49 protein-coding genes (1 of these 49 running past the window's edge) are annotated in these 57,671 nt (G+C 44.2%); 16 read left to right on the top strand and 33 right to left on the bottom strand.

What is annotated here, in order from left to right; translation table 11 throughout:
* Positions 1 to 253: 253 nt before the first annotated feature.
* A complete protein-coding gene (locus tag Q365_RS0119510; RefSeq protein ID WP_028024922.1) occupies positions 254 to 1,441 on the top strand; it encodes an MFS transporter in 1,188 nt (395 codons plus the stop codon).
* A gap of 132 nt (positions 1,442 to 1,573) precedes the next feature.
* Positions 1,574 to 1,816, top strand: coding sequence for a TIGR02647 family protein (locus tag Q365_RS0119515; protein ID WP_028024923.1), 243 nt, complete (start codon positions 1,574 to 1,576; stop codon positions 1,814 to 1,816).
* Between the two features lie 177 nt (positions 1,817 to 1,993).
* On the opposite strand, the gene Q365_RS0119520 is transcribed toward Q365_RS0119515, so the two are convergent.
* From Q365_RS0119520 to dinG, 6 genes are all read right to left on the bottom strand, one after another.
* Positions 1,994 to 3,412 (bottom strand): alanine/glycine:cation symporter family protein, encoded by a 1,419-nt coding sequence (locus Q365_RS0119520; RefSeq protein WP_028024924.1) that lies wholly within the window; start codon positions 3,410 to 3,412, stop codon positions 1,994 to 1,996.
* 426 nt (positions 3,413 to 3,838) lie between these two features.
* Positions 3,839 to 4,000: a pleiotropic regulatory protein RsmS gene (rsmS, locus tag Q365_RS26540; RefSeq protein ID WP_081796317.1), complete on the bottom strand. Its 162-nt coding sequence runs from the start codon at positions 3,998 to 4,000 to the stop codon at positions 3,839 to 3,841.
* Between the two features lie 5 nt (positions 4,001 to 4,005).
* Complete coding sequence (locus tag Q365_RS0119530; protein WP_028024925.1) at positions 4,006 to 4,920, bottom strand: histone deacetylase family protein; 915 nt, start codon at positions 4,918 to 4,920, stop codon at positions 4,006 to 4,008.
* 8 nt (positions 4,921 to 4,928) lie between these two features.
* On the bottom strand, positions 4,929 to 5,477 hold the full coding sequence (gene priC / locus Q365_RS0119535) for a primosomal replication protein PriC (protein WP_028024926.1): 549 nt from the start codon (positions 5,475 to 5,477) through the stop codon (positions 4,929 to 4,931).
* A gap of 26 nt (positions 5,478 to 5,503) precedes the next feature.
* Positions 5,504 to 6,277, bottom strand: a complete 774-nt coding sequence (locus tag Q365_RS0119540) for a TSUP family transporter (protein ID WP_035025389.1) — start codon at positions 6,275 to 6,277, stop codon at positions 5,504 to 5,506.
* A 21-nt stretch (positions 6,278 to 6,298) separates the two neighbouring features.
* Positions 6,299 to 8,377 carry an ATP-dependent DNA helicase DinG gene (gene dinG / locus Q365_RS0119545; RefSeq protein ID WP_028024928.1) on the bottom strand — a complete coding sequence of 693 codons (2,079 nt, stop codon included), beginning with the start codon at positions 8,375 to 8,377 and terminating at the stop codon, positions 6,299 to 6,301.
* A 517-nt stretch (positions 8,378 to 8,894) separates the two neighbouring features.
* Here dinG and Q365_RS0119550 point away from each other — a divergent pair.
* The 3 genes from Q365_RS0119550 (at position 8,895) to Q365_RS0119560 (ending at position 11,029) form a co-directional block, all read left to right on the top strand.
* Complete coding sequence (locus tag Q365_RS0119550) at positions 8,895 to 9,917, top strand: porin (RefSeq protein ID WP_028024929.1); 1,023 nt, start codon at positions 8,895 to 8,897, stop codon at positions 9,915 to 9,917.
* A gap of 63 nt (positions 9,918 to 9,980) precedes the next feature.
* Positions 9,981 to 10,613: a YccT family protein gene (locus tag Q365_RS0119555; RefSeq protein ID WP_028024930.1), complete on the top strand. Its 633-nt coding sequence runs from the start codon at positions 9,981 to 9,983 to the stop codon at positions 10,611 to 10,613.
* A gap of 17 nt (positions 10,614 to 10,630) precedes the next feature.
* The gene (locus Q365_RS0119560; protein WP_245621579.1) at positions 10,631 to 11,029 is read left to right on the top strand and encodes a hypothetical protein; all 399 of its coding nucleotides are present in this window, start codon (positions 10,631 to 10,633) and stop codon (positions 11,027 to 11,029) included.
* A gap of 6 nt (positions 11,030 to 11,035) precedes the next feature.
* Here Q365_RS0119560 and Q365_RS0119565 read toward each other — a convergent pair whose 3' ends face one another.
* The gene (locus tag Q365_RS0119565; RefSeq protein ID WP_245621580.1) at positions 11,036 to 11,422 is read right to left on the bottom strand and encodes a TraR/DksA family transcriptional regulator; all 387 of its coding nucleotides are present in this window, start codon (positions 11,420 to 11,422) and stop codon (positions 11,036 to 11,038) included.
* A 283-nt stretch (positions 11,423 to 11,705) separates the two neighbouring features.
* On the opposite strand from Q365_RS0119565, the gene Q365_RS0119575 reads away from it, so the two are divergent.
* The 5 genes from Q365_RS0119575 to recR all read left to right on the top strand — a co-directional run bounded on the left by Q365_RS0119575 (position 11,706) and on the right by recR (position 16,238).
* The gene (locus tag Q365_RS0119575; protein WP_028024934.1) at positions 11,706 to 12,104 is read left to right on the top strand and encodes a YbaN family protein; all 399 of its coding nucleotides are present in this window, start codon (positions 11,706 to 11,708) and stop codon (positions 12,102 to 12,104) included.
* Positions 12,105 to 12,239: 135 nt separating this feature from the next.
* Positions 12,240 to 12,785, top strand: a complete 546-nt coding sequence (gene apt, locus Q365_RS0119580; protein ID WP_028024935.1) for an adenine phosphoribosyltransferase — start codon at positions 12,240 to 12,242, stop codon at positions 12,783 to 12,785.
* A 105-nt stretch (positions 12,786 to 12,890) separates the two neighbouring features.
* Positions 12,891 to 15,152 (top strand): DNA polymerase III subunit gamma/tau, encoded by a 2,262-nt coding sequence (dnaX, locus tag Q365_RS0119585; RefSeq protein WP_028024936.1) that lies wholly within the window; start codon positions 12,891 to 12,893, stop codon positions 15,150 to 15,152.
* A gap of 134 nt (positions 15,153 to 15,286) precedes the next feature.
* Complete coding sequence (locus Q365_RS0119590) at positions 15,287 to 15,616, top strand: YbaB/EbfC family nucleoid-associated protein (protein WP_028024937.1); 330 nt, start codon at positions 15,287 to 15,289, stop codon at positions 15,614 to 15,616.
* 19 nt (positions 15,617 to 15,635) lie between these two features.
* On the top strand, positions 15,636 to 16,238 hold the full coding sequence (recR, locus tag Q365_RS0119595) for a recombination mediator RecR (protein ID WP_028024938.1): 603 nt from the start codon (positions 15,636 to 15,638) through the stop codon (positions 16,236 to 16,238).
* A gap of 82 nt (positions 16,239 to 16,320) precedes the next feature.
* Here the strand turns inward: recR and Q365_RS0119600 are convergent, their stop codons facing one another.
* Positions 16,321 to 16,875 carry a regulatory protein ToxS gene (locus Q365_RS0119600; protein ID WP_028024939.1) on the bottom strand — a complete coding sequence of 185 codons (555 nt, stop codon included), beginning with the start codon at positions 16,873 to 16,875 and terminating at the stop codon, positions 16,321 to 16,323.
* On the bottom strand, positions 16,866 to 17,759 hold the full coding sequence (locus Q365_RS0119605) for a transcriptional regulator (protein WP_028024940.1): 894 nt from the start codon (positions 17,757 to 17,759) through the stop codon (positions 16,866 to 16,868). The genes Q365_RS0119600 and Q365_RS0119605 overlap by 10 nt, the downstream gene beginning before the upstream one ends.
* A gap of 249 nt (positions 17,760 to 18,008) precedes the next feature.
* On the opposite strand from Q365_RS0119605, the gene htpG reads away from it, so the two are divergent.
* The 4 genes from htpG to Q365_RS0119625 all read left to right on the top strand — a co-directional run bounded on the left by htpG (position 18,009) and on the right by Q365_RS0119625 (position 23,490).
* A complete protein-coding gene (gene htpG, locus Q365_RS0119610) occupies positions 18,009 to 19,913 on the top strand; it encodes a molecular chaperone HtpG (RefSeq protein ID WP_028024941.1) in 1,905 nt (634 codons plus the stop codon).
* 289 nt (positions 19,914 to 20,202) lie between these two features.
* A complete protein-coding gene (gene adk / locus Q365_RS0119615; protein ID WP_028024942.1) occupies positions 20,203 to 20,847 on the top strand; it encodes an adenylate kinase in 645 nt (214 codons plus the stop codon).
* Between the two features lie 250 nt (positions 20,848 to 21,097).
* Positions 21,098 to 22,069, top strand: coding sequence for a ferrochelatase (hemH, locus tag Q365_RS0119620; RefSeq protein WP_028024943.1), 972 nt, complete (start codon positions 21,098 to 21,100; stop codon positions 22,067 to 22,069).
* Positions 22,070 to 22,185: 116 nt separating this feature from the next.
* Entirely contained in the window at positions 22,186 to 23,490 is a 1,305-nt protein-coding gene (locus Q365_RS0119625) for an inosine/guanosine kinase (protein ID WP_028024944.1), read from the top strand.
* A gap of 166 nt (positions 23,491 to 23,656) precedes the next feature.
* Here Q365_RS0119625 and Q365_RS0119630 read toward each other — a convergent pair whose 3' ends face one another.
* The 24 genes from Q365_RS0119630 to nagB all read right to left on the bottom strand — a co-directional run bounded on the left by Q365_RS0119630 (position 23,657) and on the right by nagB (position 53,788).
* Entirely contained in the window at positions 23,657 to 24,100 is a 444-nt protein-coding gene (locus Q365_RS0119630; RefSeq protein ID WP_028024945.1) for a low molecular weight protein-tyrosine-phosphatase, read from the bottom strand.
* On the bottom strand, positions 24,093 to 25,520 hold the full coding sequence (locus Q365_RS25910) for an O-antigen ligase family protein (protein ID WP_051563836.1): 1,428 nt from the start codon (positions 25,518 to 25,520) through the stop codon (positions 24,093 to 24,095). The genes Q365_RS0119630 and Q365_RS25910 overlap by 8 nt, the downstream gene beginning before the upstream one ends.
* Positions 25,521 to 25,602: 82 nt before the next feature.
* Complete coding sequence (locus Q365_RS0119640; RefSeq protein ID WP_028024946.1) at positions 25,603 to 26,064, bottom strand: hypothetical protein; 462 nt, start codon at positions 26,062 to 26,064, stop codon at positions 25,603 to 25,605.
* A 96-nt stretch (positions 26,065 to 26,160) separates the two neighbouring features.
* Positions 26,161 to 26,556 (bottom strand): VanZ family protein, encoded by a 396-nt coding sequence (locus Q365_RS0119645; protein WP_028024947.1) that lies wholly within the window; start codon positions 26,554 to 26,556, stop codon positions 26,161 to 26,163.
* Positions 26,549 to 27,181 carry a hypothetical protein gene (locus tag Q365_RS0119650; RefSeq protein WP_028024948.1) on the bottom strand — a complete coding sequence of 211 codons (633 nt, stop codon included), beginning with the start codon at positions 27,179 to 27,181 and terminating at the stop codon, positions 26,549 to 26,551. The genes Q365_RS0119645 and Q365_RS0119650 overlap by 8 nt, the downstream gene beginning before the upstream one ends.
* A gap of 102 nt (positions 27,182 to 27,283) precedes the next feature.
* Positions 27,284 to 29,452, bottom strand: coding sequence for a choice-of-anchor A family protein (locus Q365_RS0119655; RefSeq protein WP_035025394.1), 2,169 nt, complete (start codon positions 29,450 to 29,452; stop codon positions 27,284 to 27,286).
* 58 nt (positions 29,453 to 29,510) lie between these two features.
* Positions 29,511 to 30,251 (bottom strand): WecB/TagA/CpsF family glycosyltransferase, encoded by a 741-nt coding sequence (locus Q365_RS0119660; protein ID WP_035025396.1) that lies wholly within the window; start codon positions 30,249 to 30,251, stop codon positions 29,511 to 29,513.
* A complete protein-coding gene (asnB, locus tag Q365_RS25915; protein WP_051563837.1) occupies positions 30,238 to 32,085 on the bottom strand; it encodes an asparagine synthase (glutamine-hydrolyzing) in 1,848 nt (615 codons plus the stop codon). The genes Q365_RS0119660 and asnB (Q365_RS25915) overlap by 14 nt, the downstream gene beginning before the upstream one ends.
* The gene (locus Q365_RS0119670; RefSeq protein ID WP_028024951.1) at positions 32,073 to 33,233 is read right to left on the bottom strand and encodes a prenyltransferase/squalene oxidase repeat-containing protein; all 1,161 of its coding nucleotides are present in this window, start codon (positions 33,231 to 33,233) and stop codon (positions 32,073 to 32,075) included. Before Q365_RS0119670 ends, asnB (Q365_RS25915) begins: the two co-directional genes overlap by 13 nt.
* Entirely contained in the window at positions 33,220 to 34,419 is a 1,200-nt protein-coding gene (locus Q365_RS0119675) for a glycosyltransferase (protein WP_028024952.1), read from the bottom strand. Before Q365_RS0119675 ends, Q365_RS0119670 begins: the two co-directional genes overlap by 14 nt.
* A 108-nt stretch (positions 34,420 to 34,527) precedes the next feature.
* Positions 34,528 to 35,571 carry an acyltransferase family protein gene (locus Q365_RS0119680; RefSeq protein WP_028024953.1) on the bottom strand — a complete coding sequence of 348 codons (1,044 nt, stop codon included), beginning with the start codon at positions 35,569 to 35,571 and terminating at the stop codon, positions 34,528 to 34,530.
* Positions 35,568 to 36,413, bottom strand: a complete 846-nt coding sequence (locus Q365_RS0119685) for an O-antigen ligase family protein (RefSeq protein ID WP_162176383.1) — start codon at positions 36,411 to 36,413, stop codon at positions 35,568 to 35,570. The genes Q365_RS0119680 and Q365_RS0119685 overlap by 4 nt, the downstream gene beginning before the upstream one ends.
* A 434-nt stretch (positions 36,414 to 36,847) precedes the next feature.
* Positions 36,848 to 38,137, bottom strand: coding sequence for an oligosaccharide flippase family protein (locus tag Q365_RS0119690; RefSeq protein WP_028024955.1), 1,290 nt, complete (start codon positions 38,135 to 38,137; stop codon positions 36,848 to 36,850).
* 1 nt (position 38,138) lies between these two features.
* Positions 38,139 to 39,377 (bottom strand): UDP-N-acetyl-D-mannosamine dehydrogenase, encoded by a 1,239-nt coding sequence (gene wecC, locus Q365_RS0119695; RefSeq protein ID WP_028024956.1) that lies wholly within the window; start codon positions 39,375 to 39,377, stop codon positions 38,139 to 38,141.
* Positions 39,378 to 39,496: 119 nt separating this feature from the next.
* Positions 39,497 to 40,633 (bottom strand): non-hydrolyzing UDP-N-acetylglucosamine 2-epimerase, encoded by a 1,137-nt coding sequence (gene wecB, locus Q365_RS0119700; protein WP_028024957.1) that lies wholly within the window; start codon positions 40,631 to 40,633, stop codon positions 39,497 to 39,499.
* 9 nt (positions 40,634 to 40,642) lie between these two features.
* Positions 40,643 to 42,865 (bottom strand): GumC family protein, encoded by a 2,223-nt coding sequence (locus Q365_RS0119705; protein ID WP_028024958.1) that lies wholly within the window; start codon positions 42,863 to 42,865, stop codon positions 40,643 to 40,645.
* Between the two features lie 155 nt (positions 42,866 to 43,020).
* Positions 43,021 to 43,554, bottom strand: coding sequence for a polysaccharide biosynthesis/export family protein (locus tag Q365_RS0119710; RefSeq protein WP_028024959.1), 534 nt, complete (start codon positions 43,552 to 43,554; stop codon positions 43,021 to 43,023).
* Between the two features lie 22 nt (positions 43,555 to 43,576).
* Positions 43,577 to 44,809: an outer membrane beta-barrel protein gene (locus Q365_RS0119715; RefSeq protein WP_028024960.1), complete on the bottom strand. Its 1,233-nt coding sequence runs from the start codon at positions 44,807 to 44,809 to the stop codon at positions 43,577 to 43,579.
* A 10-nt stretch (positions 44,810 to 44,819) separates the two neighbouring features.
* On the bottom strand, positions 44,820 to 46,223 hold the full coding sequence (locus Q365_RS0119720) for an undecaprenyl-phosphate glucose phosphotransferase (RefSeq protein ID WP_028024961.1): 1,404 nt from the start codon (positions 46,221 to 46,223) through the stop codon (positions 44,820 to 44,822).
* Positions 46,224 to 46,960: 737 nt separating this feature from the next.
* On the bottom strand, positions 46,961 to 48,634 hold the full coding sequence (gene asnB, locus Q365_RS0119725; RefSeq protein ID WP_028024962.1) for an asparagine synthase B: 1,674 nt from the start codon (positions 48,632 to 48,634) through the stop codon (positions 46,961 to 46,963).
* A 232-nt stretch (positions 48,635 to 48,866) separates the two neighbouring features.
* Positions 48,867 to 50,435, bottom strand: a complete 1,569-nt coding sequence (locus Q365_RS0119730; RefSeq protein WP_028024963.1) for a cation:proton antiporter family protein — start codon at positions 50,433 to 50,435, stop codon at positions 48,867 to 48,869.
* 178 nt (positions 50,436 to 50,613) lie between these two features.
* Complete coding sequence (gene nagC, locus Q365_RS0119735; protein ID WP_028024964.1) at positions 50,614 to 51,828, bottom strand: DNA-binding transcriptional regulator NagC; 1,215 nt, start codon at positions 51,826 to 51,828, stop codon at positions 50,614 to 50,616.
* A gap of 7 nt (positions 51,829 to 51,835) precedes the next feature.
* Positions 51,836 to 52,972 (bottom strand): N-acetylglucosamine-6-phosphate deacetylase, encoded by a 1,137-nt coding sequence (gene nagA / locus Q365_RS0119740; RefSeq protein ID WP_028024965.1) that lies wholly within the window; start codon positions 52,970 to 52,972, stop codon positions 51,836 to 51,838.
* A gap of 15 nt (positions 52,973 to 52,987) precedes the next feature.
* Entirely contained in the window at positions 52,988 to 53,788 is an 801-nt protein-coding gene (gene nagB, locus Q365_RS0119745; protein WP_028024966.1) for a glucosamine-6-phosphate deaminase, read from the bottom strand.
* A gap of 265 nt (positions 53,789 to 54,053) precedes the next feature.
* Between nagB and nagE the strand changes: the two genes are divergently transcribed.
* Together nagE and Q365_RS0119755 are read left to right on the top strand one after the other, a co-directional pair.
* Complete coding sequence (gene nagE / locus Q365_RS0119750) at positions 54,054 to 55,550, top strand: N-acetylglucosamine-specific PTS transporter subunit IIBC (RefSeq protein WP_028024967.1); 1,497 nt, start codon at positions 54,054 to 54,056, stop codon at positions 55,548 to 55,550.
* A 95-nt stretch (positions 55,551 to 55,645) separates the two neighbouring features.
* Positions 55,646 to 57,671, top strand: partial view of a beta-N-acetylhexosaminidase gene (locus Q365_RS0119755; protein ID WP_028024968.1) — the 5' portion only. Its footprint extends 650 nt past the window's final position; only the first 2,026 of its 2,676 coding nucleotides appear in the window; it begins with the start codon at positions 55,646 to 55,648; its stop codon lies off the right edge, out of view.

Raw genomic sequence — 57,671 nt, forward strand, 5'->3', positions numbered from 1 at the left:
AGCTGGCTAACAGCTGCTTTTTTTATGGGTATAAGATTCCTGTCATAACGATACAGCGACCTACGTCATTGCTGAATACTCGTATACCCAAGCAACCTGAAGATGCTCGATTTCAGAGGCCATCAGGTTGTTTGGGTATAAGACATCCATGTTGTAGATGTTTGGTTGTTGATGTTTGATGTGAAATATTCTCGTTCGCATATTTGCTGTCACACGGTTAAAGTGTCAAAAAAGCGCCTTGTGGAGTAATTGCGTGAACGCACTGAAAACCCCTACTCACCTTCTGATTGCCATGGCATTTATCATGGCGATGACCTTTTCTGTCTGGAATGTTCTTCTTAATAATTTTGTTATCGAGAAAGCAGCCTTCACGGGCAAAGAAATTGGTATTTTGCAGAGCCTTCGCGAAGTACCTGGCTTCCTCGCATTTACAGCAATCTATTTGCTGCTTTGGTTTCGTGAGCAGACCTTTGCGATTCTATTTCTGGCGGTCATGTGTGTCGGTGTCGCGGTAACAGGATGGTTCCCTAGCGAGTGGGGGCTTTATCTCACCACCGTTGTCATGTCTATTGGGTTTCACTACTTTGAGACGGTCAATCAGTCATTGACGTTACAATGGGTTGATAAGGACAAAAGCGCGCACTTTATGGGGCAAGTATTGGCATGGAAGGGGGCTGCTAGCCTGATTGCCTATGGCACCGTATGGTTAATGATGGAATGGTTTGAAGCAGACTATAACCTCGTTTATATGCTGTTTGGTTTCTTCGGCCTTTGTGCGGTGTTGTTTCTATGGTTCTATTTCCCTTCCTTTGAGTCTCCGCATGTGCAAACTCGCAAACTGATTTTGCGCCAACGCTATTGGCTTTACTACAGCCTGACGTTCCTCAGTGGCGCGAGACGACAAATCTTCATCGTCTTCGCAGGCTTTATGATGGTAGAAAAATTTGGCTACTCTGTTGGCGAAGTCAGCTTGCTGTTTATTATCAACTACCTATTTAACATGCTGTTTGCTACCAAAATCGGTTCTTGGATTGGACGAGTGGGAGAGCGCCGAGCCTTGACGGTTGAGTACATTGGCTTGGCGATTGTGTTTACCAGTTACGCCTTTGTGGAGAATGCCCAAATGGCGGGTGCGCTCTATGTCATTGACCACCTGTTCTTTGCCATGGCCATTGCAATTAAGACTTACTTCCAGAAGATCGCGGACCCACAAGACATTGCATCGACTGCCGGTGTGAGCTTTACTATAAATCACATTGCAGCGGTGGTAATCCCCGCGGCATTGGGTTTGGTGTGGCTTTATTCACCTACAGCGGTATTTTTGGTAGGAACTGGGCTGGCGATATGTTCATTGATTTTGTCGCGCTTTATTCCAACGGCGCCAGACGCCGGTAATGAAGTACGATTCTTCAGCACGAAGCACGCTCAAGATGTGGCATAAATCAAAGTTCTGGTGATTTACCGATATTTGAATACATTGATCGACCAGTTCTTGATCTCGGCACAGTTTACCGTACGTTTGAAGGTCTATATTGACTCAACTGATTGATTGTAAATGATTGCGGGAGGCCTTATGCCATTTACCTCTGAAATGCTTGAAGAAATGAATGTTCTGGTGAAGTTTACGCTTTCAACAGACATGGCTGGAATCAAGGTCCACAGCGATGCCGATCCTATTCTTGTTGCTGCAACTGAGCGACTTTATGAGAAGAAGTTGGTGACAGCAAAAGATGGTGGGTACTTGACGTCTATCGGGCGCGATGCTGTTGAGCACGCGAAAGAAGCTTTGCGCATTCTAAGATCAGAGCCTCAATAAGCGTTTCTGATTACGGTTTCTGATAACTTAACTTCGAAAGCATTTTCTATAGAATGTTAGGTTGCACGTAAAACATCTAACATACTGAAAAAATCCAAATAGCATCTAAATACAAAAGGGAGCCCGAAGGCTCCCTTTTTCATGGGTCATAAACTCAGAAATCTTAAACGTTGCTTCTTACCAAACGTCTTTGTCGATCTCTTTATCAAGCTTTGGAAACTGAGTACGGTCGAAAGTCGGGGTTTTACCCGCTTTGCGTTGCGCTTCATAGTCTTTCAGCAGGGCAAATGCCACGCCAGATAGACCCAAAATAGCCACCAAGTTGATGATCGCCATCATACCCATTGATAGGTCCGCAAAGGCCCATACCGTTGGCAGGTCAACGACTGCACCTACGACAACCATTGCAAGTACCGCAACGCGATAGATATTTATCGCCAGTTTGCTTTTAAAAATGTACTCGATGTTTGATTCGCCATAAGAATAGTTGGCAATCAAGGAGGTAAAGGCAAACAGTAAAATCGCGATAGCAATAAAGCCTGCGCCCCACGGGCCTACTTCAGTAACAAGCGCCGCTTGCGTTAGCGCAATACCGGTAACGCCACTTTCAGTGTCTAGCATGCCTGATAGCAGAATAATCGATGCAGTTGCTGTACAGATAACGATGGTGTCGATAAAAACGCCCAGCATTTGTACATAGCCTTGTGCGGCAGGGTGATTAGGACGCGTTGACGCTGTTGCAGCAGCGTTTGGTGCAGAACCCATACCTGCTTCATTCGAGAACAAACCACGTTTGATACCTTGCATCATCGCCGCACCAATTGCGCCGCCAGCTGCTTGTTCTAAGCCCAGTGCACTTTTGATGATGGTTGCGAAGATCTCAGGCAGAACGCCAATGTTAATCGCAATCACGTAAACGGCAACAATCAGGTAGCCAATTGCCATGAATGGCACTACAAGCTCTGCAACGCGTGCGACAGAGCGCATACCACCGAAGATAATTGGCGCTACGCCAATCGCGAGGATAATGCCTACCCAAGTGTTGTCAGTGCCAAAGGCTGTATTCATCGCTGCGGCAATAGAGTTTGATTGAACACCGTTAAATGCTAAGCCAAACGCCACGATTAGGCATATTGCAAAGGCAATACCTAACCAACGTTGACCTAAGCCTTTTTCGATGTAATAAGCGGGGCCGCCGCGAAAGGTGTTGTCATCGTGATTAACTTTGTACGCTTGCGCCAATGTTGATTCGATGAAGCTGGTGGACATGCCGACAAGGGCCGTCACCCACATCCAAAACACTGCACCAGGACCACCAAGGTAGATAGCAACGGCAACGCCGGCCATATTACCTGTGCCTACGCGTGCAGCAAGGCTTGTACTAAATGCTTGGAAAGAAGATATGCCCCCATCAGCGCCTTGGCGGCTGTCTTTGATGAGTGAGAACATGTGCCCAAATGAGCGGAATTGAATGAAACCAGTGCGGATCGTGAAGAAGATACCTGCACCGATCAATAGATAAATAAGTACGCTTCCCCATAGCAAGCCATTCCCGGCATCAACAAAGGAAACGAATTGTTCTTTTAGTTCCGTCATAACAAACTCTACTGTCGTCAAAAATGAAAAGGCAGCGGAGTGATAAGGAGGTGACAGGGGTTCTGAAACATCCTTCTCAGCTCTCTACCCCGAGTGCATAAATGTCACTCTGGCGACGCTTCCTTGCAGAGATTCATGGCCTGTAGCGTTGCGCGTCTTTTGCGCTATCTTCAAATCCTTTTGAGCATGCCCCTACGACCAGCTTCACTAATGGCTATTGCGCATTAGATAGAAAGCGGCAGGATAATACTTCACATTTGGACTTTGAGCATCAGTAAATTTCGTCATTTGGTCAAATATCAACCATATCGAGAGGTTTTATTGCTTAATGGCAACACAAATGCAAAGTTGATTTAACAGTAAGGGGCGGTGTGAGATTTTCTTATTATCTTGGTTCAGAGTCGGTAGCCACTACCGACAGCCATTTTAGTTCTGCTGATCTTGTACTTTCTTTTCGAAATCGGCTCTGACGATATCTAAGGCTCTTAGCACGGTCTCTGGTGCAACCTCGTTGTTTTCTAATAGATAGATAAGGTCTACAGCAAGCTTAATGTCGTCTGGGGCTTGGTCAAATCCGGGTTGGTTCATGTCAGTTATATTCCGCTATGTGGGTAGTATGTACGCAGGGCAGAGAGCACTAACTCTGCGTGAAGAGGGACGAGCGCTTCTTGCTCGGTACGATACCCTCCGCCAATCACTGCGGCAACGGGAATTTGATGGTCATAACAGGCAGAGAACACCGCTTGGTCTCGTTGAGCAATACCGGATTGGCAAACAGAAAAGTAACCGAGTTCATCGTCGACATGAATATCGACCCCCGCATCATAGATCACCATGTCAGGCTCGTGTTGCGCCAAAGCAAGGGTCAGGCAGGGCAAGAACTCGCGTAGATAACTGTGACTGTCGGTGCCAATGGGCATAGGTAAGTCGATATCCGACTCGGGCTTACGAGATGGAAAGTTCTTCTCACAGTGCACCGACAAGGTGACGATGTCTGCTCTATGCTTAGCCAACGTGGCGGTGCCATCTCCCTGATGGACATCGCAATCTACAATCATGACTTTTTCGATCTGCGGGTATGATAAGGCATGCTCCGCCGCAAGAATTAAATCGTTGAACAGGCAAAATCCACTGCCAAAATCATGGTGGGCATGGTGATAGCCTCCCGTGAGATGAATAGCAACGCCATGCTTGATGGCTTTATCCACAGTCAGCGTTGTCCCGCCAAGGGAAGTCAGCGATCGATGGATTAAGTTTGGGCTCCAAGGAAACCCAATACGACGCATTTTGACTAATGGAAGTTCGCCGGAAATCAGTGCATTAACATAGTCATGATCATGAATAGACTTTAACGTGTCACTGTTCAACGGTTCAGGCTCAAACGTCTGAACTGGCCATTTTTCGTTATCGATATGTGTTTTGAGTAACTGATACTTTTGAAGCGGGTAGCGGTGCCCTTCGGGCAAGGGGAAGTTAGAATAAATAGGGTGGTAAATAATGGGTAGCATAACCAGAGTTACCCCTTCTTTTCTCTAAACGCGATACGCGCTTCAATTTTCTTTTTCGATTCGCGGCAGCGCGCCAAGCGACTTTCAGCAACCAATAAACTCTTCTGCGCGTGCTGTTGTTGCGCGATAGTTTGGCCATGCGCCATGTTGGATTCAGCATCACGAACCATATCCGCAAGGCGTCGCTCCCATTCTTGATGCTGAGCAAGTTCTTGATATAGCTGGCCAGTAGAGATGCCAAATTTTGGCGCAAAGCTCTTTTCTTTTTGTCGAATAGAGACAGTCGCAATTTCACGTTGCAGCGCACTGATTTGGTTTATCAGGCGTTCGCAAAGATGCTCAGCGCGCATGGCGGAAAGTTTCCCGCTGGCTTGCTCTCGCTCCAACGAGTCGACCACGCTTTTGGATTCGGACACGCAAGGGGTAAGCAAACGAGCAAGACAGCTAAACAGACGCTCATCAAAAAGAGGTTTGATGCCTTCGCCTCTGCGCCTATCTATCTCTGCCGCTTGCAGTCCTAAGGCGTGAAGTTGTTCTTTTATTGGGGATAAATCCATGACGTTTCTCTATCGATGGTGATGAATTAAAACCACGCATCAATGGCGAGTTTTACTGACAGTATCACGACAACAGTGATGAACACAGGGCGAATAAACGCGCTACCAAAGCGGATGGCGGAATGTGCACCAATATATGCGCCGACCATTAAGCATACGCCCATGGTTAAGCCGATGGCCCAGTTAACATGGCCCAATATGATAAACGTAACCAGAGACGTGATGTTGCTAGTGAAATTCATGGCTTTTGCCAAACCCGAAGACAACAGCATATTCATTTTGTACATCGACATGGATGAAACGACCCAAAATGCCCCAGTCCCTGGCCCGACAACACCATCGTAAAAGCCTAGCGACAGGCCTTGTCCCCATTGTTTGGTATTGAGTTTAGGGTCGTTTTTTGGCAGTTGGTGATTGTCTACTTTGGACGGCGGGCGACAGATGGTGTAAATCGCGATCACCAGAATGACCAGTGGCAAAGCCTTTTCAAGCCATGCGGTGCTGATGTAATCCACCAGTAATGTGCCAAGAATGGCGCCAATCAATGTTGCCAAGAACGCGTGTCGCCAAAAAGAGGGAGAAAATAACTTCTTTCGATAATACGTCACGGCGGCTGTTGATGAGGCGAACGTTGCAGCGAGCTTATTGGTACCCAAAGCAATGTGCGGAGGCAAACCAAGAGAAAGCAATGCAGGGACAGTCAGCATACCGCCTCCGCCTGCAACGGCATCAATGAAGCCCGCTGCAAATGCCACAATGGCCAGTATGGCGATGGTGGATGGTTCAAGAATTTCCAGCATGAAAAGTGGGCTCGATAAGGGTTATGAATAATCAATGACACGTTTGAATGGCGGTAAAGCGTCAAGCAGTGATTTACCATAACGACGGCTGACGACTCGTCGATCCAGTAAAACGACGCGGCCAGTGTCACTTTCTTTTCGTAGTAGTCTACCCGCTGATTGTATTAGTTTTTTACTCGCTTCCGGAACAGAAATTTGCATAAAAGCATTCCCGCCCTTCCTTTCTATGTATTCGGCGTGCGCTTCTTCCACTGGGGATGTCGGTACGGCAAAAGGAACTTTGGTGATAATCAAGTTTGTGAGTTGGTCACCGGGTAGATCCAAGCCTTCAGAAAAGCTCCCAGTACCAAAGAGAATACTGACTTTTCCATCTTTGCAGCAGCGTCTATGCGCGTCGAGAATAACAGTACGAGAGGCTTCTCCCTGTATATGAAGATGCCAGCCATTCTTTTTGATTTGGGCGCGTATTTTGTCCGCGACTTGATTCATCTGCCAATAGGAAGAAAAAAGGACAAGACTGGCAGTTTGTCCTTCTAAGTATTCCAATAAGACATCCGGAAGCATGTCTGTGAATCCGTCTTGCTGAGGTTCAAAAGGCAACGATGGAACAACCAATCGAGCATTTTCTTGGTAATCGAAAGGCGAAGGTAAAGCCAAAAAGCGAGTGCCATCTTTCTCATCGAGACCCACTTGGCGACAAAAATAGCTAAACGAATTGAGTGCGCGAAGCGTGGCTGACATAAGCCCAACGCCAGCTGCACGTGACCAAAGTAATTGGTCAAGCCTCCAGCCAATCTCCAGTGGTGAAACATGCACCACCAAATCGTTCTCGCGCTCTGGGCATTGTTGTATCCAGCGCGCAAGCGGCGCCCCTTTATCTGAATTAGGTTGAGCCATTAAGGTCCATACCTTTTCTAGGTTTTCCATTCGCTGAAGAAAGAATGCGGATTCGGCCAGTAAGGGGTCTGCGATGCGCGCACTGATCTCGCCATCTTTTAAACGCTCAGACACTAAATCATGAAGCTTTGCTTGGGATTGATGCGCTTTTTTGACGGCTTTCTGCAGTTCTTTCGCCTCGGTGATTAGGCTTTCTGGTAGTTCTCCATCTTCAAACCGATAAATGCCATCTTTACTAAGGGGAAGTGATTTCAGCATTTCGCGAACTGAACGTAAGCCAGGGATAAGCACTTGAATGCCAGATTGAAGCGCATCAAGGAAACGGCTGCTGCGCTTGATGTCTCCAGCGTTGGCGAGCTTAGACGCAGACTGATTGAGTTTTTCCAGCCAAGAGGCGGCCCCGATAAGGCTGGCAGAGGCCGCAGAAAAGTCGCGGGCAACAATAGGAAGGTGATGTGCCTCATCGATCATGTAAAGCGCTTGCTCGGGCTCGGGAAGTATAACGCCACCACCGAGTTCGAGGTCTGCCATGAGTAAGCTATGGTTGGCGACAACAACATCTGCTTTGTCGAGAAACTCCCGAGCTTTGGCAAAAGGGCAGCCTCGGTGTGCGCTTAACCCCGAGTGACAGGTGTGTTTATCAGAAACAATGCTCAACCAGATGGTGTCGGGAATGGTTTTAGGCCAGTTGTCTCTATCCCCATCCCATTTACCACGGGAATAGGCATCGTACATATCGTTGATTAGGTCGATATCGGATTTTTTGGGTTTTTTCTCAAAAAGTGCTTGCTGCCCATAGCCCTCAGCACTCGCAGCTCCCGCTAGTTTCTCGCCACAGCAATAACGTTGGCGACCTTTCGCGAGAACAAAGCTAAATTCTCTTGGAACAATCCGCCTAAATAAAGGTAAGTCTTTTTCTACCAACTGTTCCTGCAATGCAACCGTCGCCGTTGAGATCACCACTTTCTTGTTATTGTTTAATGCGAAAGGAATGGAGCCCATCAGGTAAGCCATCGATTTCCCGATTCCCGTTCCAGCTTCTGCAACCAGGATTCTCCGCTTTGGGTTGTATTCGCCCGCCAGTGTTTTTGCCAATTCTGCAACAAGGTAATTTTGTGCCTTCCTTGGAATAAAATTCTGCAACTGAGCTTTCAAATTCTCGTAACTGCAACGGATGTCTTTTTTAACTGATGGACTAAGCATGGAGGACACATAAAGGTAACGGGAACCGCATTATATCACGGTCGGAGAATGTGAATGAGTTCAAGTATTCGATGATTAGTTTTATGTTTTGAGATTTAGATCACGAATATGAATTGAACTAATATTAGCTATCACTATGAAAAACTTAAGTAATGCCATTCACTGCATGAATGAGGTGTTTGCAATACATTATCCTGCAATTTGGTTTTAAATATGGACATTTCGACATAATTAACTAATTGAGGAATGCGACGAAGTTTGCAGAAATTTTACATTTCCATTTAATTACTGTGATATCACTCGAAGGCGATTGTCTATATATCTGTATTTAAATGACTTTTTGTTTTTTTGAGATTGTTTTTTGTGAATTTGACAGATTTTAGATTTCTCTGCACTCTAAGTTTCGAAGTTAAAGCGTATTTGTTGCAGGGTTTTTGTGACGCTGTGACAGGTACAAACATAAAAGGGATCCCGGAACAGGAATTCCATTCTAATAAAGAAAAGGCAGTGGATTAACATGAAAAAGACAATTCTAGCTATGGCAGTTCCAGCTCTGTTGGCAGCAGGCGCGGCAAATGCAAGCGTAAACTTGTACGATGCAGACGGCGTTTCTGTTGATTTGTCAGGCGCAGCTGAAATTCAGTACTACAAAGGCTATAGCCCTTCAGATGATAGCTACCTTCGCATTGATGATGCTGACCTAAGCTTGACAACTGCTATCGAAGTAAGTGATAGCCTAGATGCTGTTGCTGGTATGGCTTTCAAATACGAAAACCATTTCTCTGGCGATATAGCAAACACAACGGGCGACGTTCAAAATGACGAGCTTTGGGTTGGTTTCGCGAGCAGCGAGTTTGGTACAGTTACATTTGGTCGTCAAATTCTGATTATTGATGATGCTGGCAACCAAAAAGACTACGAACTCGGCACTGAGCAAACAAACTTTGTTCAATACGAAGGTGCGCAGGTTATCAAATGGCGTTATGACAACGGTACTTTCTACGCTGGCGCTGAAATTGATCTAGATAGCAACAAATCAGACACAGTAGACGGTACTCAGATCGTCGATGGTGTTATCGGTGCACGTTTCGATTCATTAGATGGTCGCGTGTACTTTTATGACGGTGAAAATCTTTCTGAAACCATCCAAGGCAGTGCTTTGACTGTCGATGCTACAGGTTTTAACTTTGAACTTGATTACGCCATTAATGATGCATTTGATATCGCAGTTGCATACGGTCAAATTGAATACAAAGACACAAGCTCTACAAGTCAATTTGATATAGATGTGTTTGGTATTTCTGGTGGTTACCAAGCAACCGAGACAACGTCTTTTGCTGTTGGTTATGATTGGATCGATGGTGATGGCAAAGGCACTATCGCGAATGCAGAATCAAGTAGCTTGTATGCAAACGTTACCTACAAAGTAGCAGCTAATGCTAAGGTATATGCAGAAGTTGGTGTAGCTGATGCAGAGCTTGCCGGTGCAGACGTAGATACTGACACTGGTTATGTGCTTGGTATGGAAGTTAAATTCTAAGCTTAACTATGTGCATATATAGCCGCCTTATAGGCGGCTTTTTTATTCCAAGAGGATAAATGAATGAAAGTGTGTTTACTCGGACTTTTGGTATTGTCAGGCGCTGTTAATGCCGCCGAAATTACTGCAAAGAATGGTATTGAATTTCTTGTTATCAATGGTGAAGACGTAAAAAAAATTGCCGATGATGGCGATAAGCGATTGGATTTGAAACCTGGCAATCATCAAATAGTGGTACGTTATGATGATGAAGTTAAGCGAGGATCTAAAAATGTTATTTTCACATCAAAACCCTATGTTTTAGATCTGGAAGTATCGAATAGCGATTTAGCGGTGGTTGTTCCCAAATTCAAAATTGAAAGCCAGGCATCCGCTTTTTTTAGGGAACCCGTGTGGGAAGTTGAGACTATCTCTACAGGCAAGACTAAAGTCATTACTGGAATTAAGATGAAGGGCAGTGGTTTTGGTTCATATAGAAATATGGAAAATGCGGTCGCTGATTTTAACAGGCAAAACGGCATCATCATCGAAGGCGGTGAAGCCAAAGATCTAGAAGAAGTCCTTGTTAGTGTTGATGGTGAAGGTAACGTTGATATCAAAGGTGATACAACTACGCAGCTGAAACTTTGGTATACCAAAGCAACCAATGATGAGAAGAAAGCATTCAAACGTTGGATGATTGAACAGGACTTTTAAATATCAAGGAAGGTTGTATGAATTGTATGAAGTATTGGGCCGTATTGGTTTTTCCTCTCCTATTAGCAGGGTGTCAAAGTTCATTGGTTAGCAGTTTGCCTGCATCTGACTATCAGGGGAAAGTTCCTGATGGATTAAACCAACAGCTTTTGGGTTTGAATGAAGCTCCGGCACAATCTTCAAGAGGAGCAACCACACACTTAATTTATGAAGAAGATAAGGCTTTGCTTACGATTGTTGAAAAACTTCGCAGTAACCGATGGTACTGGGACATGAATAAAAGTGAAGTCGCAGACAATGTTAAATTCTATACCTGCGAGCAATTTGGGGCAGCTATTGACGAAGGATTAGGCGTGCGGACTTGGTTCGTCAATGGTTTTGTTACCGATGTCATTTCAGCGGGTGATTGCAACTAGAAGCCTCTAGCTAGAGGCTTTTAAATGATGGTAGTGGTTGTGATTGCGACACTCTTGGCAGCGCAGTTCAGCGGGGTCGCTTTGCAAGTCTTCCAAATCAATGCTTTCCTCACAGTCTGCGCAGAGCCCATACAGGCCTGTGTGGATTGAACAAAGTGCCGCATCAATCTTCTCTAGGCGCAGGCCATCTTCATGCAGAGAGTCACTTTCTCGTCTGCACAGTTTAATCAGATGTGCGGTAGGCACATTTGATATATCTAGTCCGGTTAGTGTAATTAACGCATCTTCCAATCTGCTACGAACGGTTTCTTTCTCATTTATGAGCTTTTTTTGTAGCTGTGCTACGATTTCTATATCAAGCATGGTGATGTCTCGGTGTGCGTTATCAGCCAAGTAGTTTAGCTAATCACGATGTTCATGCTCTGATATATATCAATACAACGCCGATAAACCCTGATGTTTGTCGGTATTTAGCGCGATGGTAAACGGGTATATTGTCAGGCCACTCTGTATACATTGAAGTAGAAAGGATGCTAGCGATGGATGAGAACTATAAAGACCCGTTTAATGTTGCATATTTTTTAGGATTCGTGGCTGTGGTGTTGATACCAACATTGCCTGCGACCCTGACTTGGATTGGCATGCTGAGCAGATAATCTGCGGGCAGGGGGGAAGCGTGCGGCTCTCTTTGAAACGATTTCTACTGATTGTTATTGGATGGATATCCGTTGTTTTAGGAGTGTTGGGTATCTTTCTCCCGCTACTACCGACAACACCTTTTATGTTGTTAGCGAGTGCTTGCTTTATGCGTGGCTCTCCAAAAATCGCTGCTTGGCTGCATCAGCACCCAACGTTTGGGCCTATCATTTGTAATTGGAACGAACACCGCGCGATTGATCGTAAAATCAAGCGACGCGCCAACGTGTTCATCGTGTTGAGCTTCACCCTTTCTGTCGCTGTCGTCCCCGAACTTTGGCATAAATGCATGTTGATTGTGATGGCGTGCGTGCTTTTAACGTGGTTTAACCGTTTGCGTGAAATCGAACCTGTTGCCCACGTCCCCGAAAATACATAACATGGCGGTTTCGTCCCCATTGTCTGGGTGTACCTCATAGCATATTGCAATGAACTCAAGCACTGGACTTATGTAATGGGACATACACAACTTCCTGAGTATTCTGGAAGCCACTTATCGTGGTGAGCAGTTATTATGAGCCAAGACAAAATCGCATTTATCAAAGACAGCATCAAAAGCATTCCTGACTATCCAAAACCAGGCATCATTTTCCGAGACATCACTAGCTTGATGGAAAATGCAGAAGCTTATCAAGCCACTATTGCCTTGTTGGTTGAAAAGTATCGCGATCAAGGTTTCACTAAAATTGTGGGGACAGAGGCGCGAGGCTTTCTGTTCGGCGCGCCCCTTGCACTAGAGCTAGGTGTTGGCTTTGTTCCTGTTCGCAAACCGGGCAAACTCCCTCGTGAAGTGATCAGTGAAAGCTATGAGTTGGAATACGGCGTGGATACTCTGGAAATCCATGTCGACGCGATTCAAGCGGGTGACAAGGTGCTAATGGTCGACGATTTGCTTGCAACAGGCGGCACAATCGAAGCGACCACCAAACTTATTCGTCGTTCTGGTGGTGAAGTTGCCCATGCAGCGTTCATCATTAATTTGCCAGAGATCGGCGGTGAAGCTCGTCTGGAAGCGCTTGGTCTGGATGTTTACAGTTTGTGTGAGTTCGACGGTCACTAATTGCCCGATTGAACCTTGATTCAGAGAAGAGCGTGATCGTCAGGATCGCGCTCTTTTTGTGTCTGTGCTAGGATTGCCGAAGATTATCGCCAGAATTTATAACGCATGAGTTATCAGGTATTAGCCCGAAAATGGCGCCCGCATCAGTTTCGTGATGTGGTCGGCCAATCACACGTTCTGACTGCGTTGGCTAACGCGTTAGATCATAATCGATTGCACCACGCCTATTTGTTCAGTGGTACGCGAGGTGTGGGTAAAACAACCATTGCCCGCATCTTTGCAAAAGGACTGAACTGTGAGCAGGGTGTAACGTCGACGCCGTGTGGTGTCTGTTCGACGTGTCAGGAAATTGACCAAGGTCGCTTCGTCGATCTGATGGAGATTGACGCCGCGTCACGCACCAAAGTTGAAGACACGCGCGATTTACTTGATAACGTGCAGTACAAGCCCGCCCGTGGACGCTATAAAGTCTATTTGATAGATGAAGTACACATGCTGTCTCGACACAGCTTCAATGCGTTGTTGAAAACGCTAGAAGAGCCGCCTGAATACGTTAAATTCTTACTTGCGACCACTGATCCTCAAAAGCTTCCGGTGACTATTCTGTCTCGTTGTCTTCAGTTTCATCTGAAGCACCTTGATGGAACTCAGATCAAAGATCAGTTAACACACGTATTAGAACAGGAAGCTGTGCCGTCAGAGCCGCGAGCGCTGTCGCTGATTGCGCGTGCCGCTGAAGGCAGTATGCGTGATGCGCTTTCTCTTACCGATCAGGCCATTGCGCTAGGCAATGGGTCTGTTATCGAACAGCAAGTGACGGAAATGCTCGGCACATTGAGCACGGACCAAGCGATTCTCTTGTTAGAAGCGTTGGCTGAAGGCCATGCAGATCATGTGATGCAGTGTTTGACCCATCTTGCAGAGGTGGGTGTTGAGTGGGACGGATTGCTAAAAGAAATCGCGTCGCAACTTCATCGTGTTGCAATGGCGCAAGCATTGCCCGAATCTGTTGATGCATCTTCACCAGATTCAGAGCGTGTATTGTTGTTGGCGCAAACACTGTCTCCACAAGACGTTCAATTGTTCTACCAAATCACATTGCAAGGCCGTCAGGATCTGCCATACGCGCCGGACGGGCGAGCTGGTTTGGAAATGGTATTGCTTCGCCTGTTGGCGTTTCGCCCCGTCACCTCATCACAGTTCGAGCCCTCTAAGATAGCGGTACCAGCGACGGAGCCGACTCATCAGGGCGCCGCATCGCAGTCTGCACCATCTTCTGTTGCACATAATCCAGCACAAGACCGGTTGGCATCATTAAAGGCGCAAGTCGCATCGAGCAGAGCACCTAAGCCAGTGCCAGCACAACAGCCTGTTGTCACAACACCTCATGTTACGCCAACAAACACGGTTGACGCGCCTGTGGCAACTGCGCCGTTGCAGACACCCGCTGCGCCTCAGCACCAAGAAGACCCACAATTGTCATCGCACCTTGCGGCGATGGAGCATGATGCTCAGCGTGAATATGACCAAGATTCCTATCATCACCCGCAAGCACAATCAGAGCCTGCTGTGATACCGCCTCAACAGTCGCAACCGCAAAGCAGTGCCGCTCAAACGCCTGCTTCATCGAATGCAGCACCACAAGGTGGTTCATCGGCGGGAAATTTGTTGGCCGCTCGGAATATGCTGAGAAGTCGGGTTCGTCAGCAAGAGGGCCAAACGCCAAAAAAGAGTAAACCGGTATCGACTGGCAGCCATTCGCTGTCAGTGATGGAGAGGATCGCGGCGAAACATAAGCCTGCAGATCCCGCAAAATTCCAAGCTGCGTCGATGCCGACCGCTGATCTTAATACAAGTGATGATGCGTATCGTTGGAAACCGACCAAGATTACGCCCGTGGCAGAAAAGGTCGTCATCACTCCCGAAAAGATCAAACGAGCATTGGCGCATGAACGTACGCCGGAAATGCGCGAAAAGCTGGAACAAGAATCGATCGAGCAAGATACGTGGAGTCAAATTGCTAATGCGCTTGATGTTCCTCGACTTGTAAAGCAAATGGCACTCAATGCGTCTATGGAACAGGAGGGTCAGCAGATCCATCTGTCGCTGCGTACTGAGCAGGAGCATTTGAATACTGAAAAATCACACTCGGTGCTTTGTGAAGCATTGAGTGAACAGCTTGGTTTTCCCGTCACTTTGTCTGTAGAAATCGGAGACAAGGGAACGACGCCACTTGAATGGCGAGACAAGCTGTATACCGAAAAATTGACTCAGGCGAGTCAAAATTTGGCTGAGGACCCAAATGTTCTCTTTATCTGCCAGCGTTTTTCGGCAGAGATTGATGAAGAGAGCATTCGACCAATATAACCCCCTAAGAGGCTGTTGATCTCGTTATATGCTCTTAGTCAGGCATGCGTTGTAAGAATTTACCGTAAGCGTGGCTTTGAACTAAGAAAGAGAGACCGTAAGGTAAGCAGCCCACAGTGAAAAGAGAGAAAATTATGTTTGGTAAAGGCGGAATGGGCAACCTGATGAAGCAAGCGCAGCAAATGCAAGAGCGCATGCAGAAGATGCAGGAAGAAATTGCAAACATGGAAGTGACCGGTGAAGCGGGCGCTGGCCTTGTTAAAATCACCATCACTGGCAGCCACAGCGTTCGTCGTGTTGAGATCGATGAAAGCCTGATGGAAGACGAAAAAGACATGCTGGAAGACTTGATTGCTGCTGCATTCAATGATGCTGCACGTCGTGTAGAAGAAGCACAGAAAGAAAAAATGGGCGATGTAACTGGCGGCATGCAGATGCCACCAGGCTTTAAAATGCCTTTCTAACGGATATCGTTAATAGATTATGCGTACAAGCCAACTGCTTGAACAATTGATGGAGTCATTACGTTGTTTGCCGGGTGTAGGCCCAAAATCAGCGCAACGTATGGCATTTCATCTTCTACAGCGCAATCGACAGGGCGGTGTGAGGCTTTCAGAAGCCCTACAGTCCGCAATGACTGACATTGGGCATTGTGGGAAATGCCGCACTTTCACGGAAGAAGAAGAGTGCGCCATTTGTACCAACCCTCGTCGTCAGGAGAATGGCCAAATTTGTGTGGTGGAAAGTCCTGCTGATATAGCGGCGATCGAAGCGACAGGTCAATACTCTGGACGATACTTTGTACTCATGGGCCATCTTTCTCCACTTGATGGCATTGGTCCATCTGACATCGGGTTGGATTTGCTGGAAAAGCGGTTAGCGAAGGAATCGATTTCAGAGCTTATTTTGGCGACTAACCCTACCGTTGAAGGTGAAGCAACTGCGCATTACATCAGTGAGTTATGTGTAGAGCACGATGTCGTAGCCAGTCGCATCGCACATGGTGTACCCATGGGTGGTGAGTTGGAATTAGTGGATGGTACGACACTGTCGCACTCCATTATTGGTCGACACCGTTTAGGTTGATGCCAGACCCTAGCATGACCCAAATAAAAATGCCGCTTCCATGAAGCGGCATTTTTTTATGTTTATTTGCTGAAATGAACGACTACGACGACTTACTGTAAAGCACCATTGAGCCATGGTTTAAACTTGTAAGAAGCAATGAACCATCGTTTAGCACATCGATACGGCGAACTTTTTCTGCCCCTAATCGATAAAACGTACGAACCAGTGTCAGATCTTCTTCTGAAAACTCAGTGGTATCTCCCGTTGTCACATCCTTGATTTCACCCAGCTTCAGCTTGAGATAACCACCGCTGACTTCCCATTCACCAGATTCCGAAACGGACATCACGACTTGAATGTTGTCGGACTCATTTTTCAATATGATCTGAGTGTCCCGCGAATAGGTGTTATCGGGCAAGAATACCATGTTGCTGTTTTGTTCCGTCGTCGTCAGGCCAGTCACATCACGGTAAGAGGATTCTTCAATGTAATTGATCGTGCGTGAATTCCAGTGCTTAGACAGCAGCAGATTGGCGGTTCTGAAATCTTCGCCAAGGTATACCCAGCCGCTACCTAACAAAGAGAAAATAAGAAGAAAGAAAGGAGCAAGACGCTTGATTTGGTCTCGTCTTCGGGGTGCGTTCATTAACGACATAGTGTGTGACTCTCCTCTTGGCTCGTTAGCAGAACGTAGGTGAGATTATCGTCCGCATCGCTTGCAGTGTGTATGTAGTTCAATGAGATTTGGTTATCTTGACCGCCTGTCACTATCACTTCATCCAACACGCTGCTCTGACCGTAGAAACTAATGTATTTTGCTACGCAGCGCTCAATCACGGGCTTCCACTGACTAATACGCGCGTTCGTGACGGGCACATAAACAGGGACAGATTGGACGTTGAGGATTTCGTGAAAAGCTTCAGATTTCGGGGTTGAATAGAAATGAAAGGTTAGAGGAATGAGTAGAGCCACAATCAACGCTGCCCACGAGCCTAAAGGCGTTTTGAATAGGGTTGCCGTTGCTTCTTGTGGTGGAAGCTGACTCGGCACTTCAGACGGCTCATTGACTAGGTGCTGAGCTGGCGCTGACGGCACCGCTTCGTTACTCTCCACCGTATCAGCGGGTTGCTCAACCACGTTAGATTCGACCAACACCGATTCATCGGTTTGAGGGAGGTCGACAACCATTTGGTCATCGTACGCTTCGACAGAACAAATCACCTGATACCCGCGTTTAGGCACGGTTTTTACAACCATTGGGCTTTTTGTAGAATCTTTTAGAGCTTTTCTAAGCGTTGAAATAGATTGTGTGAGACTCGAGTCATCAACTTCAAAGCCTTGCTTCCGCCAAACATAGTCATGGATGCGGTTACGGGTAACGATAGCGTGTGGTTCCTCGATGAGAACCATCAGCACTCGGCACTCGTTACTGCCCAATCGGACGAGGTCATCATTTTCATGAAGATCGATCAATGAGCTTTCACTGGGAGAAAAGACAAAACGCTCTCCCAAAAGGTAACGATTCGATTTATTGATCATTCGATATTTTTTAACCTGCGCGAATTTCAAACTATTTAGGAGGAAAATGTCTGAACTAGAACGAAATTGAAGGAGATTATACTCGAATTGAGAAAAAGACCTCAAGAAATCAAAAAATGAAATTTAGGACTTGAAAAGCCACATTGAGACCCTATTTAGAAAGAGCATACCCAAGTAACTTGATGGTGCACTCGCCCCAGGTTGTTTCGGTATATCTCTAATAGAACTAAATATTTGTTTGGAGTCACAATGAGCGACCAAGCCACACAACAAAAAGAAACACGCGGTTTTCAATCTGAAGTAAAGCAATTGCTGCACCTCATGATCCACTCACTCTATTCCAACAAAGAGATCTTTTTACGTGAATTGATCTCAAACGCGTCTGATGCTTCAGATAAACTGCGTTTTAAAGCACTCTCCGATTCCGCACTGTACGAGAGTGATGGTGACTTGCGTGTTCGCCTAAGTGTTAACAAAGAAGCGGGCACGTTGACCATTGATGACAATGGTATTGGTATGACGCGTGAAGACGTGATTGAGAACTTGGGGACAATCGCAAAATCAGGCACCGCGGATTTCTTCAAACAGCTTTCCGATGACCAAACCAAAGACAGCCAATTGATTGGTCAGTTTGGTGTAGGTTTCTATTCTGCGTTTATCGTTGCCGATAAAGTGTCAGTGACCACTCGCGCTGCTGGCGCAGATAACGCTGAAGCCACATTGTGGGAGTCGGCGGGCGAGGGTGATTACACCATTGAAGGTGTCACTAAAGAAACGCGCGGTACGTCTATCACATTGCACCTTCGTGAAGATGACAAAGAGTTCCTTGATGAATGGCGTCTTCGTGACGTTATCGGAAAATACTCTGATCACATTGGTATTCCGGTTGAAATGTGGACGAAGGAGCGCGACGAAGAAGGCAACGAAACGGATGTTGGCAAGTGGGAGAAAATAAACAAGGCGCAAGCGCTTTGGACTCGCGCTAAGTCAGACATCAACGAAGAAGAATACAAAGAGTTTTATAAACATCTATCGCATGATTTTGCTGACCCGCTGCAGTGGAGTCACAACCGTGTTGAAGGTAAGAATGATTACACTAGCTTGCTATATATTCCATCAAAAGCGCCATGGGATATGTTCAACCGCGACCACAAACACGGCCTGAAGCTTTATGTTCAGCGAGTGTTTATCATGGATGACGCTGCGCAATTCATGCCGAACTACCTTCGTTTCATCCGTGGTTTGATTGATTCTAACGATTTGCCGTTGAACGTGTCGCGTGAAATCTTACAAGACAACAAAGTGACGCAAACTCTACGTAATGCATGTACAAAACGTGTTTTGACCATGCTTGAGCGTCTGGCTAATAACGACGCCGAAAAATACCAAAGTTTCTGGAAAGAGTTTGGTTTGGTTCTAAAAGAAGGCCCAGCTGAAGACCACTCTAACAGGGAGAAGGTCGCGGGCTTGTTGCGCTTTGCATCTTCAACCTCCGACAGCAGCGAGCAGACAGTATCGTTGGCTGACTACGTTTCCCGCATGAAAGAAGGGCAAGATAAGATCTACTTCTTGACTGCAGACAGCTATCAGGCGGCGAAAAATAGCCCTCACCTAGAGCAGTTTAACGCGAAAGGCATTGAAGTTGTCTTGATGTATGACCGCATTGATGAGTGGCTAATGAGCTATTTGCCTGAATTTGATGGCAAGCAGTTCCAAGCAATTACCAAAGCGGATTTGGATCTGAGTAAGTTTGACGACGATGCAGAAAAAGAAAAACGTGAAGAAACCCAAAAAGCATTTGAATCAGTGGTTGAGCGAGCCAAAATGTACCTTGGCGAGCGTGTGAAAGATGTTCGTACCACCTTCAAATTATCTGGAACTCCAGCAGTCGTGGTGACTGACGAGTTTGAAATGGGCACGCAGATGGCGAAGTTACTGGCGGCTGCAGGCCAGCAAGCCCCAGAAGTGAAGTACATCTTTGAGCTTAACCCAGAGCATGCGCTAATTAAGCAAATGGCAGACGAAGCTGACGAAGCCGTGTTTGGACGTTGGGTGGAAATGCTGCTTGGTCAAGCTATGCTGGCAGAGCGCGGTTCAATCGAAGATCCATCACAGTTTTTGACTGCGGTGAATCAACTTCTGACTAAAGGCTAATTGCGGCCTATTCGTCTTTAGATAAATATGTATCAATGAAGTAAGCCCAGCCGAGTTGCTGGGCTTACTCATACCTTATACCTAAATTTCCTTGTGGTTACGCGTTGTCATGTGTTGCACGGGTTTTTACCGCGCAAAGTAGAAATGTCAGTGCAATAAGCCTTTAGTGGGAAACCACTCGAAACGTGCTCTGACGTGCTAAAACACAGGACGTGAGGTTGTTTAGGTATCCATAACCGTGTATGTTTCAGGTTTTTGCGAAACGCCAAAGTAAAGAAAGGGGATAACTATGCGCATCATTCTTCTGGGTGCTCCAGGTGCAGGTAAAGGCACACAAGCTCAATTCATCATGGAAAAATACGGAATTCCACAAATTTCTACTGGTGATATGCTGCGTGCTGCGATTAAAGCCGGCACTGAAATGGGCAAACAGGCGAAAGCAGTTATCGACGCAGGTAAATTGGTATCTGACGATATCATTCTGGGTCTGGTAAAAGAGCGCATCGCGCAGGAAGATTGTGCGAAAGGCTTCTTGTTAGATGGCTTCCCACGCACGATTCCTCAGGCTGATGGCCTAAAAGAAATCGGTGTAAACGTTGACTACGTGTTGGAATTTGACGTTGCTGACAGCGTGATCGTTGAGCGTATGAGTGGTCGCCGTGCTCACCTAGCATCAGGTCGTACTTACCATGTTGTTTACAACCCACCAAAAGTGGAAGGTAAAGATGACGAGACGGGTGAAGATTTGGTGGTTCGTGATGACGATAAAGCAGAGACAGTATTGGCTCGTCTTGGTGTATACCATGAGCAAACGTCACCGTTGATCGCTTACTACCAAAAAGAAGCAGAAGCGGGCAACACCCAGTACCTGAAATTCGATGGTACTCAGCAAGTGTCTGACGTTAGCGCTGCAATCGAGAAAGCACTAGGTTAATTCCTATTTTTCGATGCAAAAAGGGCAATCTTAGGATTGCCCTTTTTTGATCTCTTTGGCCAGCAGCGAAGTACTGAACTGTTGATGTTTTACGTATAGAATCCGTTATTTATACCTAAGCAACCTGAATCCTGTTCTTCATTTAACTTAGGTATAACACTCAATGTTTATCACGCTTTGCCTTTGCCGAGAAACCCGCTAATCTTCGCAAAGACATTTTAGTAATCATGCTCTGTTCAAGCAGGTTTAAATGGAAAATAACAAAAACAACGTTGGCGTGTTACTCGCCAATTTAGGGACACCTGAGGCCCCAACAGCAAAAGCCGTTAGCGCTTTTCTAAGCGAATTTCTTCATGACCAACGTGTGGTCGATATGTCACGCTGGCTTTGGTGCCCCTTGTTGCACGGAATTATCCTTCCCGTTCGTTCACCGAAGGTTGCCAAGCTCTATCAAAGTGTGTGGATGGATGAAGGTTCACCCTTGATGGTGTATTCAAAGCGTCAACAAGCCGCGCTTGAAAAAACGATGGGCATTCCTGTTGAAATGGGCATGACGTATGGCGAACCGAGCTTGGCATCGGCGGTGAGTGCATTGCAAGAAAGAGGGTGTAACAAGATTTTGGTGTTGCCACTTTACCCTCAGTATTCTCGAACGACGACAGCGGCAGTGTTTGATAAGTTGGCGAAATCGCTGAAGGCTCAGCCTGTGATCCCTGAGTTTCGTTTTGTTAATCACTATTACAGCGAAGACAGTTATATCGATGCGTTAGCACAGTCTATAGAAAGCCATTGGGAACAGAATGGAAAGCCAGAGATGTTGGTGTGTTCTTATCACGGCATTCCTAAACGTTATGCTGATAACGGGGACCCATATCGAGAGCATTGCCATGAAACGACGGAACGTTTAATTGCTCGATTAAACTCTGACGTGAAAATAAAGACGACATTCCAATCGCGTTTCGGTCGCGAAGAATGGCTTCAACCCTACACCGATAAAACACTTGAGAAACTGCCAAGTGAAGGTGTTAAGCGCCTTGATATTATCTCTCCTGCCTTTTCGGTTGATTGTCTTGAAACATTGGAAGAGATTGCAGAACAATGTCATGAGAGCTTTATTGAGGCGGGCGGTGAATCGTTTCGCTTTATTCCATGCTTGAATGATTCACCGGCACACATCGATATGATGCGCCAACTGGTAGAGCGTCACACCCAAGGTTGGTAGTGTGCCATTGAGGTTGTAGTGAATTTCTGTCGCACCAATTTGTACGCTGGGAGTTTCCAGCTCAAATTTGTGTGATAGAATTCTCACTTTCACCCCCAACTACGACGCATCGAATCATGAAATTCCCAGGCCAACGTAAGTCTAAGCATTATTTCCCCGTACATGCCCGTGATCCATTACTTGTCCAAGCGAGTGAACAACGCAAGCTAAAACGCCCGCATGCTATTGGTATTGACCAGACTCTGGTTGATATTGAAGCCAAGGTCGATGATGCGTTTCTTGCTAAGTACGAATTGAGCAAAGGCCATTCTTTGGTGATTGATGACAAACGCGCTGAAGCGCTATATCAAGAACTAAAAGAGAACAACATGATTAGCCACGAGTTTGCGGGGGGTACAATTGGTAACACGCTGCACAACTACTCGACGTTGGCCGATGATAAATCGATACTGCTAGGGGTTATGTCACGCGACATCACCATTGGTAGTTATGCGTATCGCTACCTATGTAATACATCTAGTCGTATGGACTTGAACTACCTTCAAGCGGTTCAAGGCCCGATTGGTCGTTGTTATGCCCTGATCAGTGAAGAGGGTGAACGTACCTTCGCGATCAGCGAAGGCTTGATGAACCAACTGACACCAGAATCGATCCCTGAGCATATTTTCAAAAATGCATCAGCTCTGGTGCTGACCGCTTACCTAGTACGCTGCAAAGAAGGCGATCCAATGCCTGAAGCGACGATGAAAGCGATCGAATACGCAAAGAAATACGATGTGCCAGTGGTGATGACCATGGGAACAAAGTATGTGATTCAGAACAACCCACAATGGTGGCGTGAATTCTTAGCAGAGCACGTTTCAGTGGTTGCGATGAATGAAGAAGAAGCCGAAGCATTGACGGGCGAGTCAGATCCATTACTTGCCGCCGACAAAGCGCTTGATTGGGTGGACATGGTGTTGTGTACTGCTGGGCCGATTGGTCTTTACATGGCGGGTTACACTGAAGACAGTGCTAAGCGAGAAACAACGCTTCCTCTGTTGCCAGGCCCAATTGCTGAGTTCAACATGTACGAATTCAGTCGCCCAATGATGAAGAAAGATTGCGATACCCCATCCAAGGTATATTCGCATATCGCCCCATACATGGGTGGTCCAGAGCGCATCAAAAACACCAATGGCGCAGGTGACGGCGCACTATCAGCAGTACTTCATGATATGTCAGCAAACCGCTACCATCGTGATAACGTGCCTAATTCAAGTAAACACAGCTTCCAATACCTCACCTACAGCTCATTCTCGCAAGTATGTAAATACGCGAACCGTGTAAGCTATGAAGTGCTGGCGCAACACTCCCCACGTTTGTCACGTGGTCTTCCTGAGAGGGAAGATTCGCTAGAAGAAGCTTACTGGGAACGCTAAATCTCTTTGCCTTTGGCACTGATACTGCGTTGTCTTCGCTCACTCACTCCGGTCGCTTAGTGAACTAAGCTCCCAGAGATTCGTTTGCGTGACGCCTTGTCTCAGCGCCAATGACTTTGAGATTTTTCTGTCAAAAACCGCCGTTATGGCGGTTTTTTTGTTGCTGCTAAGTGAGCTTTTTCACCCAAGCGTTAGTGGCGCGAACCAAGGTACGAAACAGTACATCGAACGATGCCTTGGGCTGGTGGACTGGGTCGTCAATATCACCTTGACCAATCCATTGCCCTAAAAGCATTGTTTTGCCTCTAGAGCCAGGAGAAAGCAGAGCGACTTCATCGATGTGTTCATGTGACATTACTAATATTAAGTCAAACTGAGCACATAATTCAGGAGTGAGTTGCCGAGCCGAATGGGCAGAAATGTCAAACCCATGCTCTTCACACACCCCTAGAGAGTGTTGGTGCGCACTCGCATTCAATAAATTGCTAGACGCAACCATGGTACCCGCTGATTCGATGACGTGATTAGGTAGATTCGCTTTAAGCAACGCCTCTGCGACCGGTGAGCGGCAGATGTTAGCAGTACAAACAACAAGGATACGATCAAACATGCTCAGTGCTCTCAGCATTGTATTCACTGCGTTGAGACGAACCTATGGTCACCAATTTTCCTGTTGCCGGTAACACAGCACTTGCGTTGGCTAGGAACAGAATCAATATGAATATCAGCGCGTTGGCCATAGGCTGAAGATTAAAATCGACACTAATGTGGATAAGCATCCCAATGATGGACATGATGCAACCTAATGCGATCCCTTTCATCGTTTTACTATGCCGCGTTCTGATTGTTGTAAAGGCGCGCCAAAAAGCGAAAAGAACAACGATACCCAGAAGTAATGTGGCGGGAATACCCGCTTCAACCATAAATTGAATGTAGTCATTATGCGCATGGTCGTAGAATCCAATGTCCGCCTTTGAATACATTGGAAATATCGTATAAAAACTCGCCATGCCTGTTCCAGTAAACGGGAAATCACGAATAATATCGAGTGACCAAATGACCACTTGGTCTCGAGATTCCGCCCCTAGTGATGTTTCGACTAAGCGTTGCTTGACGTTTTCGAGGCCAAATAACGCGCCGACAACGATAGTATCTATTGCGATAACACTTCCCACCAATGCGGTTAGGGCGCGGGGTTTGTTCTTGTAAAAGATCAGCGCAATGAGACCACCGATGGCGGTCGCTGCAAAAAATGCCGTGTTACCCATGCGAGAACGTGTCATGACGAGTGCAATCACCATAATGACAAGACATAAACGTATGTACATCTTCCTGCTCAGAATGCCTTCAAGTAGTCGTGTAATAAACATAAAGCGGGAGTCAGAAGGGCTAGTGTGTAGTTGAGTAACAATCAATCCCAACCCCATACATAACGCCATCATCAGATAATTGGCTAAGTGGTTTTTATAGACAAATGAGCCTGTTGCTATCCCTTTTTCACTAAAACCAAACACCGGACTTTCATTCAAATCAAGCAATACCACCATTGCCGCATAGAAGGCTTGCAGGGTGCCGCTTATGACAATCATCAATACGACCTGCTTAAGTCGCTGGCTGGAATTTACGAGATAAATGGCATTAAAAACCAACATGGTGTAGGCAATGCCTTTAAACAGCGAAGATAACGTCATTCGCGAATCTAAAGAAATGAACCCTTCTGGCGCACCGACCAACTGATATATTTCAGCGCTTTTGCTCGAAAGGATCGATAACCATTCCCAATGCATTGGCAGCGTTTGAACAAACACCCACAGTTGAAATGCCATGAGACCGAAAAGCAGTGTTTTGTATCGCTTAAGTGGTTCAAAAGGTAGGTTTCCACGATAAGCGATAATCAGCATTATCGATTGAAGTGCTATCCATATTTCGGCGATAGACCAAGCCCAATCCCTGTTGCTACCGAGCGGAATCGGCAACCAGACAATAAGGGTTAGAAGGGAGTAGAAAGAGGGTTTTTCAAACGTTGCCATGTAGATCGCTCAGAATGAGAATACAACAAAAAAGCCCAACAAATGCCGGGCTTTATAAAAACAAATACCGAGAGCAAGTCTGTTAGTTTGGTGAGATAACTTCCTCGCCACCACCACCTTGTCCACCCACTGCTGGCGCAGATGGAGCCGCAGGGCCAACTGAGGCTGTTTGTATACCTGCGGCGGTTGCTTCTGCGATTTGAGTCGGGTCGACCCCTGCCAACAGGGCTGCAGTCGTAATGTTTTCGCTTGCAACGCCTGCATCACGTGCAACTTGCGCGATTTCTAATGCGTTATCCGGCGCAGCTGTCATAGCGGCTTGCACTGCCAGTTGAGGATCTACGCCTTCGATATCCAACAATAGGGTTAGAATGTCGACAGCAAGCTCTGCATTCTCGAACAAGACGCTTTGGTAAGTTTCCTCAGTCGGGACATCACCAAGTTGTGACACGATAGAATCGCGTTGTTCGTCGCTTTCGAATGCAAATGTCATTGAAGAAATGGCTAAGCTTGCCACACCAAAAATGGTGGTTGTACTTTTCATGATTATTCCTTGAAAGTGGTTTCAACACTTTGATTAAAGAAACTATATCAGATTTGAGATGATATAAAATGCCAGCGACGGGCCGTAAATGGTCATTTAGTCAGACGCTTTGGTTTTTGACCACGCCATCGCAATAACACTGCAAAAATATGTACCAGACAGCACACCAAAAACGTTAACGGTCATATCTAGCCAAGAGAACTGTCTTGAAGGAATTAGAGATTGTATCGACTCATCTAACACGACCAATATCAAAACGAACAGAGCAGGGAGCGGCAATCCAAAGCAACGGCTACTTCTAGATGTAAGTCGGCAAAGTATGCCTAAGAAAAAAGAGCCGCAAAGATGAAGATAGATGGCACCACCCATCATGATTTCAGCTTCTCGCACTTGGTCTCCCAAAATATCTGCAGATTTGAGAACTGAAGCACTGCCAAATAGAAGCACGAAAAAGAAGAGTGTAATAAAAGGGCCTTTAGAAACGTTAGCCACAAGCTTTCACCTTGATTTCATTGAAAACCAGAAGGTTACAAATTCTTTGGCTTCCCTCAGAGAGGGTAATCATGGAGTTTAGCTTGGGACGGTGTCTCCAAGAATTGGCAATGGAGATGAGATGTTGTGATGCATCAACTCTCTGTTCTACAGCAATTTCTTCCCACCTGGAAAACGTACTATCAATAAGCAGAAGACGACTCGAGAGAGAGTATGGTCCAAATAGCAAAGCAAGTTGTTGGTAGGCCAACTCTTCCTGAAGTGATGATGTTAGTTTGGCTAACTCAACATAAGTATTGGACCACGTAGGCCGAATGTGGGCACTGGTACCTAGCAATGTGAACCAATCTGGATTTGGGTTATCGACTTGATTTAAGTATGAACGCCACTGATTAAATAAAATAAAGCTGTTTAGTTGATGAGCGGAAAAAACAAATAAAGAGGACTCCATATGTGCCAACGATTCATCGCTCTTGCTCAACGAAGGGCTACCTTGTCGTAAAAAGTGATCAATTCGAGATTCAATGGCATTGGTTGCAAGCGAGCTCTTAAAGGAAAAGTAGCCAAAAATAAACAACGAACAAGCCAACAACATAACAGTTGTTGTTAAAATATTAGGTTTCATTTGTCTATATAAGTCCTTTTGCTATAGACCTAAATTTCACTAGCTGTCATAGCTTGAAAACACTTGATGGAGATAACTCCACCAAGTGTTAGTTTTAAAAGCCTATTTCATTGTGCTTGAACGGTAAGAGTTGTTCAACAGCCAACTAGCTTGCTCATATTTCGGCACTTCGCCAGACTGAGAAATATTGGTTTGGTGATAGGAGTGTTGATTCCAAATACGTGTCGCATGTTTCCATGGTTTTTGTTCTGATGCAGAACCAAAGACTCTAACCCCATTATGGCTATTCCATTCAGAGGAGTAATTGTTCGCGACGATGATCAATTCAGCATTATTGTCGCCTTCCAGATCAACAACGATAGGATACTCCCATAACGTGTCGGTGGAGTTTTCGACGCTTAACAGGGATTTTCCGGTGAGCGAGTCTAGGACTTCTACCTTGTGATGATCTTGGTAGATAACTTCGTCTCGGCCGTCACCATCAAAATCGAAAGATGTGACACCCATTTTTCCACTTTTATCGAATATATCAACCGACCAAATTTGCTCTCCAGAAGCGTTTAACATGATCAATTTGTCGAATGCTGCGTAAGCAATACCTAGTTTGTCATCCTCAAGAAATACCCCAATAGTTTGAGCGCCGCCGCCATTACCCGGAACGCCGACCTTTTCCCAAATTACAGTGCCGTCATGGTTCAGTGCGGCAATGGTATGACTCGTAGGGGTTGTCCCTGCAATGGTTACAACTATTTCAGGTTGTGGGTCTTCGTCAAGGTTGGCTACTGAGGAGAACCAAGCGGTTGTCCAACCGCTATATGACCACACAATGTTGCCTGAGGCGTCATAGAGTGTGCCGCCACCAAAATAATCTTGGTTTTGATCGCCGTCGGCATCAAAAATGACATAGTCAGGTCGCCATAGACCAAGGTTGTAGAGTAACCCAGAAGAGTAACTGTAAGCGGAAGTGCCGACGAGAATTTCCGCAACACCATCGCTATCTAAGTCGGAAATACTAACATTGCCTACGTATTTGTCTTCTCTGGAAAACGCTCTTTTGACGATACCTTCGTTATTGATGATACGTACCTCATTGGTAGCGTTGTCAGCGACGACGATATCAATCAACCCATCAGCATCTAAATCTGCTAAAGCTGGAGTAAATCGAGGATCTGAATATACGGGACCGTCTGAGTAATCCCAAAGTTCAGCACCGTCAATACCACTTAGAGCCCTCACAACACCGGGTTTTGTATACTGGTTGTTGGCGAAGGTGACGACGATGACATCAGCAACATCAGCGCTATCAATGCTACCATCTCCATTGTCATCATTAAGTTGACCAACTATAGGTGTACCCATTACTTGGACATACTCAGGCATAAAGTTGCTTTCTTGCCAATGCCATTTAACGTCAGCTTGAATTGGTGCTGGACCAGTTTCAATAGGGAGGTTACCTTCAAAAGGAAGGTAACCTAATGACATTGAACCTTGCCAACTGTTAGCAATAATCCCAACATTTGAATTTCCTGAAGGTGCATTTACATCGGCGTTGGGTGCCAACACAAAGCCTTCAAGCGCTACACCCGAAATAGATAAGGAAGTTGCTTCATAAATATTGAAGATAGTTCTTTGACGATGATTAGTGAAATCGGACAAACTGATATTGCTGAGCGGCTTGAAATTGGGTTTATCGCCACTAATATTGACAATGAGAGTCGCGTCTTCTGGAATACAGTTTAGAGCTAAGGTGTGTGCGTCTTCCAGTTGATAGCCATCTAGGTTAAATACTTGAGTAGGGCTGGTACAATCCCCTTCTAAGTAAAGACCACCCCATTGGTAGTTTACAGTTCCTACAGATTCTTGCTCGCTAAGTATAGATGAATACTTGACACTGTCTTGCTTTAACAGATCGAAGTCGATCGGCAATACAGAAGAGCTCGCTAGAGTCGCTCCTTCTGCAAGTCCCAGATAGATGGTTTCGGAGACTTGACTAATATTACCCTTTACAATTGCACTTCCTTGGTAAATTCTACCAGACTTGTATGATAAATCGCCGCCGATAATCAAAGAGTATTCATCTGAAGGAAAGTTAGTGTTGTCATATAAAATACTGTAGCCGTTGAAGCTAGCATTTTGTCCAATCGCTAAAGGACCAATACTGGTCGAATGTGGCGATGTGAAATCACCAAAAACTAGAGCACCATACTGAGTGGTCAATGCATTGGAATGTGTGCTCAGCAGCAACGCACTTGCAATGAATATTTTTTTCATTTCAATCCCTAAAATAAAATTTAAACGTCTTAATAGATATAGCAATATAAGTGGATGGCTATTTCTTGACCAGTTTTCCTTTTAATAGAAGCCAGCCGAATTTAGAATTGGTAACTAGGTATCTTTTCCACATTCGCTTAGGCTCTTGGATAACACGATACAACCATTCCAAGCCATAATTTTGCATCCATAATGGTGCACGGTTTACCTTGCCTGCTACGACATCAAAAGTACCACCGACACCCATGACAAAATCAACACCTAGTTTTTCTTGCCACTTCTGAATGAAGTTTTCTTTTTTTGGCGATGTAATAGCAACGAATAATAGTTTAGCCCCTGACTCTCGGATCTTATTAACGACAGCTTCTTCATCATCCCAAAAATATCCATTACTGTAACCAGCGACGACCAAATCTGGATATGTTGATTTGACTTTGTCAGCTGTTGTGGTTACAACATCTTCAGTTGCTCCCAAGAGAAAAACTGGGAATCCACGTTCTTCACTCATTTTAAGTAATTCATGGAACAAATCTACACCAGCGACTCTTTCTGGTACCTGATGTCCGTGGAAACGAGCTCCAATAACCACTCCCATGCCATCAATATTTATAATGTCACATGAGCTGACTGACTTATATAAATCGGGGTCTTTTCGCATGTTTACAATTTTGGCAACATTAACAACGACATGTTGGGTGAACTTGCTTTGTGAGATCCTCTCGGAAATAATGCCAACAGTATCTTTCATACTGCCAACATCCATTGGTGTATCCAGGAAGGTAATTCTATTTAGCTTCATGTTCTTGACTCCAAAGTGCAAACATCATTAAAGAAAATAACTGTTTACCCAAATCTTCTTTTCCAGATTGATGGCGATACCATATATCCAATACGGCTTCGCGATTTACAATATTGAAGTGGGGGAGATTTTCGGTCAGAAGATGTTCTTCGATGTAGTGTTTCCATATACCTCTAGACCAGGTCGAGAAGGGAACGTTGAATCCAAGTTTTTTCCGATGAACAATACTTGAAGGAAGATATTTTTCTGCCATTCTTTTATGGACAATTTTTCCTTTCCGGAACCCTATCTTATAATCAACTGGCAAAGACTCTACGAATTTAACCAACTCGATATCGAGCATAGGGACACGAGTTTCGAGTGATACATGCATCGATAGCTTGTCTGCATAGAGTAAAAGGTCATCAGCGAGGCTCATTCTAGAGTCAACCTGCATCAATAACTCTGCTTGTGTGAGTTTTCCTGATTGCGCCCAATTAACCCAAAAGCCGAGAGACTCTTTTAAGTTTCCACTATCTCTACTGCCACATAATTGATGACGACTGTCCTCTGAAAACAAAGATGATGCATAAATAATTCTTGACGGTACATCTTTTGCTGCGAGAGAGAAAATTGCTCTACGGTAGCTTTCATTGCGATAAAGAGGTGAGGGTGATAGCTTCTTGATTACTTTCCAAAATCCAGAAAGATTTAGATACTGTCTAATCACTTCCACTTGATACTTGTTATAACCTCCCCAAGGTTCATCAGTGCCCTGCCCTGTAAGTACGACTGAAACGTCTTTTTTTGCTGCGTGTACGAGGCTCCACATTGGAAGCACTGACGTTGTACCGAGTGGCTCTTCAATGCTTTTTGCGATATGGGAAAAAGAGTTGAGCAACTCATCAGGGGTAACTAACACCTCATTAAAACTTAGGCCTAAAACTTCTGCTGTATGTTTAGCATTGTTGAGTTCGCATTCAGCAAAATCAGGACCGAAGCCGACCGAGTAACAAGGAAGTTTCACTCCTGAGTCCGCTGCCATGGCAGCCACAAGTGCAGAATCGACGCCGCCGGATAGCAACATTCCAACCGGGACATCCGATAATAACTGTCGGCTTACTGCCTCTTGAAGTTTTACTTGATACTGTTCTACAGCTTCGTCGATAGAGCCTTGAAACGGTTGGCTTTCGAGTGAAATGAATACGTTTTCGCTCGTGAGTTTACAACTCGATAAATCGTACTCTAACACTGAACCAGGTTTGACTCTTTTTACTTCAGACAATAGCGTATTTGGAGAAGCGACGAATCGCGTTGAAAAAAACTCTTGAACAGAACTTAAAGAAACATCAGACGCGATTTTAAGCTCTTTCGTAAGAAAACGTACCTCTGAGGAGAAGGCAAAAGTATTTTCATTACAGTAGTAATAAATTGGCTTAATGCCGAAGTTATCCCTAGCGAGATATAATTTCGACATCTTGAGATCGATTGCACAAAAACCAAACATGCCATTTAGTTTTTTACAGGTTTCTACAACACCAAATCTTGCAATGGATTCCACTAATGTGTGAGTGTCTGATGAGCTGTCGAAATTTATGTTTAAGAGATTTCTAATGTCATGATGATTATATATTTCACCATTGAATGACAACAACCAACGACCACATCGACTGTATATAGGCTGTGAGCCAGCAGAGGAAGTGTCCAAGATGGAGAGTCGTGTGTGCCCTATATAAGCTTTGGCTCTAGGGAAATTTACAACCTCTAAACCGCTAGAGTCAGGTCCTCGGTGAGAAATTACCTGAAGCTGTTGCTGTGAGAAAGGAATATTGACAGTGCCTGCTATTCCGCACATGAACTAGCCCTCATAAAATCAAATCTGCTTTTCTGAAATAAGTATGGAATAATTCCCCAGCGCATATAGTCTTTTCCAACCTTTCTACCAAGAATATCTATCTGCGCATAATATGAATTATTTTTCTTGAACTGAATCTCGGACCCTTCGATGACTTTACTTGCTAGATCAATGTTTCCAGTATCGAGAAGTATTCCAATGAATTCAGCTTGATCGTAAAGAATGTATTTGTACGGGTCCTTGATATCTCTAACTGAAAATCTTGAAACTAATCCAGAAGTGGGATCGTAGAAATTTTCGATAATATACTTGGTGCCTTTTTCAATTGCATTGTCGATTTTGGCATCGTTTAAAGATAAATTTTCTTTTATCTTTAGAAGATTCTTAACAATAAAGCAGCTGTGAAAGCAGTCAATGAAGTTTCCGGGTTCTTGGTCAGCGTAATAAAGCCAGGATCCATCATCTTGTTGCTGGGATAATATCCAGTTAACTATTTTTACGGATTTTTCAAATGCCACATTCTTATCACAATCAGGATTGTTTACTAAATGTAGCGAATAAGAAAGTGCAGCATAACTGTTCGCATTAATTACTATCCTAGGTTCTTCGACTGGTGCGTAGGAAAGCGCTAGAATATCATGACTTTCCTCCATAACAATTAGAGACTCGATAAATCTCCATGTATTTTTAAATAACTGTTCGGCGCTGTCTCCACTTTCAATCGCCATAATTGAGAGTAGAGCTTCCATTGCGTAGGGGGTATGTGTAATGAAAGGGAGGTTCTTTGAATAGGTACCATTTTTTGAAACCCAAACAAATCCTAGCCCAAATGCTAAGCAATCAACTTCGTCAATCGCAGATTGCTGTCGCAATAGGTTCACGTAGTCTTTAGAATTCTCATTGGAAATCCATCTATTCTGGGCAGAGAGTAAAATGTACTGTGCGACAGTAATTGGATGTAGTGACTTCTTTATACCCATGGCATTACGAGCCAAACTTGGGCATAACAATTCTGTTATGGCGATGCCTGCAGCTATTAACTTGCTAGAGGTATTTCCTTGATAGAAACCTTGCCTAACATTCTGACTGAAAGGAATTGCCCACAAATCGTACGGGTCATAGTAAGGAGATAGGTTAAATTTTTTCATTGTTACTGCACTTTACATAGCCCAACATTGATAGCTCTTTTTCTGCTTGATCTAGCTTATTAGTCCAAGTATGACTCGAGACTCTCGCTCGCATTTTTTCATTCAAAGATGGTGGGAAACCATTAATAGACACCTCTCTAACCAATTCAGAAAATGATTTATGACTGTCTGGGATAAACACAAGCTCTTCGTAATAATCAAGTTCCGGAAAATAGCTACTTACTATTGGTCTGCCAATGGCAAGGTATTCTTTTAACTTAATTGGGTTGCATGCTTTAATCCATTCATTGTCATTCCATGGCATTAAGAGTATATCGCAGTAGGCCATATAAGCAGGTACCTGAGGGTAGTCTACTTGACCTGTCATCACTATGTTATCCAACGTAAAAATTCGGCTATCGAACGTAGATTTACCAACTAATAGAAATGTAATTTCTGGATTAGATTTCGCTGTTTCGATTATTAACTGAGCATCGACTACATCGGCTTCTAATGCGCCGATAAATCCGGCAATGGGTCTTTTAATATTGGCTAGTTCAGGTAGAGATTTTACCGAATCTCCGGCTGATCTAAACATTTCGAAGTCGACTCCATGGTCGATGAAGCGGCACTTGCTTTGGTAATCTGTATCGATGGATTCATTCATAATGTAGTGAGAGCAGTACAGAACTAAATCGGATCTTTTTTTCAATCCCAGATCAAAGCTTTTAATTTGCTCGAAATCCACTTCAGGAAAGTGTTCATAGAAATCGGTTCTTTGATATACAACCGGAGAATTTCCAAATAATGCCTTCCATTGATAAGCCATTGGCGAAGCAACCCAAAATAGAGGTTTTTTTATGCCTATTGATCTTGCCCATATTTTTATCATTATAGGTACAGCCCAGGAGGTAAGGAAGTAACCCACTTTACCCGGTACCGCTAGTGGTGTTGCTACGAAGAAGTTATCATAGAATTTAACACAACCCTTAAATAGGCTTTTTAATTTTCTAGATATACGTTTTAGAGTTCCATCACCACTAATTAATGATGGCATACGCATTCCAGTACTATTTATATAAAGGACCGGCACGCTCTGGCTGAAATTTTTAGCAAATTGCATATCGTAGTGGCCACGGTTATGCACCCACCAGTCGGCACTTCCGAATACTATTACGCCATCGTAATCAAACTTAGATTTATCCATTAGAAATTTCCGTTATATTTTTCTCTGGTGGGGATTCCAGAGGGTGATAATGTTCACCCTGATACTGTTAGTCTTGGTGGCTTTTAAGGTGCGGAAATAAATTTTTATCTACCAGCCGAGGACAGAAGCTCTTTGCCTTTTTGTTACCTTTACAGTTAATCCGTGTATCACCAAACAAGATAAAATTGCTACAACCATAGTAGATATGGATGTTATGAATGAGCCGAAATGGATTTCACTGAAATCTCTTACTCCGGTGATGTTAAGTGCTGATATTACAACTGGATGTATGAAATATATAAAGAAGGATACGGATGCAATATGTTTCATTACTTTGGATGCTTTTTGGCAATAACATTCAAAGAAAATAAACGCTAATGGTGTTATTAATAGGAACTTCAGAAAAGTCCAATCAATGCCGTTGTAATCGAAAATATCTTTATGATAATTACCGATGTGATTGAATGTGTAGGATTGATAGAAATTAATGGCTATAAATGCTATTGATATACATATAACTATCAGCTTTTTATTCATGTTTTTCAAAATTCTTTCTCTGTCGATGAAAAAGCTCATTCCTATAAAGAAAAATGAAGATATATATAGAGAGGCGTGAATTGGATTGAAGTTTCCAATTGGTCGATGAATGAATATTGACACTAAACATAGCAAAGCAATTACGGAATATCTGTGTTTTTGGCTGGATGCTGAATACGTTTTCAAATATGGGAAAGTTACTAGGAAAAACAGAAATATAGCTGGCACATACCAGTAGCCTGTCATATGCGCCCCAGTGATTAGACTCAAGAAAGGGTACAATGACTGAGAGATTCCAAAATCTGTACCATAGAATATACTATCTGCTTTGATGCCTGCAAATATTATTAATGGGATGGAGTATATGACGTATGGAGTTACTAGTTTTTTTAGCTTGGTTAACATGAAAGAAGAATAGCCATCATATTTTGGTATGAGTAAGCAAAAAAGGTAACCGCTTATGAAGACGAAAAATAGGGTTCCACCTCCTTTTACCAAATTTGTTAAGAAAGGATATTCACTTTGAAATTTATAAGTTAAAGAGTGTCCTAGCGCAATGAAAACAATTGAGAATGCTCTAAAGTAATCAAATGATTCGACGTATTTCTGTTTCAACGTTCGCTCTCCCTTATAGAACGCAAATGTATATCTATTGATTTCATAAAAAATAGGAAAAATATAAAAGTTAATTTGTTTGGTATAGGCCCAACAGCTCCAGATTCAAGAAGTCCATTTACGATGGTCAAAAATAGAAAGTAATTTAGTAGGCCATTGTTAAGTTTAAGGCATGCTTTAAAGAAAATTAGAAGTGTAATCGACAATAGAGCTATTCCAATAGAACCAGTAGTAAAAAAGGACTGGAGAAACATGTTGTGAGCGGTGACTGTTGACCATCCCCAGTCTGTTTCAAAGATAGTTGGAAGTAACAATTTCGTAGACGCGTAGCCATGCCCGAACACTGGGTTGTTCAGTGATTCATTCCAAACGGCCTCCCAAATTCCGGTTCGTCCTGTAAAAGTGAAAATTTCATTGACGGACCCATTTCTTGAAAATGAGAGAAGGAGGTCATCAATATCAAAAATAGCAAAATAACTAACGGCACAGAAAACAAGGGCTGCTAGGGCACTGTATTTGTATCTATTGAATAATTCTTTTTCAATGAATAGAAATCCAATGAAGGTTATGAATATAGATGTTCTACTCCAAGATGCTAGCAAACAAGCGGTAAAAAAAAGTATTGACATGATGTATGTCGAGTTTTTGATAACGAGCGTTTTTCTGAGGTATTGCGTTATTATTATTGCCAGTCCGGCCATTTGACCATAAGAATTTGCTGAACCAGATAATCCTGTAATTCGTTGACCACCAATTTCTTCCAACCCCCAAAACTGCATTATGGTAAGTTCTGGGAATATAGGTATCAGAACGATAGAAAGTACATGAAATCCAACGCTCATATAGAATAATGCCAAGCATATTTGTTTCAGAGATAGATTTATTGCTAATGTTGCAGCGAAAATCAGAAAGAAAATTTGTATTGTCGAGTTTACAAACGTATATAGGTGTATTGGAGAATATATTGTGGTTACTAAACAGAGTAAGCAGTATAAAGTTAAATATCTTACGTTGACGCTGAAGAGAAAAGTCAACACTCTTCTAAAGTAGAGCGCTGAAAATGTAGTGACACCTAGCCAAACTGTTATACGTAGAAGTATTTGAAAGTCTATTGAGGTGTCATCTAATGCCCGATATCTAAAGTTTGCCTCTGTAATAAATAAGAATACTGCCAAAAGCCACATTAGCATTAAGGCAGCGTTTCTATTGAATCCCTTTAGTATAAATCCAATTGCAAAAGGGGCAGGGAGTAGCGCTAGAACCATTAACGACAGATTCATATCGTTTTTTTTCTCAAAAAATTCTCTCGTACTATAGAGAATGTGTCATTTATAGTTTGAAGGTTTGGCAGTATTACAATATTCATATGTTTGTATAATAGAAAAGTATTGAGAGAGTTAAATACAATGACACTAATGAAACTTACCGATGCAGCCCCCCACAGGGCGTATTCATAGATAAGTGGTGGGCCTAGAATGAATACTAATCCTACTGTTATCAGCGTGCTTTTTTCTACAAGCTTTGCCTGGCCTCCCATTGTTAATATGTAGCCTGCTGAGCCAGTAATAGCATTGAACATTTGTGCACACGAAATATAAATAAGTACATAGCTCAGTGCTTTGAAAGATTCTCCAAACATCGCCATCAAGTCTGCAGAAAATACGGTTAGTGATACAAACATTGGCAAGGAAATTATCAGCATAGTAAGAGCGATAGTTCTTGCAAGTTTCCCAACCGATGCGACATCATTTTTAGCAAAATACTTTGCGTATATAGGGTTTGTGACCAAGTTGAAAATACCTAGAAGAAATGCAATTAGCATAGACGTTCTATAGATGGCAACAAATTGGCCCGACTCTGTGGATGTCGCAAAAATAGACAGGAAAATCAACGGTGACCATTGAAGAGCGACATGACCTGCAATCCCACTAAAGTATGGTACTGTTTCTTTTAAATATCTTGCTAATTCTATCTTTCCACACAGTTTAGGTTTTAGGTCAAAACCAGCATGTAAATAGTATGAAGAGACCGCAAGTGAAAGGACTATTCCTACTAAGTATAAGTTCCAAGTCATTTCTATATCGATTACATCTATGAAGATTAAGGACGTAAACAATGCTACCCATATTAGTATCTCTTGAGATAAAATAGTCATGTCAGCACGATCTAAACCTTGAAATATATTTCCGAATAAATAAATCACTGAAAATAAGAAGCAAGATATAGCGATGATAGTAGCTGTGTATGGCGTATTTTTCCCTATCTCTATAGATATCAGATAGATAATCGGTATGACAATAGCACTGAGCAAGGTACATATTAATAGAGCCTTGCCCAATACTTTTTTTCTACCTTTTTTTGTCGATTGTGCGACTTCTTTGACAATCTTATGGTCTAAACCGAACCGAACAATGGAAGACGCTAACAGCAGATAAGCGACCCAAGAGTAGAACTGGCCTGCAGTCTCAGTTCCACCTTTTCTTATGAGTAAAATAGAAACCAAATAGGCGCAAAGAGACGCAGATACTTTTACTACAAACGTTAAGCCGATTTTCCTTGCTAACACCTTAGATAATTCCGCGAGTGTCAAAGACCACTTTGGTTACTAACTGTGTCTTATCGGCCTCTCTGAACTGTTTGTGATCGACTAGTACCACGACAATATTCGCTCGTTCCAAAGCTAAGTCTAGCGTTGTAAGTTCTACCCCAGCATGTACCAATTTCTCTGGAATAGACACTACATTTGGCTCCACGGCAAATACTTGTCCGATGTTTTTGTTTGCCAACTCTTCAACAATTTGGACCGCGGGGCTTTCGCGAAGGTCGTCAATGTCGGCTTTAAAAGCTAGCCCTAAACATGCTATGACAGGGCGTTTAAATTCATCGGCCGCTTTTGCTACTTGATCAATCACATAATGTGGCTTCGAATCATTCGTTAAGCGAGCTTGGCGTATGATTTTTGCTTCGTCTGGACAACTGTCAACAATAAACCAAGGATCTACTGCAATGCAGTGACCGCCAACACCAGGGCCTGGGTTGAGTATGTTTACTCTTGGATGTCGGTTAGCTAGTTTAATGAGTTCCCATACGTTGATTTTTAGTTTGTCACTGATCATTGAGAGTTCATTTGCGAACGCTATGTTGACATCACGAAATGAGTTTTCAGTTAGTTTCGCCATTTCGGCTGTGCGAGCGTTTGTAATAATGCACTCACCTCGAACAAATGTTTTATAAAGCTCAACTGCCTTTTCACTGCATGCTTTTGATAGACCGCCAATCACTCTATCGTTAGCTACTAGTTCCTGTAATACGTAGCCTGGTAATACGCGTTCAGGACAATGTGCCACTTTAATGTCGGCATTTTCACCCGCATCTTGTGGGAAGGTTAGATCTGGGCGGGCTTCAGCCAACCACGCTGCCATCTTCTCTGTGGCACCAACAGGAGATGTTGATTCGAGGATTACTAAATTTCCTTTTTCCAATACTGGGGCAATTGCATTTGCAGCGGCCTGTATGTAAGAGAGATCGGGAGAGTTCCCTTCTTTAAACGGAGTAGGTACCGCAATCATAAATGCTTCGGCTGGCTCTGGAATTGTGGTAGCTCGAAGGTTGCCAGTACTCACCACACCACGTACAACAATATCTAAGTCTGGTTCAACAATATGTATGTTACCTTCATTGATCGTTTCTACTGCTTTGGGATTGACATCGACACCGACTACTTCAATTCCCCTTGATGCAACGACAGCTGCGGTTGGTAAACCAATGTAACCTAAACCAATGACGGAAACTTTTTTAAAAGACATAGTTACTCCTCAAAAACATTCATACTTATAAATGCTTTTTGATATCTATTAATACTGGGAAATGGGGAGGTGATACTTAAGAAATTGCTTTAAAAAATCTTGCAGGAAATGAGATTTCCCTATGAAAAATGCGCCTTAATTTTCTCAATAATTTGTTCACAAGATTTACCGTCACCATAGGGGTTATGTGCACGACTCATTGATTCATAATCCGATTTGTTTACAAGTAGACGTTCTATTGAATTAACGATTGCTTCCTTGTTGGTTCCGACAAGTTTGACGGTACCTGCTTCAACGGCCTCTGGGCGTTCTGTCGTATCGCGCATGACTAGTACTGGTTTACCCAAAGAAGGTGCCTCTTCTTGGATTCCCCCTGAATCAGTAAGTATGATATGTGACCTGTTCATTAGATAAACAAAGGGCAAATACTCCTGCGGCTCAATCAGGTGGACGTTATCGACGCCTTTTAGTATTCGATTGACAGGTTCCTGTACATTTGGGTTTAAGTGTACGGGATAGATAATTTGACTTTCTGGAAAGCGAGTTGCTATCTCTGCGAGCGCTTCGCAGATGCGTTCAAAACCGCCTCCAAAGCTTTCTCGGCGGTGACCGGTTACAAGGATTAGTTTCTTAGACGGATCAATTTGAGGAAAGAGTGCAGCTAAAGTGTCGTTTAGGTCCTGGTCATTCTCAAGTTTTTCCTTAACGAGAAATAAAGCATCTATTACCGTGTTACCAGTGACAGAAATACTTTCTGCTTTGATGCCCTCTTTCAACAAATTAGTTTGTGAGGTTGCTGTCGGTGCGAAGTGCAGGGTCGTAATTGCTCCTGTTAACTTTCGATTACCCTCTTCAGGCCAAGGAGAATATATATTCCCAGTACGTAAACCTGCCTCTACATGTCCGACAGCGATCTGTTGAAAATAGGCAGCCAAGCTTGCAGAAAGTGTTGTAGCGGTATCACCATGAACGAGAACGATGTGAGGCTGAAAGCTTTCCAATACAGGTTTCATACCTGCAAGAATGTTCCCTGTAACCTCGAAGAGAGATTGCCCTGGCTTCATGACGTTTAAGTCGAAATCGGGCTGTATTTCGAACAAATCAAGCACTTGATCAAGCATTTCTCTATGTTGTGCTGTGACACATACCTTGGCATCGATGCCTTCTGACTTCTTAAGCTTGTGAACTAAAGGTGCCATTTTTATTGCTTCTGGACGAGTTCCAAAGACAGAAAGGACTCTAATTGGTGTATTCATTTGCTTTCCTTAGCTTTCAATATTTCCGTATGCATATCGAGAGTACTCAGAATACGTATGTGTCCCTTTCTTGGGCTGAAGCACTTGGTTTACGACTACGCCATCGATAGATATTTGATGTTTGGTAAACAGGGACATCGTGTGCTTATAAACAGACTTACTTGTACTATTGGCTTTTAGAATCAATACGATACCCTTGGTAAACCTCCCTACGATAAATGCGTCTTTAACCGGTAAAATGGGAGGGGTGTCGAATATTATCCGGTCATATTTCAACGCTAGATCATTGAGTAAGTTCTCAAACTTTGTGCTGCTTAATAACTCTTGAGGATTTGCAACTAACATACCTGCCGGGAGTACATCCAGATTCGAGTCTTCAATGGATGTAATGCAGTCCTCTGATGGAGAGTTCATAACCAAAATATTTGTGAGTCCAGGCTGGCTGTTGGGGAGTCCAAAACGCACACCGACTGAAGGTTTCCTTAGGTCACAGTCAATGAACAGCACCTTTTCAATACTGGCGAAAGACTGCGCGAGATTGATAGCGGTTGTTGTTTTACCTTCCCCTGGTACTGAGGAGGAAATGGCGAGAAATTTTCTCTCAGTTTTAGGAATGCTCAGGTAAAGAGATGTGCGAATCGAATCAATAGATTCCTGGAATGCTGCAAATTTTTGATTGTTGAAAACTGACGAATCAATGGGTTTCTTCTTATATGCCTTATCTCTTACTAGAGGCAGTGTTCCTGTTGGTAATAGACCGAGTTTATTCTCAAAGTCACGTGCCGAGGAGATCGTATTATTAAATACGTCTAAGAAAATAATGGATACTGTAGCTAGCCCAAGGCTAACAACCAAAGTAATAACCACTATCAACTTTCGATTTGGCTTGTATGGTTTTTCTGGCAATAATGCGTGGTCGCTGAAACGAGCATTCGCAGCACTAAAGTTACTGGTAGCAGAGGTCTCTTTTTGGCGAGTTAAGAACAAATCATATAACTTGGCATTAGTGTCGACTTCTCTCTTAAGTGCATCGTATTCGCTCTTTACAACACTCAGCGACTGAAACTCGTCTTTTTTGCTGTTGAGTTCCTGATTGAGGAGGTACTCTTGATCTTTGGCGCTCGCGAGCTCTTTTTCGATTCCGCTAATTAGCTTATGGACTAGATTCTCTGCTCTGCGTTGTACTGATAACAGGCGTGCGTTGGCTTGAATCATTTTGTCGTGCTTGGGGCCATAGCGCTTCGATAGTTGGCTAACTTCTCTTTCTGCTTCCGATTCTGCCAAACGAATATCACGAATTTGTGGGTGATTCGAAATAAGTGGATTTGCGCTAAGTGCCGCAATGTCCGTTTTAGGGGTGTTTCTTAAGGCGTTATATAACGCCTGATTTTTCGTTCGCCTGTCGGTTGCTTCGGCTATTCTATTTGTTAGGTTTTCTAGCTCATTACTTGTTAGGGCGACGATACCGCTGTCGTCAATCAATTTCTGTTGCTGTAAGAACAACAATAAAGCTTGCTCAGAATATCTTAGGTTTAGCTTTAGATCTTCCAGTCTTTCATTTAGCCAGTTGTTCGCTTTGTCTGTTGCAAGAAGCTGAGACTCCAAGTTGTTTTCAATGAAAGCATAGCCAACAGCATTTGCAATATCTGCTGCTAGTTGCGGATCTTCTGATTCAAAGGAAATGTTAACAAGTTGAGTCTTTCTTATTGGTGATATTGTCAGCTTTGACTTGAATTTATTGAGAATCCTATGTGTTTCTGACATGTTCTCATTTTTCGAATCATCGGATTCAATCTCTTTCAAAGACAAAATAGAGCTAATTACTGGATAAGACTGTAACCAATTCCGAATTGTTTCTCTGGAGTTATATTTACTAACGATAGAGGGGTTAAATTCAGGAACCCGCGCAAGCTGCAATTTTTCTATAACACGTTGCGCAACTTGATTGGACTTTAATATTTCAAATTGTGTAAGGTAATACTCATTGGCACGCGTGTCTATACCAACAACCTCTTCAATAGAAATCGCTTTTGCTTGTTGAGATTCAATTAGTAAAGTTGCGGTGGCACGATATGTTGGTGTAATAGATAGAGCAAAAAGTACTGAGATCGCTGTACACATCAGTGCAAAGAATGAGATTGAAATCCAACGTTTTTTAATTAGATGAATATAATAACCAATATCTATCAGTTGGTCTTGTTGCAATTTTTCATTATCTGATTTGGTGTGCATTGTTCAATCCATTGTAATATTAAATCCACTCTAATCATGAAATATTATTTCAGTGTGTAGGTCATGATGTCTAGATGCTGAATAGTGGAATGGAAGCTATCGCTGGAAGTAAGTAAGCTGTTTTTATTTTTTTTAGTTAGATAAATTAAACAATATTAGAAAAAGCTTTGCTCAATAACTATGATGTCACCTGGAGACACAATCGCTGATAGGCTTACTTTATTTTTTGGTTCGCTCTTGGCTTCGCGAGTAATGTATATGCTTTTTCTTGATGCTCGTTCCGTGAAACCTCCGGCTAAGGCGATTGCCTTGTCTACCGTCAGACCCGGCTGGAACTCGTAGCCGCCTGGTTTTTTTATCTCACCGTTAACAAAGATACTTCTGAACCCTACAATACCTACACGAACTTTAGGGGAGACGAGATAGTCTCCCTCTAATCCCTGTATTATTTCGCTTTTTAGCTGCTCTGTAGTTTTTCCTATTGCAAGGATTTGCCCAAGATAGGGGTAGTCAAACTCTCCGCTACTATCTATGTATAGCTCTTCAATAGTGAGTTCTTCTTCCCCATATACCACTATTTGGATTTTATCTCCGGCACCGATGGTATAGTCATTTTCATTGGCATGGGAAAAAAATGGAAATGCGAAAAGAAGTGTTAATGCAACACAAAAGCGGAAAATACGATTCATGTGACAAGCAATCCTTTGAAAATTAGAAAATTAGGTTGGTTCCGAGGTACCAAACGTTCTGGCTGTAGCGATTAGTGGCTATGGAAGAGTCATTGTCTTCATAACGCCAGCCCGCTCTTATTTCAGTGTCTTCTCTGAATTCATAACCGAGGTTGAAAGATGCCGCAATCAGGTCATCTTCTCTTGTGCTTTGTGAATAATCATCGTTGACGCTGTTCAACGCTAAGTCGCTGTATACGTTTGTTAGCCAGAAGTGCTTCCAACTCGCGCCAAAACTGGTCTGATTAATAAAGTTGTTGCCTTGATCGGGGTCGATAGCACTTTGTGCTGCGGAAACAGAGATCGTCGAATAGGTTAATGTTTCCCAGGTTAAAGCTAAGTCCCAGCTGAATCCGTTAAAGTCTTCTCTGGTTTCATCTTCGTAATTCTTGTCTTGTATGCCTAATCTGAGTTTTCCTGTTGTTTTTCCAGTGATGTCCCATTTGGCACCGACTAAGTAGTAGGCATCTAGGTTATTTTGCGATAGACCACTATTGGGGGTACCAAGTTTGTATTGACGATCAGCTAAGTCTACCTCTACCAGTAAATCTGTGGCCGGAAATACTTTGTAGTAGAAGGCAAGTGCGCCCGCAACTTCATCGTAATCTTTGAATCTTGTGCTGAGGGCGACAAATCCAGGAGCCGTGAGATCTCGGTAGTTTTCGTATACTTTGTTTTCGTATCTGATGTTGGATTCGAGGCGACCGGTTGCATCTTCTGCCCCATATACATGGGTTATATTTGCATTGTGCAGGGTGTATCTCACAGGTTCTGTTGCGATGGTGGTCAGTTCATCACCCGCCAAGATCCCAGTTCCTCTTGCTTCGTGTAACTGTTCGTAGGTGTAATTTATGCCAAATCCACTTCGTTGACTGACTTGTATAAAGTTATTAGTCGTTAATGTGTGGTCTAGGAAGTCATCTTCGTCGCTGTCGAAATAAGTCCCTGATGCTAACTGGTAGGCAATTTGGTATGTATTGCCATTTCGGTCTGATTCAAACACGATTCCTGGTTTGACAATCAAAGCGTTAGACGATTCAGGGTTTTCCGAAGATGAGTATCGACCAACGTTGTCGTTGTGCTCCAGATAGGCATCAAAAAGCGGAGTGACCTTGATACCTGATTCACTCGTAAATCCGTTATCTTCGTTTGCAATTGCTAAACTGCTGGAACTCAACAACGCCAAAGTGATCAGTGTTTTCTTAGGGAAATTCATTACTATTCCTTTAGTAGGCAGTCTTTCCGGTAAAGCCTTTAAATATGGTTTTGAATATAATTTTCAGATCGAGCCATGTTGACCATGACTGAATGTATTTGAGGTCAAATTCAACACGCTTTTGCATTTTTTCCAGCGTATCTGTTTCACCCCGATATCCATTGACTTGAGCTAGACCTGTGATGCCAGGCTTAACTTTGTGTCTCAACATGTATCTGTCAACAATTGTTCGATATTCTTCATTGTGGGCAACCGCATGAGGACGTGGACCCACAATCGACATTCGGCCTTGTAGTACATTGAAGAACTGTGGAAGTTCATCAAGTGATGTCTTACGGATAAAGGCGCCAAATGGTGTAATTCTAGGGTCGTCTTTCGTAGCTTGTTTAACAATACTTCCGTTATCCATGGTGCTCATGGAGCGAAACTTCCAGACTTTTATTGGTCGGCCATCAAGCCCATAACGCAGTTGTTTAAAAATTACGGGGCCAGGCGAAGATAACTTCACGCCAATTGCTACGCCAATAAGCACGGGGCTTATGAGCAAAATTATCAAAAACGCCAAAATAATATCTTGCGTTCTCTTGAACCAACCATCGGTGCCATAAAAAGGTGTGTCATGTATACTGATGGTAGGAATATTCCCGATTGCACTTAAGCGAGATTGGATAAGGTTATACACAAAGAAATCTGGAATAAGATAGGTATTTGCTGTTGTATCTGAGAATGCATTGAGATAAGCAGTAATTCTTTCATTTGCTTTTAACGGCATTGAAATGTAGACATGTTGTATGACGCCATTTTTTGCCATAGAAAGCGCCGTGTCTACGCTGCCTTTGAACGGGGCTGGTAAGTCATCTGTGTCCAATCGATTCATTTCACGATCGTCATAAAAACCAATTACCTTAATGCCTAGCTCTGGATTATTTTTTATTTCGTTTGCTAGTCTTATTCCATTCTCCGTAACACCAACAATTATCGCTTCTTTTCGGTTGTAACCGTAATCACGTAGTTTTCTTAGCGCTTGTTTTGCGATGAAACGCCATGTGATTAATAGTACAGGTGTGGCGATTAACCATGCACCAGTTATGACTCTAGAATAACTGGTACTTGTTTTTGTGAAGAATGCGATTGCGATAAGGAAGGTGATAGTAAGTAACCATGCTTTACTAATGCTCAGTGCTTCATCTTTAAATCGATAAACACGCCATGATCGATACAGTTCATTTTTTTCTGCAATTAGTAAATAAGCCAGTACTGAGTAGGTTGTTAGTAGGGCGCTATTTCTGTCAAAGTCACCAATATAGATGATCGATATAAAATAAAGAGCTAGACAAATAATTATGCAGTCAATGGCTCTGTAGAAAACGTGCAGAGCACCGTAGTTACTGTGCAATTTTAGAGTTGTATCCATTTTCTTCTATCCTTAGATAAAGTAACTATGGCTGTTTGCACGATTTTTCTACGCTACCGCCCTTGAGTGTCGTTCCCAAAATACGATTCATGCAGGTAATATTGATAGTCTTGCTAATAACGTGGTGTGCTTGGATTTATTTACCGGAGCGACACGAACTGCGGGATATTAACATTGAGACATTGTTCTTTTGTATGGATATTAAGTTTCAAATTGGACAATAAATAAATCCTACGTGAGACCACACATTCATATGTAAATACGCTGTTTGTTAATAACTAATTTGCGGTGTGGGTTTGCTTAGGTGGGAGTTATTTGGTTTGTGGAATTGAAGTGTGTGAACAAGCCCTCATGGCGGGATGAGAATATCGCAACTTGCATCTGTTATTTGGTTATGCAAAAGAAGGAAAAATATTTTATATCTGAGAGACCCTCCTAACGTCCTTTTGGGTCAGGTTACGACACATTCCTATGTCTTATTCAACGTCGATGGAATTGCGAGATAGGCAAAGGAAAGTGTTATTTATTGCGTCTGTTAAGTTCCTCAATCTTGTATCTTGAAGCTATTGAGGTCTTGGTATTTTACAAGCGAGTGGATGTGTCAAAGACGGGGGCAGATAGGTAGGAGTGACTGATATACACAAGTAGCTAAATCCTAAATCTTTAGGTTTTTTGGGTATAAAAAAGAGCCGTCTGAGTTGTCTCAGCGGCTCTTTTTTAATGAAAGCAAATTCTACTCACTTTTGGGCATAAGCTTCATTGTGAACAGCTGCTACCGCACGACCTGAAGGATCTGCTGCGTTCTTGAAGCTCTCATCCCACTCGATGGCTTTCGCGCTTGAACAAGCGATTGACGGGCCACCAGGAACACATTCCGCAGCGCTTGGTAGCGGGAACAACTCTTCAAAGATTTCACGGTATGCGTAACCTTCTTTGGTTGTTGGTGTGTTGTAAGGGAAACGGAACTGTGCTGTTTCCATTTGTTGATCCGAGACTTTCTCTTCTGCAACGGCTTTTAGCGTATCAATCCAGTTGTAACCAACGCCGTCAGAGAACTGCTCTTTTTGACGCCATGCGATAGACGCTGGCAGGTAGTGCTCGAAACACTCACGCAAAATGTGTTTTTCCATTTTGCCGTTGCCACACATCTTATCTTCAGGGTTCAAACGCATCGCAACATCGATAAACTCTTTATCGAGGAAAGGTACACGACCTTCTACGCCCCATGCTGCTAGCGATTTGTTCGCACGAGCACAGTCAAACATGTTCAGTGCCAGCAACTTACGAACGGTTTCTTCGTGGAATTCTTTCGCGTTTGGCGCTTTGTGGAAGTACAAGTATCCACCGAAGATTTCATCAGCACCTTCGCCAGAAAGTACCATTTTGATGCCCATTGCTTTGATCTTGCGGCCCATCAAGTACATGGGTGTTGAAGCGCGAATGGTGGTGACGTCGTAAGTTTCGATGTGGTAAATCACATCGCGAATCGCATCAAGACCTTCTTGAATGGTGTAGGTCATCTCGTGGTGAACCGTACCAATCTGGTCTGCCACTTCACGCGCAGCTTTCAAATCTGGTGCACCTTCAAGGCCAACAGCAAATGAGTGCAACTGTGGCCACCAAGCTTCTGATTGGCCGTCGTCTTCAACACGCATTGCTGCAAAGCGTTTTGCAACTGCTGAAGTGATAGACGAATCTAGTCCGCCAGATAGGAGCACACCGTAAGGTACGTCAGTCATTAGCTGGCGTCTAACTGCATCTTCTAATGCTTTGGTGAGGTCTTCTTTGCTCGTGGAGTTTCCTTGAACCGCCGCGTACTCGTTCCAATCACGAACGTAGTAACGGTGTGGTTCTGCGTCGCCTGAGCATAAGTATGAACCAGGAGGAAACTCGCTGATGGTTTTACATACCGGTACCAGTGCTTTCATCTCTGAAGCGACATAAAAGTTGCCGTGCTCATCGTGACCTTGGTAAAGCGGGATAATACCAATGTGATCGCGACCGACGAGGTAGGTGTCTTTTTCTTCATCGTAAAGAACGAAAGCGAAAATACCATTGAGCTCTTCAAGAAGGTCAGCGCCCATGTCTTGGTATAGCGCTAGGATCACTTCACAATCAGAATCTGTTTGAAAGTCGTATTTTCCTTCGTAACGAGCACGAATTTCTTTGTGGTTGTAGATTTCGCCGTTGACCGCAAGGATGTGTTTTTTATCTGGGCTGTAAAGCGGTTGAGCACCACTGTTCAAGCCAACAATCGCAAGACGCTCGTGCGCAAGAATTGCGTTGTCTGAAGAGTAAATACCTGACCAGTCAGGACCACGATGACGCAGCTTTTTAGACATTTCTAGCGCTGACTGACGAAGCGCAGTTGCATCTGACTTAATATCCAGAATGCCAAATACAGAACACATAAATCCCTCTCTTACTTCCCTTTATGACGGTGTGGTGCGTCATTAAAATTTCTGTTGCCTCCAATTTGCCAATTTGAAGGAAAAAAGCAACCAGTTATGGAGAAAAAAATAACAAACCTGATATGTATTTTAATTTCATTCACCAAAACGGTCATTTAGGTGAATGAAGTGTGGTTGATGGTTATTTTGTAACCAGTCTTGCGAGTGCTGGTCATTAATTATATCGGGATGACTAAAGCAATTGATCTTTTACGTGACGGGCAAAACCTGCGCCCGCTTCGTTGTAGATGTTGTAGGCTTCATTCACACCTAATGCCTTAAGTTGTTCAAGTTCATCGACATACTTTGCGATGGCTGCCACTTTACCTTCAAAGCCCATTTGGTTGATTTGTTCCATCGCAACCGTATTCGCCTGGCTGTTTGGCATTGCCAGTAAGATAAGTTCAATGTGGCGTGAAGAGGTCACACGAGACCAAAAGTCAGGATCGGTAGCATCGCCGTGAATGACATTTCTATTGTTTGTACGATGAGTGGCAACAGACTCTTCACGGGTTTCTATGCCGAGTACCCTAGATGGGTCGTCTTTGGCAATTTCATCGTACGCGCCACTTCCAATACGTCCCATGCCGAGAATAAGCACCGAAGCGTCTCCCAAGTCGATCAACTGATCGTTTCGGTGGATTCGTTCAGGGGAGGGGTCGCTAAAACGTGATGACACTGTCGAATAGATTTTGTGGCTGAACGTATTTAGAGGTGCTGACAGCACGAAAGAAAGGGACACGGCAATGGCGATTGCTACCAAGATGTTCCCAGGCATGATGCCCATTTGATAGGCAATGCCTCCGACGATTAAACCAAATTCACTGTAGTTAAAGAGGGTTAAGGAAGCGAATAACGATGTGCGAACACGAAACTTGAACCCATTGAAGATGACGTAGTAGAGCAAACCTTTTAGCGGCAATAATACCAGAAGCAATAGCGCTATCATTAGCCCTTGCAACGTAGGTTGCTCAGATAGCCCGATGTTGAGAAAGAAGCAAACAAGAAACAGTTCTTTCAAGTTAAACAGTGATTTTGCCATTTCTGATGCACGTGCGTGTCCCGCCATCATCATTCCAAGGATAAGCGCGCCGAGATCTGCTTTCATTCCTACCGCATCAAAGAAGCCAGCTCCCACGACTAATGCAAGGAAGATGGCATATAGCACCAATACTTCGCCATGGTCCACACGATCTAACAGTTTGAAAAGTAGAGGACGTACTAAAGGAAGAGCGAACAACAGAAGCGCTTCTATGCCGGGGATTTTGCCTGATGCGACCGTCATGAAGATAACCGCGAAGATATCCTGCATGATGAGAACACCGATCGCGAGTGTGCCGTACGTGGCATTCATTTCGCCTTTTTCTTGCAGTGCTTTAATGGCAAAAACCGTACTGGAGAAAGAGAGCGCAAAGGCGATGAGTACGATGTCGTTGGTGGCAAGATCGGAAAAAGCGGAAAGACCAAGCGCTTTGAAGCCCAATAGACAGACAGAGAATAGGGCGGTTGTCAGCACGTTGTGCAGTGACGCGCCAAACCAGATCTCTTTATTAAGCAGCGATTTAACATCGAGTTTTAAACCAATGCAAAAGAGAAGCAGAGTGACACCCAAATCAGCCAGCGATTGAATCAGAGGCGTGGATGTGAATCCTACGGCATGCAAGACAAAGCCCGCAATCAAAAAGCCGACGAGGGGAGGCATATGGCAGCGTAGCATGAGTAAGCCGCTCACAAATGCAACTGCAATGATGACGAGATCCATAAGTTGGTTAGTTTCCTTGCGTAAAAATGCCGCGTCAAAGCTGTTGCTAACTGAGAGCAACGACTTAACCAAAAGAAATAGAGGAAATTTTTAGGATTATGATAAAACAAAGGCAACACAGTTAACCAGTGTTGCCTTTGCAATTAGGCACTAAGCTGACACAAATTGTGTAACAGGCTTAGTCTTCTAGAAGCTTTTGAAGTAACAGGCCATTTAGCATCGCGCGTTTAACAAGAGCAAAAGCGCCGAGTGTTGGTGTTGATGATAAACCTGCAGCAACGATAGGAAGTTGTTGGTGGAATGCACGCAATGACTGATTTTCTACGCAGCGCTGAATAGCGGGGAACACCACGCTCTTTGCTTCAGTAATCTCTCCTGAAATGACCACCTGTTGTGGATTAAACAGGTTAATGGTCATCGCAATCGCTTTACCTAAGTGATTACCCACCTTGACCAAGACTTGGCGTGCAAGCTCATCCCCAGCGACAGCGGCGCGACAGATGTCTGAAACATCAAGGTCCTTTTTGCCTTGCAGCATGCTCTCATGACCCTGCGCGAGAAGTTGCTGCGCGTGCTCTATGATTGCCGGATTAGATGCCACGGTCTCTAAGCAGCCAAAGTTACCGCATTGGCATTTCTTTCCGAGTGGATCGATTTGAATATGACCAATTTCACCCACGTTGCGGTTATAGCCCAAAAACACCTGACCGTTCACGATAATACCCGCGCCAGCACCGTTGTGAACACTGACAAGTAGGGTGTCATAGTAATTTTTACTCACCCCGAAATAATGTTCAGCCAATGCTTGTCCGCGCGTGTCGTTTCCAATGAAACACTGCACTCCAAATTCATCGCGAATTAAGTCACTAAGGGGTAATTTATCGATAGCAATATGTGGCATGTATTCAACAATACCGCTTTCTGCGTCGACAAGACCGGGGAGTGAAATAGCAACAGCAATCAGTTCTTTTACAAAGTCTTGCTGTGTCGCGAGGAAGGTATGGAGGTGGTAAAGCAGACCTTCAATCAGTGTTTCTTGATTCGGGTAGTGGAAAGGCTCTTCGTGCTCGGCAAGCACTTTTCCGGACAAGTCGAACAGCGTTATCTCGATGCGTTCACGTCCAAGGCGGACAGCCAGAGAGTGGAAAGGGGCGCATTCGGTGGTCAACGAGATAGCTCGTCGACCTCCGGTGGACGCTTGTTGCGCGACCTCTTTAATTAAGCCGCGCTCAAGCAACTGACGGGTAATTTTGGTAACACTTGCTGGAGCAAGGCTGCTCACATCAGCAATTTGGATTCGAGAAATCGGACCTTGTTGGTCGATGAGTCGATAAACGGCGGCACCGTTTAACTGTTTAACCAGATCTACGTTACCAATTTGTCCGCCTGTCATAAATGTCCTAATTCAATGTATATTCGCCGTTAACTACAGTCGCTTTGACATTGAAATCGCGATCAAACACGGTCAGGTTAGCGACATATCCATTCTTGATAGCCCCTAGCTTGTCATCCATACCGATTGCACGTGCTGGATACAAGGTTGCCATGCGGACCACTTCATCCAAAGCGATGCCTACATGTTCGACAGAGTTCTGTACTGCTTCAATCATGGTCAATGCCGAACCGCCAAGTGTGCCATTCTCATCAACACACTTACCATCTCGGTAATATACTTTCTTGCCTACAAAAATAAAGTGATCCATGTCTGCTCCTGCTGGCGCTGCTGCGTCAGTTACAAGAATCAGTTTCTCACCTTTCAATTTTTGAGCAATTCGCACGTTTGCATAGTCAACGTGGAAACCGTCAACAATAACGCCAGTGTAAACTTCAGGGGTGTCATAAATCGCCCCTACCATGCCAGGCTCGCGGCCAGCAATTGGTGTCATCGCGTTGAATAGATGCGTAGCGAACGTGATACCAGCTTTAAAGCCTTTACGTGCTTCCACATAGCTTGCGTTAGTGTGGCCGGCAGAAACAACAATGCCTGCCTCCGCCAGTTGGCGAATGTGTGCAGATGGCGTTAGCTCAGGTGCCAACGTCACTTTCGTCACGACATCAGCATTTTCAGTAATGAAGTCGATCATCGCATCGTCTGAACGACGGATGTAGTCAACACTGTGAATGCCTTTTTTGGCCACGTTGAGGTATGGACCCTCTAGATGCAAGCCCAACGCCTGATGTTGGTATTGTTCTTGATAGTCGCGAATCGCACTGACTGATGCCTTCATGTCTTCATCAGAAGACGTGATCAATGTAGGCAGAAAGCTGGTGCAGCCAGATTTTAGATTCGCCAAATGCATGGTGCGGATCGTATCTGCAGTCACTTCATCGTTGAACATTACACCGCCACAACCATTGAGTTGTAGGTCGATGAAGCCAGGACTTAGGTAAGCGCCGTCCAGAGAACGGGTTTCAATACCTTCTGGCAATTCCTTTTCTGGACAAACGTTCTGGATCAAGCCGCCATCTACGATGACAGCATGATTATCCAGCACTTCGCTACCGGTGAAAATTCGGCAGTTAGTCAGTGCGTACATGAATGCTTCCTTACCTTAAAGGTTTTTGATGTTTTCAGCTTCTAGCTCTTGGAAGTATTTAACTGTCTTCACTTTCAGCTCAGCAGTCGAAGGCTCGTCACAAACCATCAGTGCTTTAGGATGCAGTTGAAGTGCAGACACTGTCCATAGGTGATTCACTGAACCTTCAACCGCAGCTTGTAGTGCAAGTGCTTTGTTGTGGCCGGTGATTAGAATCATCACTTCTTGAGCGTCAAGCAGGGTGCCAACACCAATCGTTAATGCGTGTTTTGGCACTTGATTGATATCGTTATCAAAGAAACGAGAGTTAGCAATACGTGTGTCTTCAGTCAAGGTTTTGATACGAGTACGTGAAGAAAGTGACGATGCTGGCTCGTTGAATGCAATGTGACCATCGTTACCAATGCCACCCATAAACAGGTTGATCTTGCCGTACGATTTGATCTTTTCTTCGTAACGTTGGCATTCTGCTTCATGATTATCAGTGTTGCCGTTCAGCAAGTTGATATTTTCTTCTTTAATATCAATGTGATTAAAGAAATTGTTGTACATGAAGCTACGGTAAGATTCAGGGTGGTCTGCAGGGATGCCACAGTACTCATCCATGTTAAACGTAACAACGTTTTTGAAGCTTACTTCGCCTTGCTTATGAAGATTAATCAGTTGCTTATAAGTGTTCAGAGGGGTACCGCCAGTCGGCAAACCCAGAACAAACGGACGATCTTCAGTTGGAGCGAATTTGTTAATAGTATCAACAATATGGCGTGCTGACCAAAAGCCTACTTCATGTGCAGTTTGTAATGGGATAAGTCTCACGGTACACCTCTTAATTAATTCAAATTCAGACTATACAGCATAGTGGTTCTGTATCTTAGTTTTCATCATAAAATAAGTTTTATGATGGTGCTAGCAAAAAACGGGATTACGTATCGTTTTGAGTGACAAAAATCACAATTGCACCTGTTTTAATTTGCGGGGCGAAATTAATGGAATAAACTCCACCTGACTCACATTGGATAGTAAAAAAAGTCCCATGTTGTCATTACAACTCTGAGAAAGAACCACTATAGGGGGAACAAAGGTGAATATTCTCGGTTATTTCCAAAAAGTAGGTAAGGCGTTGATGGTACCAGTTGCCACACTTCCTGCCGCTGCAATCCTGATGGGTGTTGGTTACTTCATTGACCCGAATGGTTGGGGCGCTAATAGCGTTCTAGCTGCATTCTTGATCAAAGCGGGCGCCGCAATCATCGATAACATGTCTTGGCTATTCGCAGTAGGTGTTGCCTACGGTATGTCTAAAGACAAAGACGGCGCTGCTGCTTTAGCAGGTCTTGTTGGTATGTACGTTGTTACAACGCTACTGTCTCCAGGTGCTGTTGCTCAAATTCAAAACATTGACCCAAGTGCTGTTCCTGCGGCTTTCGGTAAGATCCAGAACCAATTCGTTGGTATCTTGGTCGGTATCATGTCTGCTGAATTGTACAACCGTTTCTCTCACGTAGAACTGCATAAGGCATTGGCGTTCTTCTCGGGCAAGCGTTTGGTTCCTATCGTTACCTCTTTTGCTGCAATCATTGTATCTTTCATCCTGATGTACGTATGGCCTACTGTTTACGGTGGTCTGGTTAACTTCGGTGAAGGCATTCAAGGTATGGGCGAATTGGGTGCAGGTATTTACGCATTCTTTAACCGTCTTCTTATTCCTGTTGGTCTGCATCACGCGCTGAACTCAGTATTCTGGTTCGACGTTGCAGGCATTAACGATATTCCTAACTTCCTGGGTGGCGCTAAGTCTCTAGCTGAAGGTACTGCAACTGTTGGTGTAACAGGTATGTACCAAGCGGGCTTCTTCCCAATCATGATGTTCGGTCTACCAGGTGCAGCGCTAGCTATCTACCATACTGCTAAGCCTGAGAACAAAGAGAAAGTAGCATCTATCATGATCGCTGCTGGTTTCGCATCGTTCTTCACCGGTGTAACTGAACCGCTAGAATTCTCGTTCATGTTCCTAGCACCAGGTCTGTACGTATTGCACGCATTGTTGACGGGTATCTCTGTATACATCGCTGCATCGATGCAGTGGATTGCAGGTTTCGGCTTCTCTGCAGGTCTTGTTGACATGTTCTTGTCAACGCGTAACCCGCTAGCTGTTAACTGGTACATGCTGATTGTTCAAGGTTTCGTATTCGCAGGTATCTACTACGCTGTATTCCGCACTGCGATCGTTAAGTTCAACCTGAAGACTCCAGGTCGTGAAGATCTTGATGAAGATGCACCAGCAAATGGCGTAGAAGGTTCTAAAGAGACCGGTATTCTGGCTCGCCAGTACCTGAAAGCGCTAGGTGGTCACGACAACCTAACGACTATCGATGCATGTATCACTCGTCTTCGTCTGACCGTTAAAGATGGCGCTCAGATCGACGAGAAAACACTGAAAGCACTTGGTGCGATGGGTGTTGTTAAACTGGGTACAAATAACCTGCAGGTTATTCTGGGTCCATTGGCAGAAATCGTTGCTGGCGAAATGAAGAAAGTTGGCACGACTGAAGATTTGTCTGAAATCAAACTGCCATAATTAAATTATACTGACTAATTAGTCAATATAGCCGGCCCTTAGCGGGGTCGGCTTTTTTTGGGCCAAATTTGGCCATATTCGTAGGGTAAATAGAAATGAATAAGACATTTAAGATGGGAATCTTATCTGTAGCCGTTGCTGCAGGTCTTGCGGGTTGTGGTGCTTTGCCTTCAGGCTCGGCGCAACAGGCAACTGTGGATGCATTAGCGGCTCAATTGGACATCAGCTACGCTGTTGAAACCAATCATGGCGCGCAAGAAGGCTTAACGTGTCAGGACATGGGCGCAGAGTGGGCTTCTTGTAACAAAGTGACGATGACCGTGGTGAATGACGGCGATGCAGTTACCGCTAACGATTGGAAAATCTATCTGCACAGCATTCGTGTATTTTTGGATGTGGCAAACGAAGACTTCACCATCGAACATTTGACCGGTGACCTTTATGTGCTGACTCCAACGCAATCTTTTGATGGTTTCGCTGCGGGCGAAACGGTTGAAATTCCCCTGATTGCAGAATACTGGCAGTTGTTCGAAACTGACTTTATGCCACGTGCCTATGTGGTTGCGGGTGATGCAACGCCAAAAACGATTGCATCGCTAGATACTGAAAACGTTGATGCATTTGTGGCTGAAATTGATGGCAACAAATGGAAACGCACCCCAGAAGACAACAACATCCTAGCGACAGCGGCCTCACGCTTTGCAAAAAACAGCGATGTTGCCCAACTGTCTGATGGTGCCATTGAAGCTTCTATTATTCCAACGCCTCTAAAAACCAAACAAATGCGTGGCGCTTTACATGTTGCTGCGGGTTTTGCGGTAAATAACACCGCGCTGGATGCGGATCAGTTAGCGGCATTTGAAGATCGCGCAGCGCTTCTGGGCGTGAACGTGGACGGTGACATCGACCTTAATGTGAACCTTGATGCTGCAGCCTTCAGCGGCGAAGAAGCCGTATCTGGTGCTTATAAGCTAGTCGTCAATGCGGCAGGTGTTGAGGTTGTTGGTTTCGACAGCGTCGGTGCATTTTATGGCCTGCAATCTCTTCTCGCGTTAATGGACAAAGACGATAGCGGCATGCTGCCATGGGTAGCGATTGAAGATGCCCCTCGTTTCGAATACCGCGGTGTGATGGTGGACGTTGCGCGTAACTTCCATTCTAAGGAAGCAATGCTACGTACTATTGATCAAATGGCAGCGTACAAGTTGAACAAACTTCACCTTCACCTGACTGATGATGAAGGTTGGCGTTTAGAGATCCCTGGCCTTCCAGAATTGACTGACGTCGGTGCAAACCGCTGTCATGACTTGTCTGAGACGTCTTGCCTATTGCCACAATTGGGCTCAGGCCCGACAACCGATAACTTCGGTTCTGGTTTCTTCTCGAAAGCGGATTACTTGGAAATTCTGCATCACGCAAAAGCGCGTGGCATTGAGGTGATTCCTGAAATCGATATGCCAGCTCACTCACGTGCCGCTGTTGTTTCGATGGAAGCGCGTTACACCAAATATGCCGCTCAGGGCGATCTGGCGAAAGCAGAAGAGTTCCGTTTGATGGATCCTCTGGATACGTCCAACGTGACGACTGTTCAGTTCTACGACAAGCGCAGTTTCATCAACCCATGCATGGACTCGTCTCTGAACTTTGTCGATAAAGTGATCACAGAAGTGAAAGCCATGCATGCGGAAGCAGGTATGCCGCTATCAACTTGGCACTTTGGTGGTGACGAAGCGAAAAACATCAAGCTGAATGCAGGCTTTCAAGATCTTAATGCCGCAGAGCCTGTTTCTTGGAAAGGTAACATTGACCTTAGCCAGCAACATAAGCCATTTGCGAAATCGCCAGTTTGTCAAAAAGCAATTGCCGATGGCGTAGCTGCTGATTTCGGTCACCTACCAAGCTACTTTGCAGAGCAAGTTAGTGAAGTGGTCGCTAAGCATGGCATTGAAAACTTCCAAGCATGGCAAGATGGCCTGAAATACTCTAAAGATGCATCAGCATTTGAAACCGACAATGTTCGCGTGAATTTCTGGGATGTTCTTTACTGGGGCGGCGACGCATCAGCGTATGAGTGGGCAAATAAAGGGTATGACGTGATTGTGTCTAACCCAGACTATGTCT

Origin of the sequence: Enterovibrio calviensis DSM 14347, assembly GCF_000621165.1 — a bacterium.
Lineage (GTDB): Bacteria > Pseudomonadota > Gammaproteobacteria > Enterobacterales > Vibrionaceae > Enterovibrio > Enterovibrio calviensis.

Bases quoted from the DNA above. Each gene is read 5' to 3' on its own strand.
- Q365_RS0119685 (WP_162176383.1), bottom strand. From the start codon at position 36,413: ATGAGCGTTGGATTTCATGTACTTTCTATCGTTCTGATACCTATATTC.
- adk (WP_028024942.1), top strand. From the start codon at position 20,203: ATGCGCATCATTCTTCTGGGTGCTCCAGGTGCAGGTAAAGGCACACAA.
- Q365_RS0119705 (WP_028024958.1), bottom strand. From the start codon at position 42,865: ATGCACACCAAATCAGATAATGAAAAATTGCAACAAGACCAACTGATA.
- Q365_RS0119720 (WP_028024961.1), bottom strand. From the start codon at position 46,223: ATGGATACAACTCTAAAATTGCACAGTAACTACGGTGCTCTGCACGTT.
- Q365_RS0119530 (WP_028024925.1), bottom strand. From the start codon at position 4,920: ATGCTACCCATTATTTACCACCCTATTTATTCTAACTTCCCCTTGCCC.
- rsmS (WP_081796317.1), bottom strand. From the start codon at position 4,000: ATGAACCAACCCGGATTTGACCAAGCCCCAGACGACATTAAGCTTGCT.
- Q365_RS0119600 (WP_028024939.1), bottom strand. From the start codon at position 16,875: ATGTCGTTAATGAACGCACCCCGAAGACGAGACCAAATCAAGCGTCTT.
- recR (WP_028024938.1), top strand. From the start codon at position 15,636: ATGCGTACAAGCCAACTGCTTGAACAATTGATGGAGTCATTACGTTGT.
- Q365_RS0119560 (WP_245621579.1), top strand. From the start codon at position 10,631: ATGAATTGTATGAAGTATTGGGCCGTATTGGTTTTTCCTCTCCTATTA.
- Q365_RS0119540 (WP_035025389.1), bottom strand. From the start codon at position 6,277: ATGCTGGAAATTCTTGAACCATCCACCATCGCCATACTGGCCATTGTG.
- Q365_RS0119730 (WP_028024963.1), bottom strand. From the start codon at position 50,435: ATGGATCTCGTCATCATTGCAGTTGCATTTGTGAGCGGCTTACTCATG.
- Q365_RS0119515 (WP_028024923.1), top strand. From the start codon at position 1,574: ATGCCATTTACCTCTGAAATGCTTGAAGAAATGAATGTTCTGGTGAAG.
- apt (WP_028024935.1), top strand. From the start codon at position 12,240: ATGAGCCAAGACAAAATCGCATTTATCAAAGACAGCATCAAAAGCATT.
- Q365_RS0119630 (WP_028024945.1), bottom strand. From the start codon at position 24,100: ATGTTTGATCGTATCCTTGTTGTTTGTACTGCTAACATCTGCCGCTCA.
- nagA (WP_028024965.1), bottom strand. From the start codon at position 52,972: ATGTACGCACTGACTAACTGCCGAATTTTCACCGGTAGCGAAGTGCTG.
- dnaX (WP_028024936.1), top strand. From the start codon at position 12,891: ATGAGTTATCAGGTATTAGCCCGAAAATGGCGCCCGCATCAGTTTCGT.
- htpG (WP_028024941.1), top strand. From the start codon at position 18,009: ATGAGCGACCAAGCCACACAACAAAAAGAAACACGCGGTTTTCAATCT.
- Q365_RS0119590 (WP_028024937.1), top strand. From the start codon at position 15,287: ATGTTTGGTAAAGGCGGAATGGGCAACCTGATGAAGCAAGCGCAGCAA.
- Q365_RS0119605 (WP_028024940.1), bottom strand. From the start codon at position 17,759: ATGATCAATAAATCGAATCGTTACCTTTTGGGAGAGCGTTTTGTCTTT.
- Q365_RS0119710 (WP_028024959.1), bottom strand. From the start codon at position 43,554: ATGAATCGTATTTTCCGCTTTTGTGTTGCATTAACACTTCTTTTCGCA.
- Q365_RS0119555 (WP_028024930.1), top strand. From the start codon at position 9,981: ATGAAAGTGTGTTTACTCGGACTTTTGGTATTGTCAGGCGCTGTTAAT.
- asnB (WP_028024962.1), bottom strand. From the start codon at position 48,634: ATGTGTTCTGTATTTGGCATTCTGGATATTAAGTCAGATGCAACTGCG.
- Q365_RS0119715 (WP_028024960.1), bottom strand. From the start codon at position 44,809: ATGAATTTCCCTAAGAAAACACTGATCACTTTGGCGTTGTTGAGTTCC.
- priC (WP_028024926.1), bottom strand. From the start codon at position 5,477: ATGGATTTATCCCCAATAAAAGAACAACTTCACGCCTTAGGACTGCAA.
- Q365_RS0119670 (WP_028024951.1), bottom strand. From the start codon at position 33,233: ATGAAAAAATTTAACCTATCTCCTTACTATGACCCGTACGATTTGTGG.
- Q365_RS0119520 (WP_028024924.1), bottom strand. From the start codon at position 3,412: ATGACGGAACTAAAAGAACAATTCGTTTCCTTTGTTGATGCCGGGAAT.
- Q365_RS0119660 (WP_035025396.1), bottom strand. From the start codon at position 30,251: ATGAAGCTAAATAGAATTACCTTCCTGGATACACCAATGGATGTTGGC.
- Q365_RS0119650 (WP_028024948.1), bottom strand. From the start codon at position 27,181: ATGAAACCTAATATTTTAACAACAACTGTTATGTTGTTGGCTTGTTCG.
- Q365_RS0119655 (WP_035025394.1), bottom strand. From the start codon at position 29,452: ATGAAAAAAATATTCATTGCAAGTGCGTTGCTGCTGAGCACACATTCC.
- hemH (WP_028024943.1), top strand. From the start codon at position 21,098: ATGGAAAATAACAAAAACAACGTTGGCGTGTTACTCGCCAATTTAGGG.
- wecB (WP_028024957.1), bottom strand. From the start codon at position 40,633: ATGAATACACCAATTAGAGTCCTTTCTGTCTTTGGAACTCGTCCAGAA.
- dinG (WP_028024928.1), bottom strand. From the start codon at position 8,377: ATGCTTAGTCCATCAGTTAAAAAAGACATCCGTTGCAGTTACGAGAAT.
- wecC (WP_028024956.1), bottom strand. From the start codon at position 39,377: ATGTCTTTTAAAAAAGTTTCCGTCATTGGTTTAGGTTACATTGGTTTA.
- Q365_RS0119640 (WP_028024946.1), bottom strand. From the start codon at position 26,064: ATGAAAAGTACAACCACCATTTTTGGTGTGGCAAGCTTAGCCATTTCT.
- Q365_RS0119625 (WP_028024944.1), top strand. From the start codon at position 22,186: ATGAAATTCCCAGGCCAACGTAAGTCTAAGCATTATTTCCCCGTACAT.
- Q365_RS25910 (WP_051563836.1), bottom strand. From the start codon at position 25,520: ATGGCAACGTTTGAAAAACCCTCTTTCTACTCCCTTCTAACCCTTATT.
- asnB (WP_051563837.1), bottom strand. From the start codon at position 32,085: ATGTGCGGAATAGCAGGCACTGTCAATATTCCTTTCTCACAGCAACAG.
- Q365_RS0119550 (WP_028024929.1), top strand. From the start codon at position 8,895: ATGAAAAAGACAATTCTAGCTATGGCAGTTCCAGCTCTGTTGGCAGCA.
- nagC (WP_028024964.1), bottom strand. From the start codon at position 51,828: ATGACAGGCGGACAAATTGGTAACGTAGATCTGGTTAAACAGTTAAAC.
- Q365_RS0119675 (WP_028024952.1), bottom strand. From the start codon at position 34,419: ATGGATAAATCTAAGTTTGATTACGATGGCGTAATAGTATTCGGAAGT.